This window comes from Brevirhabdus sp. (genome assembly GCF_052826345.1).
The window spans coordinates 1-54,485 of record NZ_JBRBUA010000058.1; the positions used below are offsets into that span (position 1 = coordinate 1).

Annotated in this window: 50 protein-coding genes; 25 read left to right on the plus strand and 25 right to left on the minus strand. The window is 66.6% G+C overall.

Annotation, left to right across the window (positions count from 1 at the left end; translation table 11 throughout):
- Positions 1-440: 440 nt before the first annotated feature.
- Positions 441-1,187: a rhomboid family intramembrane serine protease gene (locus tag ACU0BR_RS06870; RefSeq protein ID WP_446156107.1), complete on the plus strand. Its 747-nt coding sequence runs from the start codon at positions 441-443 to the stop codon at positions 1,185-1,187.
- Entirely contained in the window at positions 1,184-1,549 is a 366-nt protein-coding gene (locus ACU0BR_RS06875; protein WP_446156108.1) for a GFA family protein, read from the plus strand. The genes ACU0BR_RS06870 and ACU0BR_RS06875 overlap by 4 nt, the downstream gene beginning before the upstream one ends.
- A gap of 68 nt (positions 1,550-1,617) precedes the next feature.
- Here ACU0BR_RS06875 and ACU0BR_RS06880 read toward each other — a convergent pair whose 3' ends face one another.
- The 3 genes from ACU0BR_RS06880 to ACU0BR_RS06890 all read right to left on the minus strand — a co-directional run bounded on the left by ACU0BR_RS06880 (position 1,618) and on the right by ACU0BR_RS06890 (position 3,621).
- Positions 1,618-1,782: a hypothetical protein gene (locus ACU0BR_RS06880; protein WP_446156109.1), complete on the minus strand. Its 165-nt coding sequence runs from the start codon at positions 1,780-1,782 to the stop codon at positions 1,618-1,620.
- Between the two features lie 76 nt (positions 1,783-1,858).
- The gene (locus tag ACU0BR_RS06885) at positions 1,859-2,647 is read right to left on the minus strand and encodes an inositol monophosphatase family protein (RefSeq protein WP_446156155.1); all 789 of its coding nucleotides are present in this window, start codon (positions 2,645-2,647) and stop codon (positions 1,859-1,861) included.
- Positions 2,648-2,703: 56 nt separating this feature from the next.
- The gene (locus tag ACU0BR_RS06890; RefSeq protein WP_446156110.1) at positions 2,704-3,621 is read right to left on the minus strand and encodes a LysR substrate-binding domain-containing protein; all 918 of its coding nucleotides are present in this window, start codon (positions 3,619-3,621) and stop codon (positions 2,704-2,706) included.
- 92 nt (positions 3,622-3,713) lie between these two features.
- Between ACU0BR_RS06890 and metF the strand changes: the two genes are divergently transcribed.
- Positions 3,714-4,580: a methylenetetrahydrofolate reductase [NAD(P)H] gene (gene metF / locus ACU0BR_RS06895; RefSeq protein WP_446156111.1), complete on the plus strand. Its 867-nt coding sequence runs from the start codon at positions 3,714-3,716 to the stop codon at positions 4,578-4,580.
- A 121-nt stretch (positions 4,581-4,701) separates the two neighbouring features.
- On the plus strand, positions 4,702-5,187 hold the full coding sequence (locus tag ACU0BR_RS06900) for a PaaI family thioesterase (RefSeq protein ID WP_446156112.1): 486 nt from the start codon (positions 4,702-4,704) through the stop codon (positions 5,185-5,187).
- A 151-nt stretch (positions 5,188-5,338) separates the two neighbouring features.
- Here ACU0BR_RS06900 and ACU0BR_RS06905 read toward each other — a convergent pair whose 3' ends face one another.
- From ACU0BR_RS06905 to ACU0BR_RS06915, 3 genes are read right to left on the minus strand one after another with little or no spacing between them, the layout of a single operon-like run.
- Entirely contained in the window at positions 5,339-6,514 is a 1,176-nt protein-coding gene (locus tag ACU0BR_RS06905; RefSeq protein ID WP_446156113.1) for a DUF2235 domain-containing protein, read from the minus strand.
- Positions 6,489-8,786: a xanthine dehydrogenase family protein molybdopterin-binding subunit gene (locus ACU0BR_RS06910; protein ID WP_446156114.1), complete on the minus strand. Its 2,298-nt coding sequence runs from the start codon at positions 8,784-8,786 to the stop codon at positions 6,489-6,491. The genes ACU0BR_RS06905 and ACU0BR_RS06910 overlap by 26 nt, the downstream gene beginning before the upstream one ends.
- 37 nt (positions 8,787-8,823) lie before the next feature.
- Positions 8,824-9,987: an alanine racemase gene (locus ACU0BR_RS06915; RefSeq protein ID WP_446156115.1), complete on the minus strand. Its 1,164-nt coding sequence runs from the start codon at positions 9,985-9,987 to the stop codon at positions 8,824-8,826.
- A gap of 127 nt (positions 9,988-10,114) precedes the next feature.
- On the opposite strand from ACU0BR_RS06915, the gene ACU0BR_RS06920 reads away from it, so the two are divergent.
- Positions 10,115-10,546 (plus strand): Lrp/AsnC family transcriptional regulator, encoded by a 432-nt coding sequence (locus tag ACU0BR_RS06920; protein WP_446156116.1) that lies wholly within the window; start codon positions 10,115-10,117, stop codon positions 10,544-10,546.
- A gap of 48 nt (positions 10,547-10,594) precedes the next feature.
- Here the strand turns inward: ACU0BR_RS06920 and phaR are convergent, their stop codons facing one another.
- From phaR to ACU0BR_RS06940, 4 genes are all read right to left on the minus strand, one after another.
- Complete coding sequence (phaR, locus tag ACU0BR_RS06925) at positions 10,595-11,143, minus strand: polyhydroxyalkanoate synthesis repressor PhaR (RefSeq protein WP_446156117.1); 549 nt, start codon at positions 11,141-11,143, stop codon at positions 10,595-10,597.
- A gap of 131 nt (positions 11,144-11,274) precedes the next feature.
- Positions 11,275-11,724: a Phasin gene (locus tag ACU0BR_RS06930; protein ID WP_446156118.1), complete on the minus strand. Its 450-nt coding sequence runs from the start codon at positions 11,722-11,724 to the stop codon at positions 11,275-11,277.
- Between the two features lie 167 nt (positions 11,725-11,891).
- Entirely contained in the window at positions 11,892-13,079 is a 1,188-nt protein-coding gene (locus tag ACU0BR_RS06935) for a GAF domain-containing sensor histidine kinase (RefSeq protein ID WP_446156119.1), read from the minus strand.
- Between the two features lie 46 nt (positions 13,080-13,125).
- Complete coding sequence (locus tag ACU0BR_RS06940) at positions 13,126-14,946, minus strand: PHA/PHB synthase family protein (protein WP_446156120.1); 1,821 nt, start codon at positions 14,944-14,946, stop codon at positions 13,126-13,128.
- A gap of 101 nt (positions 14,947-15,047) precedes the next feature.
- On the opposite strand from ACU0BR_RS06940, the gene phaZ reads away from it, so the two are divergent.
- Complete coding sequence (gene phaZ / locus ACU0BR_RS06945; protein ID WP_446156121.1) at positions 15,048-16,349, plus strand: polyhydroxyalkanoate depolymerase; 1,302 nt, start codon at positions 15,048-15,050, stop codon at positions 16,347-16,349.
- A 21-nt stretch (positions 16,350-16,370) separates the two neighbouring features.
- Here phaZ and ACU0BR_RS06950 read toward each other — a convergent pair whose 3' ends face one another.
- Positions 16,371-17,144: an alpha/beta hydrolase gene (locus ACU0BR_RS06950; protein ID WP_446156122.1), complete on the minus strand. Its 774-nt coding sequence runs from the start codon at positions 17,142-17,144 to the stop codon at positions 16,371-16,373.
- A gap of 104 nt (positions 17,145-17,248) precedes the next feature.
- Between ACU0BR_RS06950 and ACU0BR_RS06955 the strand changes: the two genes are divergently transcribed.
- Complete coding sequence (locus tag ACU0BR_RS06955; RefSeq protein WP_446156156.1) at positions 17,249-17,536, plus strand: ArsR/SmtB family transcription factor; 288 nt, start codon at positions 17,249-17,251, stop codon at positions 17,534-17,536.
- Between the two features lie 223 nt (positions 17,537-17,759).
- Here the strand turns inward: ACU0BR_RS06955 and ACU0BR_RS06960 are convergent, their stop codons facing one another.
- Positions 17,760-19,073, minus strand: coding sequence for an MFS transporter (locus tag ACU0BR_RS06960; protein WP_446156123.1), 1,314 nt, complete (start codon positions 19,071-19,073; stop codon positions 17,760-17,762).
- Positions 19,074-19,234: 161 nt separating this feature from the next.
- Here ACU0BR_RS06960 and thrS point away from each other — a divergent pair, with 161 nt between their 5' ends.
- Positions 19,235-21,175: a threonine--tRNA ligase gene (gene thrS / locus ACU0BR_RS06965; protein WP_446156124.1), complete on the plus strand. Its 1,941-nt coding sequence runs from the start codon at positions 19,235-19,237 to the stop codon at positions 21,173-21,175.
- Between the two features lie 412 nt (positions 21,176-21,587).
- Here thrS and ACU0BR_RS06970 read toward each other — a convergent pair whose 3' ends face one another.
- Positions 21,588-21,926 (minus strand): arsenate reductase family protein, encoded by a 339-nt coding sequence (locus ACU0BR_RS06970; protein WP_446156125.1) that lies wholly within the window; start codon positions 21,924-21,926, stop codon positions 21,588-21,590.
- Positions 21,927-22,139: 213 nt separating this feature from the next.
- On the opposite strand from ACU0BR_RS06970, the gene ACU0BR_RS06975 reads away from it, so the two are divergent.
- Positions 22,140-22,346: a cold-shock protein gene (locus ACU0BR_RS06975; RefSeq protein WP_446156126.1), complete on the plus strand. Its 207-nt coding sequence runs from the start codon at positions 22,140-22,142 to the stop codon at positions 22,344-22,346.
- A 65-nt stretch (positions 22,347-22,411) separates the two neighbouring features.
- Here ACU0BR_RS06975 and thyX read toward each other — a convergent pair whose 3' ends face one another.
- Complete coding sequence (gene thyX / locus ACU0BR_RS06980; RefSeq protein ID WP_446156127.1) at positions 22,412-23,320, minus strand: FAD-dependent thymidylate synthase; 909 nt, start codon at positions 23,318-23,320, stop codon at positions 22,412-22,414.
- 153 nt (positions 23,321-23,473) lie between these two features.
- On the opposite strand from thyX, the gene ACU0BR_RS06985 reads away from it, so the two are divergent.
- Genes ACU0BR_RS06985 through ACU0BR_RS06995 form a run of 3 tightly spaced genes read left to right on the plus strand, consistent with a single transcriptional unit; the run spans position 23,474 to position 25,759 of the window.
- Positions 23,474-23,902, plus strand: a complete 429-nt coding sequence (locus tag ACU0BR_RS06985; protein WP_446156128.1) for a VOC family protein — start codon at positions 23,474-23,476, stop codon at positions 23,900-23,902.
- Positions 23,899-24,879: a DUF1194 domain-containing protein gene (locus ACU0BR_RS06990; RefSeq protein ID WP_446156129.1), complete on the plus strand. Its 981-nt coding sequence runs from the start codon at positions 23,899-23,901 to the stop codon at positions 24,877-24,879. The genes ACU0BR_RS06985 and ACU0BR_RS06990 overlap by 4 nt, the downstream gene beginning before the upstream one ends.
- 4 nt (positions 24,880-24,883) lie before the next feature.
- Positions 24,884-25,759 (plus strand): DUF1194 domain-containing protein, encoded by an 876-nt coding sequence (locus ACU0BR_RS06995; RefSeq protein ID WP_446156130.1) that lies wholly within the window; start codon positions 24,884-24,886, stop codon positions 25,757-25,759.
- On the opposite strand, the gene ACU0BR_RS07000 is transcribed toward ACU0BR_RS06995, so the two are convergent.
- The 3 genes from ACU0BR_RS07000 to ACU0BR_RS07010 form a co-directional block, all read right to left on the minus strand.
- A complete protein-coding gene (locus ACU0BR_RS07000; protein WP_446156131.1) occupies positions 25,753-26,253 on the minus strand; it encodes a MarR family winged helix-turn-helix transcriptional regulator in 501 nt (166 codons plus the stop codon). The two genes, ACU0BR_RS06995 and ACU0BR_RS07000, sit on opposite strands and share 7 nt — an antisense overlap.
- Before the next feature lie 73 nt (positions 26,254-26,326).
- Positions 26,327-26,599 (minus strand): succinate dehydrogenase assembly factor 2, encoded by a 273-nt coding sequence (locus ACU0BR_RS07005; protein ID WP_446156132.1) that lies wholly within the window; start codon positions 26,597-26,599, stop codon positions 26,327-26,329.
- A 3-nt stretch (positions 26,600-26,602) separates the two neighbouring features.
- Complete coding sequence (locus tag ACU0BR_RS07010) at positions 26,603-27,040, minus strand: helix-turn-helix domain-containing protein (protein WP_446156133.1); 438 nt, start codon at positions 27,038-27,040, stop codon at positions 26,603-26,605.
- 84 nt (positions 27,041-27,124) lie between these two features.
- Between ACU0BR_RS07010 and ACU0BR_RS07015 the strand changes: the two genes are divergently transcribed.
- Together ACU0BR_RS07015 and ACU0BR_RS07020 are read left to right on the plus strand one after the other, a co-directional pair.
- Positions 27,125-28,327 carry a pyridoxal phosphate-dependent aminotransferase gene (locus tag ACU0BR_RS07015; RefSeq protein WP_446156134.1) on the plus strand — a complete coding sequence of 401 codons (1,203 nt, stop codon included), beginning with the start codon at positions 27,125-27,127 and terminating at the stop codon, positions 28,325-28,327.
- A gap of 29 nt (positions 28,328-28,356) precedes the next feature.
- Positions 28,357-28,779 carry a hypothetical protein gene (locus ACU0BR_RS07020; RefSeq protein ID WP_446156135.1) on the plus strand — a complete coding sequence of 141 codons (423 nt, stop codon included), beginning with the start codon at positions 28,357-28,359 and terminating at the stop codon, positions 28,777-28,779.
- A gap of 78 nt (positions 28,780-28,857) precedes the next feature.
- On the opposite strand, the gene ACU0BR_RS07025 is transcribed toward ACU0BR_RS07020, so the two are convergent.
- Positions 28,858-30,246, minus strand: coding sequence for an MATE family efflux transporter (locus tag ACU0BR_RS07025; protein WP_446156136.1), 1,389 nt, complete (start codon positions 30,244-30,246; stop codon positions 28,858-28,860).
- A gap of 188 nt (positions 30,247-30,434) precedes the next feature.
- Between ACU0BR_RS07025 and parE the strand changes: the two genes are divergently transcribed.
- A complete protein-coding gene (parE, locus tag ACU0BR_RS07030; RefSeq protein ID WP_446156137.1) occupies positions 30,435-32,396 on the plus strand; it encodes a DNA topoisomerase IV subunit B in 1,962 nt (653 codons plus the stop codon).
- Between the two features lie 180 nt (positions 32,397-32,576).
- Entirely contained in the window at positions 32,577-33,599 is a 1,023-nt protein-coding gene (locus ACU0BR_RS07035) for a hypothetical protein (protein ID WP_446156138.1), read from the plus strand.
- Between the two features lie 54 nt (positions 33,600-33,653).
- Here the strand turns inward: ACU0BR_RS07035 and ACU0BR_RS07040 are convergent, their stop codons facing one another.
- On the minus strand, positions 33,654-34,388 hold the full coding sequence (locus ACU0BR_RS07040; RefSeq protein WP_446156139.1) for an SIMPL domain-containing protein: 735 nt from the start codon (positions 34,386-34,388) through the stop codon (positions 33,654-33,656).
- Positions 34,389-34,536: 148 nt separating this feature from the next.
- Between ACU0BR_RS07040 and ACU0BR_RS07045 the strand changes: the two genes are divergently transcribed.
- Complete coding sequence (locus ACU0BR_RS07045; protein WP_446156140.1) at positions 34,537-37,674, plus strand: hypothetical protein; 3,138 nt, start codon at positions 34,537-34,539, stop codon at positions 37,672-37,674.
- Positions 37,675-37,925: 251 nt separating this feature from the next.
- Positions 37,926-39,860: a cation:proton antiporter domain-containing protein gene (locus ACU0BR_RS07050; RefSeq protein ID WP_446156141.1), complete on the plus strand. Its 1,935-nt coding sequence runs from the start codon at positions 37,926-37,928 to the stop codon at positions 39,858-39,860.
- Between the two features lie 35 nt (positions 39,861-39,895).
- Here ACU0BR_RS07050 and cobT read toward each other — a convergent pair whose 3' ends face one another.
- Positions 39,896-40,915 carry a nicotinate-nucleotide--dimethylbenzimidazole phosphoribosyltransferase gene (cobT, locus tag ACU0BR_RS07055; protein ID WP_446156142.1) on the minus strand — a complete coding sequence of 340 codons (1,020 nt, stop codon included), beginning with the start codon at positions 40,913-40,915 and terminating at the stop codon, positions 39,896-39,898.
- Between the two features lie 72 nt (positions 40,916-40,987).
- Between cobT and cobS the strand changes: the two genes are divergently transcribed.
- On the plus strand, positions 40,988-41,746 hold the full coding sequence (gene cobS, locus ACU0BR_RS07060) for an adenosylcobinamide-GDP ribazoletransferase (RefSeq protein WP_446156143.1): 759 nt from the start codon (positions 40,988-40,990) through the stop codon (positions 41,744-41,746).
- A gap of 181 nt (positions 41,747-41,927) precedes the next feature.
- On the opposite strand, the gene ACU0BR_RS07065 is transcribed toward cobS, so the two are convergent.
- The 5 genes from ACU0BR_RS07065 to ACU0BR_RS07085 all read right to left on the minus strand — a co-directional run bounded on the left by ACU0BR_RS07065 (position 41,928) and on the right by ACU0BR_RS07085 (position 47,318).
- Positions 41,928-42,437, minus strand: coding sequence for a CarD family transcriptional regulator (locus ACU0BR_RS07065; protein WP_446156144.1), 510 nt, complete (start codon positions 42,435-42,437; stop codon positions 41,928-41,930).
- 296 nt (positions 42,438-42,733) lie between these two features.
- Positions 42,734-43,069 carry a ferredoxin FdxA gene (gene fdxA, locus ACU0BR_RS07070; protein ID WP_446156145.1) on the minus strand — a complete coding sequence of 112 codons (336 nt, stop codon included), beginning with the start codon at positions 43,067-43,069 and terminating at the stop codon, positions 42,734-42,736.
- 52 nt (positions 43,070-43,121) lie between these two features.
- A complete protein-coding gene (locus ACU0BR_RS07075) occupies positions 43,122-43,580 on the minus strand; it encodes an RNA-binding S4 domain-containing protein (RefSeq protein ID WP_446156146.1) in 459 nt (152 codons plus the stop codon).
- A gap of 1 nt (position 43,581) precedes the next feature.
- Positions 43,582-46,701: a helicase-related protein gene (locus tag ACU0BR_RS07080; RefSeq protein WP_446156147.1), complete on the minus strand. Its 3,120-nt coding sequence runs from the start codon at positions 46,699-46,701 to the stop codon at positions 43,582-43,584.
- Between the two features lie 149 nt (positions 46,702-46,850).
- Positions 46,851-47,318 (minus strand): tetratricopeptide repeat protein, encoded by a 468-nt coding sequence (locus ACU0BR_RS07085; protein ID WP_446156148.1) that lies wholly within the window; start codon positions 47,316-47,318, stop codon positions 46,851-46,853.
- A 165-nt stretch (positions 47,319-47,483) separates the two neighbouring features.
- Here ACU0BR_RS07085 and ACU0BR_RS07090 point away from each other — a divergent pair, with 165 nt between their 5' ends.
- From ACU0BR_RS07090 to ACU0BR_RS07115, 6 genes are all read left to right on the plus strand, one after another.
- The gene (locus ACU0BR_RS07090; RefSeq protein ID WP_446156149.1) at positions 47,484-47,771 is read left to right on the plus strand and encodes an SCP2 sterol-binding domain-containing protein; all 288 of its coding nucleotides are present in this window, start codon (positions 47,484-47,486) and stop codon (positions 47,769-47,771) included.
- Positions 47,758-48,834, plus strand: a complete 1,077-nt coding sequence (locus tag ACU0BR_RS07095; protein WP_446156150.1) for an alpha/beta fold hydrolase — start codon at positions 47,758-47,760, stop codon at positions 48,832-48,834. The genes ACU0BR_RS07090 and ACU0BR_RS07095 overlap by 14 nt, the downstream gene beginning before the upstream one ends.
- A 238-nt stretch (positions 48,835-49,072) precedes the next feature.
- On the plus strand, positions 49,073-50,134 hold the full coding sequence (locus ACU0BR_RS07100; RefSeq protein ID WP_446156151.1) for a ligase-associated DNA damage response exonuclease: 1,062 nt from the start codon (positions 49,073-49,075) through the stop codon (positions 50,132-50,134).
- Positions 50,131-51,744 carry an ATP-dependent DNA ligase gene (locus ACU0BR_RS07105; protein ID WP_446156152.1) on the plus strand — a complete coding sequence of 538 codons (1,614 nt, stop codon included), beginning with the start codon at positions 50,131-50,133 and terminating at the stop codon, positions 51,742-51,744. The genes ACU0BR_RS07100 and ACU0BR_RS07105 overlap by 4 nt, the downstream gene beginning before the upstream one ends.
- Positions 51,741-52,829: an endonuclease/exonuclease/phosphatase family protein gene (locus tag ACU0BR_RS07110; protein ID WP_446156153.1), complete on the plus strand. Its 1,089-nt coding sequence runs from the start codon at positions 51,741-51,743 to the stop codon at positions 52,827-52,829. Before ACU0BR_RS07105 ends, ACU0BR_RS07110 begins: the two co-directional genes overlap by 4 nt.
- A 149-nt stretch (positions 52,830-52,978) precedes the next feature.
- The coding region (locus ACU0BR_RS07115; RefSeq protein ID WP_446156154.1) for a M3 family oligoendopeptidase at positions 52,979-54,485 on the plus strand (1,507 nt) is incomplete at its 3' end.

The following is a 54,485-nucleotide window of genomic DNA, read 5'->3' on the forward strand; positions in this document are numbered from 1 at the left end:
CACACGGGGCTACGCCCCAACAGATTTTAAGTCAGGTATGTCTACCATTCCATCACGCCCGCAGCACCCGGACGATCATTCCAGCACGCCCGCAGCACCCGGACGATAGGCAAGCGGACGGAAGATGAAAAGCCGGTTCTCGCGGCCAGAGTTCCTGCCCCGGCGTTTTCGGCAACATGCCATCTTCGGGCAGCCGCGGGTGCAGCGTCAGGGGCGCGGCGGTTCAGCGGCTGCGCACGATCCGGTGCGGCCCGGCAGGTCTGCGCCGATACGGATCAGGCGCCCGACACGCCGCCCATCAGCCCATCCATCGGGCCAAGCGTCGGCAAGGGCGCGAATGCCGCGTTCATGGCTTCATCCGCGCGCCGCCTGTCGCTTCTGTCAAATCGCACCGATGCGAGCGCTTGACCTCGGCACGCTCCTGGCGAAGGGTCTGTCGCATGTTTCCCATTCGCGACCATAACCCTTCGCTGAAAACGCCCTGGATCACCTACGGGCTGATCGGGCTGAACGTGCTGGTCTTTCTGCTCTACTGGCCCTTGTTTTCGGATGAGGCGCGGCTGTCGCAGTTCTTTTACGACTGGGCGATGATCCCGCGCCGCATCAGCGAGGGGACCCAGCTGCACACGCTCGTGACGGCCGCCTTCCTGCATGGCGGGATCATGCATATCGCGGGCAACATGCTGTTTCTCTGGATCTTCGGCGACAATCTGGAGGAGGAAATGGGCCACGGCGGCTTTCTCGCTTTCTATCTGGCCAGCGGCGTTCTGGCCAATGCGGCGCAGGTCCTGGCGGAACCCGGCTCGCCGGTTCCCACGGTCGGGGCGTCGGGCGCGATCGCGGGGGTGATGGGCGGCTATCTGCTGCTGTTTCCCCGCGCGAAGGTCGATATCCTGGTCATTTTCGTGATTTTCTTCCGCATTTTCACGCTGCCCGCCTGGGTGATGCTGGGCATATGGTTCGCGATACAGCTCTATAGCGGGGTGGGCAGCGCACCGGGCACGGGCGGGGTCGCCTATTGGGCCCATGCGGGCGGTTTCGCCGTGGGTCTGATCCTCAGCCTGCCGATATGGCTGCGGCGCGGCGGGCCTGCGTTCTGGGCGCGCACGCACGGCCACCCCCCGCATCCCGACGCGAACTACCGGATCAGCGCAAGTTCCATTCCCACGGTGAGGCGACGGAAATGAACGAATACAGGCTGACATGTCACTGCGGCGCGGTGGAGCTTTCGGTGACGCTCGCACGGGGGCTCGAGGACGCGCATCGCTGCGATTGTTCGTTCTGCCGCAGGCGCGCGGCCGCGACCTGTTCGGTGGCGCTGGATGATCTGGAGGTGCGGCGCGGGGCGGACAACCTCACCCTATATCAGTGGGGCACGCATACCGCGCGGCATTGGTTCTGCACGACCTGCGGGATCTACACCCACCACCGGCGGCGGTCCAACCCGAACGAATACGGGGTGAACCTCGGGGCGCTGAGGGGGGTGAACCCGCGCGATCTGGAACCGATCGGCTGGGTCGACGGCGTGAACCACCCCTCGGACGCCTGACGCGCGCCCGCAGGGGGGCAGATGCACGCGGGGGCGATTCCGCGGGCGCGGCCCCCGATGCCGCGTTCTTACTTGGTGATGAAGGATTTGATGATGTCGCTCAGCACATCGCCACTGTCGGCGAAGATCTGGACGGTGGCCGAGGCCAGCACGATCACACCCGCGCAGAGCACGACGAAATCGGTCGTGACCGCTCCGTCGCTGCGCCGGAAGAATCCTCCCCTGCGGGACATGATGGACCTGGCATGTTTCATCGGAGCAGGTTGAACGGCGGCGGCCCTCCGTAGAAGGCCTTAATGCGCAAAGCCGTCAGCTATTTCTGATGACTGCGGCAAATTTGTCGAAGATCGGCTCGTTGGCCACGATGATCTCGCCGTCGTCCAACACCCGTCCGTCGGGATTCAGCGGCTCGACGAAGCCGCCGGCCTCCTTGACGATCAGCATCCCCGCGGCCAGATCCCAGGCGTTCAGCCGACGCTCCCAGAAGCCGTCGTAGCGGCCCGCAGCCACATAGGCCAGATCGAGCGCGGCCGCGCCCCAGCGGCGCACCCCGGCGCAGCGCGGCAGCAGGCGGGCCAGATCCTGCAAGGTATCGGGCAGATCCGCGCGGCCGCCGAAGGGCAGCCCCGTCGCGAAGATGCATTCGATCATCCGGTGCCGCCCCGACACCCGCAGGCGCGATTCATTCATGAAGGCGCCGCCGCCCTTTTCGGCGGTGAACATCTCGTCCTTGGCCGGGTCGAACACCACCCCCGCGACGATCTCGCCCTTGTGCTCCAGCCCGATGGACACCGCCCAATGCGGCAGGCCGTGCAGGAAATTCGTCGTACCATCCAGCGGGTCGACCACCCAGCGGCGGGTGGGGTCCTTGCCCTCGATCTCATCCGATTCCTCGGCCAGCCAGCCGTAGTTCGGGCGCCCGGTCATCAGGTCTTCCTTGAGAATCGCCTCCGCGGCGAGATCGGCGCGGCTGACGAAATCGCCCGCGCCTTTCATCGACACCTGCAAGTTCTCGACCTCGCGGAAATCCTTGACCAGCGACCGGCCGGCACGCCGCGCGGCCTTGACCATGAGATTAAGGTTGGCACTGCCTTGCATCATCGCCGAAAGCTCCTTTTTTCAAGGTTCACGGCTATAGACCCCGAGCGCGCCTGTCACAAGAGGCTTTCCCCCCGCTGCAGCCGCAACGGCAACGTGCTGGCCAGCCGGATGAAATGCGCCATGAAGGGCTTCGTGGTGTCGATGGCGCGGGTCGCGGCATAAAGGCGGCGCGTCAGCCCGGTTTCGGTCAGGGGCTTGGTGACGTAATCCTTCGAGGTCCGCAGCTCCCTCACCACCCAGTCGGGCAGTACCGAAACCCCGCGATTCGACGCGACCAGCATCAGGATCACCGCCGTCAGCTCCACCTGCCGGATGCCGCGCGGCTCGACCTTGGCGGGGATCAGAAGCTGACTGAAGACATCCAGCCTTGCACGGTCGACCGGATAGGTGATCAGCAGTTGATCGCGGAAATCCTCGGCCACGATGAAATCCCGATCCGCAAGCGGATGCGCGCCTGCGGCCACGAACACCGGTTCATAATCGAACAGCGGTGTGAAATCGACGCCCGCCATCTTTTCGGGGTCGGAGGAGACGACGAGGTCCACCTCCTCGCGGCCCAGCGCGGGCAACGCCTCGAACGACAGGCCGGGGCGGATGTCGACATCGACCTCGGGCCAGGCCTGGCGGAACTGTTCCAGCACCGGCAGCAGCCATTCGAAACAGGCGTGGCACTCGATGGCGATATGCAGCCGCCCCGACTTGCCCGACCGGAGCGAGCGGAAGTCCTCCTCCAGGGCCGCTATCTCGGGCAGGACGCGTTCGGCCAGTTTCAGCAGCTTCATCCCGGCCGCAGACAGCTTCATCGGCTTGGACCGGCGCACGAACAGCTCCATCCCCGCCTGATCCTCCAGCCCCTTGATCTGATGGCTGAGCGCGGATTGCGTGATGTTGAGCATATCGGCCGCACGCGCCAGCCCGCCCGCCTCATGGATGGCTTTGACCGAGCGCAGATGCCGAAATTCCAGATGCATGCGGAACTCATATAGATGTTGAGAATTATGAATTTGTCTCACATCGTCATTCCTGCGACAAGCAGGAAAGCCACTATGATCGGATGACCCAGATGCCCGCGCCCAAAGTTTCCTTCGAGTTCTTCCCGCCCCAGTCGCTGGATGCCAGTTTTCGCCTGTGGGAAACCGTTCAGGCGCTCGCCCCGCTCAAGCCCGAGTTCGTTTCGGTCACCTATGGCGCCGGCGGCACGACCCGCAAGCTGACGCATGAGGCGGTGGAGACAATCCACAACCATTACCAGATGCCGGTCGCCGCGCATCTGACCTGTGTAGACGCCACGCGCGAGGACACGCTGAAAATCGCGCATTCCTATGCCGATGCGGGGGTGTCGCAGCTGGTGGCGCTGCGCGGTGACCCGCCCAAGGGCAGCGGCGGTTTCTGCGCCCATCCCGAGGGGTTTGCCAATTCGGTCGAGCTGATCGAGGCGCTTGCCGAGACCGGCCGCTTCACCCTGCGCGTGGGCGCCTACCCCGACCGCCATCCCGAAGCGCGCGACGATCAGGCGGATGTCGCCTACCTCAAACGCAAGATCGAGGCGGGCGCGACTTCTGCGATCACGCAGTTCTTCTTCGATGTGGAGACGTTCTTTCGCTTTCGCGACCGCTGCGTCAAGGCGGGCATCGACGCGCCCATCATTCCCGGCATCCTGCCCATCGACAATTGGGCGAAAGTGGCGAAATTCGCGGCCGGCTGCGGTGCGGTGATCCCGGCCGAGCTGCACGAAAGCTTTGCGCGGGCCGAACGCGACGGGCGCGCCGATCTGCTGAGCACGTCGCTCTGCGCGGAGATGTGCAGCGACCTGATCGACGGCGGCGTCGAGGAGCTGCATTTCTACACGCTCAACAAGCCCCGGCTGACGCGCGATGTCTGCCACGCCCTGGGCATCACCCCCGACGTGTCGCTGCAAAAGGTCGCCTGAGGCACGCGGGCCGGTCCCCCGCCCGTGCCGGATCAAGCCGATCGGGGCCGCGGGCGGTTGCTCCCGCCGCGCCGCGCGGCCTAGGTTGATCGCAGGCAGCGACAGCAAAGAGGGCGCGGCGTTGACAAAGGACACAACCAGCCCCAGGCAGGCGCTCTTGTCGCAGGACGAGATCCTTGCGCTGTCGGGGCTGGAATTCATGCAGGCCATTCTGGAGGGCCGCGCGCCCGAGCCGCCCATCGGCGCGGTCATGAACTTTCGCCTGCACGCGGTCGCCCCCGGCGAGGTCACCTTTCGCGGTGCGCCGCAAGCTGCGCATTTCAACCCGCTGTCCACCGTGCACGGCGGCTGGTACGGCACGATCCTCGACTCCGCGCTGGCCTGCGCCGTGATGACGACCGTACCGAAAGGTTCGGTCTACACGACGCTGGAATACAAGGTGAACCTCACCCGTTCGATCCCCGCGGGGATGGAGGTAGACGCCACCGCATGGGTCGAACACGCGGGCCGGTCCACCGGGGTCGCCTTCGCGCGCATCACCGGCGTGGAGGATGGCAAGACCTATGCGACCGGGTCCACCACCTGCATCATCATGCGCGCAGGCTGACGCGGTCGGCGGGCCTGTTCAGGGGAAATCCCGCGCGCGCAGCTGACGACGCGCGCAGTGTTCGGACATGCGGTGCAAGGGCCGCGGGCATCGAGCGGTCCGCGAAGGCGCCCGGCTTGGCCCGGATACGCTCTTGCGTGCACGCGCGGCGCTATCTCGTGGCCGAACGGTTGAACGACACGATCGCGCCCAGGCGTTCGCCGAATGACGGCGCCGCATCGGGCGCCGCGTCGGGCCCTTCGGCCACGGGGGGTCTGGGGGCGACATCGGCCTGTCGCAGGCCGGGATAGGGGGCGGCGCTGGGATGGATGGCTTCCGACGGGTCGCGTCCGACCTCGCGGCGGCGGCGGATGAAAAAGATCTTGCCCCAGCCGCGGAACGTGCCCACCGAGGGCGCGCCTGCATCCTGCGGGAACCTGTCGCGCCAGCCCTCGGGCAGAGTCAATCCGCAATCCACCGCCCGGTCCAGCATCCAGACAAGCGGAATATTCGCCAGCGGCCGCGCGCTGTCGACATCCAGCACATGCCCGCCCACATCCCCGTGCGAGCCGCGAAACCAGACCTGCTGGACCTCTCCGGGGTGGTCCTGGGGGCAGGACCAGATCACCGGCTCGAACGCCAGGCGCGTCTCGTCCAACGCCAGCGCGTGATAGCCATGCAGCACCGACCGTCCCAGCCTGTGGTTGTGAAAATCATGGTGCGGCAGCGACCAGCGCCACACAATCGGCATCCGAAGCCCCAGCGCCTTGACGGTATCCCAGACGCCCACCATCTGCACCGGCGTGTCCTTGTGGCAATAGCGGCGCGAGAACACGTTCGCCGCGCGGCTTTCGGCATTATAGCGATAATGGCGGTAGATCTGCCGGATGTTGCGTTCCGTGGCATGTTCGGCCTTGAGCAGCCCCAGCCGGTCGATCACCCCCGCCAGCGACCGCACCGCGAAGGCGCCGCGCGAAAAGCCGAAGAGGAAAATCCTGTCGCCGGGGCGGTAATGCGACGCGATGAAGCCGTAGGCGCGCTGGATCTGCCGGTTGATGCCGATGCCCACGATCACCTGATACGCATGGCGCAGCCCGTCCCACTGGATGCCCGGCTCATACAAGACCGACAGCCGGACGGAGGGCGAGACCTCCGCCAGCAGGCGGTAGGTCAGCCCGGCGTTGGTTTCCATGCCCGACTGGATCGTGCTCATCGTGCCGTCGAGCACCACGATGATATCCGCAGGCCCCCTTGCCAGACCCCGTGCGGGGCCGGATTTCCTGACGAGGCGCGCGCTTTTGCCAAGCCAGCGCCCCAACCAGTCATTCAGCCGCGATTTCAGTTCCATCATTGATCATCGACCACATGCGGTTCGGTGTGAAGGGCATGTCCACCTGACGAATGCCACGATCCCAGACGGCGTCGAGAACCGCATTCGCCACCGCCGCCAGCGCGCCGACGGTGCCCGCCTCTCCGCATCCTTTCATACCCAGCGGGTTCGCGGTAGAGGGCACGGGCTCTGTCGAGAAGGCGAACATCGGCAGCTCGGACGCACGCGGCATCCCGTAGTCCATGAAGGTCGCGGTCAGCAGCTGCCCGTCGGCGTCATGGACCACACGCTCGTTGATGGCCTGCCCGATGCCCTGCACGACGCCGCCATGCACCTGCCCCTCGGCCAGCATGGGGTTCATCAGAACGCCGAAATCATCGACCACCGTGTAGCGCGGCACGCTGACGTGGCCGGTCTCGGGGTCGATCTCGACCTCGCAGACATGCGCGCCATTGGGGTAGCTGCGCCCCGGCAGCTCCTCGCGGTGGTCGAAACGCAGCAGATCCGTGCGCCCGTTGCGGCGCGCCAGATCGGCCGCCTCGATCATGGTGAGGGTCCGGTTGCTGCCCGGCGCGCGGAATGCGCCATCCTGGAAATCGACCTGCTCCACGTCCCATTGCTGGGCGAGGAAGGGCGCGAAGGCCTCCTTCATCCTGGTGGCGGTGCCGCGGGTTACCGTGCCCTGCGTGGTGACCGACCGCGATCCGCCCGTGCCGCCGCCCTTGGCGATGCGGTCGCTGTCGCCCTGCACGACATGGATGCAGTCGTGCGGGATGCCGGTATATTCATGAAGGATCTGCGGATAGACCGTTTCATGGCCCTGCCCGTTCGACTGGGTGCCGACGTAAAGCGTGACGCTGCCGTCGTCGTTGAATTCGACCGCCGCGCCCTCGGACGGGTCGCCCAGGATCGACTCGATGTAATAGCACAGGCCGATGCCGCGCAGCTGGCCGCGCGCCTCCGAGCCGCGGCGACGCGCGGCGAACCCGTCGAGATCCGCCGCGCGCTCCGCACTGGCGAGCACCTTGTGGAAATCGCCCACGTCGTAGGTCTCGCCGGAGGCGGAGACATAGGGGAAGGCCGCGGCGGGGATGAAGTTGATCCGGCGCAGTTCCCAAGGGTCGAGGCCCAGCTCGCGCGCGGCATAATCCATCGCCCGTTCCAGAACGTAAATCGCCTCCGGACGGCCCGCGCCGCGATAGGCATCCACCTGCGTGGTGTTGGTGAACACGCCGCGCATGTTGAAATAGACCTGCTGCACGTCATAGCACCCGGTCAGCACCTTCAGCGCCAGCTCGGTCTGGATCGGCTGGGCATATTGGCTGTTGTAGGCGCCCATGTTGGCGATGCCGTCGACGCGATAGGCGATCAGCTTGTGATTCTCGTCAAAGGCCATCGACGCGGTCGAGGTCAGATCGCGTCCCGCATTGTCGCTGAGCATGGATTCGGTGCGGTCGGCGATCCAGCGCACCGGGCGGCCAAGGCTGCGCGCCGCATGGGCGACGCAAAAGGTTTCGGGGTAGTCCATCCCCTTCATGCCAAAGCCGCCGCCCACGTCGGGGGTGGTGACGCGCACTTGGGACGGATCGATGCGGAAGGTCCGCGCCAGCGCGGCCTTCGGCCCCCAGACGCCCTGCCCGTTCACGCAGACATGCAACCGGCCGTCGGCCTCCGTTTCGGCGTAGCAGCCGCGCGGTTCCATCGAATTGACGATGATGCGGTTGTCGTCGATGTCGAGCGTGACCACATGCGCCGCGCCGTCGAAGACCGCGCGCGTCGCCTGCTCGTCGCCGAAGGCCCAGTCGAACGCCAGGTTGTCGGGCGCCTCGTCATGCAGCGGCTCGCCGCCGGTGCTCAGCCCGATGTGGACGGGGCGTTCCTCGATGTCGAGTTCGATCGCCTCGGCGGCGTCGCGCGCCTCGATGTAGCTGTCCGCGATCACGGCCGCCACGGCCTCGCCCACGAAGCGCACCCGGCCGCGCGCCAGCAGCGGCCGGTCGGGCGCCGCGCCATTGCTGCCGTCGCGGTTCGGCACGGTCGTGGTGGGCATGTTGATGTCCAGCCCCGCCTCTGCCAGCCGATCGGCGGTCAGCACCATATGCACGCCCGGCATGGTCTCGGCCTCCGACACGTCGAGCGTGGCAATGTCGCCATGCGCCTGGGTCGAGCGCAGGAAATAGGCGTGGAGCGCGCCTTCGGGGGCGATGTCGTCGACGTATCTTCCGTCGCCGGTCAGAAAGCGCACGTCCTCTACCCGTTTGACCGATTGGCTGGTACCGAACTTATCCATGACAGTGCCTTATCCGAATGCTGTTTCGCGCCGGAGACTACCTGTCGTGCGTCCCGTGTCCAGTGCCTGCCCCCAATGAGCGGACATTGACCACCGATGCCGCGCCATAGCCGTTGAATCGCGTCGCGGTGACCTCGCAATAGGCGCCCATGCCGTGGATCAGCAGATGATCGTCCTCGGCCAGATCATCCGGCAACGACAGGCCCCGGGGCAGCTCATCGACGCTGTCGCAGGTGGGGCCGAAGACCTGGACGGGTCGGCGCGGACCGCGGCGCGGCCCCTCCGGGCCCAGCACGGTGACACGCTGCACCGCCCCCAGCAGCGGCGCTTCGGCCAGATGGCCGTAGATCCCGTCGTTGAGGAATACCGCCGCCCCGTCGCGGATCGCCTTCACCCGCAGCGCCAGCGCATAGCTTTCGGCCACCATCGCGCGGCCCGGCTCGCACAGCAGCCCGGGCATCTGCGCGAAGTCGCGGCGCGCCTGCGCGTCGATGGCGGCAAAGATCGCACCCAGATCCGGCCGCGCGCCGCCCCGGTCGGCCGCGAAGCCGCCGCCCACGTTCAGACGCCCCAGCCGCACCCGCGCCTCGCGCGCGATGCGTGCGGCCGTCGTGATATAGCTGCGCCACGCATCCGCCCCCTCGCATTGGGTGCCGGGATGGAAGGTCATCGCGGGCGCGAACCCGGCATCCGCGACCGCCCGCAGCAGCACGGCCGCATGGTCCGGCTCGGCCCCGAACTTGCTGCCGAAATCATAGATCCCGCCCCGCACCGGCAGCTTGAACCTCACCGCCACCTCCGTTCCGCGGGCGGGCACGGCGGCGACAAGCTTTGCCAGCTCCGACAGCGAGTCCACGGAATAGGACGCCACGCCCAGCGCGGCGGCCTCGGCCAGCTCGGCGCGGGAACGGACGGGGTTGTTGTAATGCAAGGCGGCGTCGCGCGACAGCCGCCGGATCGCGCGCATCTCGGGCACCGAGGCCACATCGAAGGCGGTGATCCCCGCCGAGAGCAACGCCTGCAAGACCTCGGGACGGTCGTTGGCCTTGACCGCATAGCTGACCAGACCGGGAAACCCCTCGATGAGGCGGCGCGCCGTGGCATGAAGCGTGTCGGGGTCGAAATAGAGGACCGGCCGGTCCGGCTGCGTGGCGTTGATGTGGTGCAGCGGGCTTTCCCACCGCGGCGGCGTCAGGTCCATGGCTTCGCCCCTCCCGTCGTTCTTTTCCTCGTCGATTCCAGAGGTGACATCCCCCCGCGGCGAATGACAGCGGCAGAGCGTCCGATTTTTCGTGCATCTCGGGCATTTCGCCGAGATGATCGGCAATATGGATGATCTTGATCGCAGGTTGATGGCTCTGCTCGCCGAAAATGCCCGCTGCTCCGTCGCGGTATTGGCGCGCAGGCTGCATGTCGCGCGCACGACGGTGCAGGCGCGGATCGACCGGCTGGAAACCAGCGGCGCGATCGCGGGCTATACGCTGCGGCGCGGCGGCGCGAGCGACGCCCGGCGCATTGACGCGACGGTTCTCGTGCAGGTCGACCCGCGCGCCACCGCCGCCGTCCTGCAACGGCTGCGCCAGATTTCGCAGGTGGTGCTGATCCATACGGCCTCGGGCCGGTTCGATCTGATCCTGAAAATCGCCGCCGAGACCACGCAGGAACTGGACGGTACGCTGGACGCGATCGGGGCGATCCCCGGCGTGCGGTCTTCCGAGAGTCTGATCCACCTGTCGACCAAGCTGGACCGCCGCAGCTGACGCGGGATACCGCCGCACCGTCGCGCCCCGCCCCGCATCCGGGCGGCGTCACATCTTCGACAGCTTTTCCTGTAGCTCCGCCAACTGGCGCTTGATGTCTTTCAGATCCTTGTCGTCCGGCTTGTCGTCGCGGTCCATCTCAGGCCCCGAGCTGCCGCCGATACCGCCGGTGATCGCCTTCATGAAGGCGCGCTGCTGCGCCTGCATCGCCTCGAACCCGGGCATCTGCGCCATCGGGTTGGGCAATGTGGTCAGGTTCTGCATGATCTTTGACTGCCCGTCGCGCAGCATGTCGAAGGACATTTCCAGAAACTGCGGGACCACGCTGCGCGCCTGCGAGGAATAGCTGCGTACCAGATCGTTGAGAACCTCGAGCGGCAGCACGTTCTCGCCGCGCCCTTCGTGTTCGGCGATGATCTGCAACAGATACTGCCGGGTCAGGTCGTCGCCGCTTTTCAGATCGACGATCTTTACCTCCCGCCCGTTGCGGATGAAACCTGCGATATCTTCCAGCGTGACGTAATCGCTGGTCTCGGTGTTATACAACCGCCGACTAGCATATCGCTTTATCAGCAACGGTTTATCGCTTGTCGCCACGACGGCCCCCCGAATGTGCAGATTGCAATGCGAAGCAAGCCTATTGCACTGCGGCACAAAAAGAAAGGGCGGGCCAATGGCCCGCCAGGTTCGGCTTTTGGGGGAGGAGACCACCGTGCCGAAACGCGATCTTACTTGGAGGCGGCAGTCGTCTTGCGCGCCGCGTTGGTCACGTCCTCGCCGGTCTTGCGAGCGGCAGCGGTCATGTCCTGCGAAGCGTCCTTGCCGGCCGCCATCAACAGCTCGACGGTTTCCATCTGGACCTTCTTGGCGACCTCGGCATAGGCGGCCAGGTTCTCGGATGCGATTTCCGCGGAAGCCGAGGCAAAATCGCTCATCGCCTTGCCGTAGGCCGCAGGCTCTTCCTTGACGGAGGTGATCGCGCCCATCTGGGCCAGCGTGTCGCGCGTCCAGCGCGAGGAGATCTCATGCGACTTTTCGGCCGCTTCCAATGCAACGCGGGACATCTTTTCGCCCAGCTTGGCAGAGTTGCGGAACGCGTCGCCCATGGCAGCGCTGTCCATCGGAAAGGCGCCCATGAAGTCGTTCATCGCCTTGGAGTAATCTTGGGTCTTGGCCATCTTGAAAATCCTTTCGACTTGCTGCGGCGGGGGCACCGCGTTTTCTGCGTCTGCACCCTACTTACACGCTGCGTCGCAGCATTTCAAGTTTTTTCTGCACCGCAGCATGAAAGGATCCGGGTGGCCCTGCCCCGGAAAGCCTGTCCGCCCCCAGCCGCCACGCGTCGTCAGGGCCGCCGCGTGCGGGGCATGGTGAAGGTAAAGCGGACCGTCCCGTCGCGCGCTTCGGCACACAGCATGCCCGCGTGGCTCTTGGCGATTTCGGAGGCTATGTACAGCCCGAGCCCCAGCCCCTCCCGGCGGACCGTGCCGTCGAAGCGGCGGAAGGGTGTGAAATTGCCCTCCAGCATGTCCGCGGGCAAGCCATCGCCGTTGTTGAGCACGCGCAGCTCGAAGACGGTGGCGTTGGCGGTTGCCGAAACCTCGACGGGGCCGTCCGCGTCGCCGTGCTGCAGCGCGTTGGACAGAAGGTTGGACGACAATTGCGCGATGCGCGCCGTGTCGCAGACAACGGGCCCGTCGACCCGCATCTTGGTGACGATCTGCCGGTCGGGATGCGCCTGCCGCAATTCGGCGACCGTCTGCTCCAGTACCTGCGCCAGATCCGTTGCCGGTTCCGCGCGGATGGCGATACCGCCGCCCATCCGCCCGCGCGCGAAATCCAGCGTGTCGCGCACCAGGTTTTCCATCCGCTGGCTCGACGCCTCGATCAGATCCAGCAGCCTGACCTCCTCCGCCCCCGACACCCGCCGTCGCAGCAGCCCCAGCCCCGCGTTGATCGCGGCCAGCGGATTGCGCAGGTCATGGCCCAGCACGGCGACGAATTGCTCGCGCAGCACCGAAACCTCCCGTTCCTGCGCCAGCCGGGAACGTGCCTCGTCCAGATCGTCCTGCGTCACCAGTTGCTGACCGATCAGCTGCGCGAACAGCTCGAACAGCTTCATGTTACGATCCGTCACCACATGTTTGGGATCGGAATCCAACGCGCAGAGCGTGCCGAAGTTGGAGCCGTCGGCGCGCACGATCGGCACCGAGATATAGCTTTCGATCCCGTAGAGCTTGGGAATGGGATCGTGGCTGTAGATCGGATCCTGCGTGGCGTGATCGAAGGCCACGGGCGTGTGGCTTCTGACAACGCGGTCGCAAAAGGTCTTGTCGATTTCCAGCTCATCGCCCGAGACCATGCCGAAATCGAGCGTGTCGCGCACCGCGCAGGCTGTCCAGTTGGTATCGGTCACCCGCGCAATCACCGCAAAGCGCATCCCCGTGACATCGCTGAGAACCTGGAGGATCGAAGGCACCGTATCCAGCGCCTTGATCTGCTCCACGTCCCTCGCAATTTCCGGTGACACCATTGCCCGATTCCTCGATAATTTCCCGCTCCGCGGCAATCAAATTCTTCTATTCTTTGGGTGTAGGCAAGACGTAGGTGCCCGGCGCCGCGCCGCGTACGGGATAGGACGCAGACCCCGGCGTGCGGGCGTCCACCATTTTGCCCGACCGCCTGGAAAGCCAGTCGATCCAGCGCGGCCACCAGGACACGGGATGAAATTCACTCCCCTCGCGCCAGGCATCGGGGTCGCCCTCCATCGCGGTGTCCGAGATGTAGTGGCCGTATTTGTTGCGCGACGGCGGATTGACGATGCCCGCGATATGGCCGGACTGCGACAGCACGAAGGTCTTGTCGCGCCCGCCCATCCGGCTGACTCCGCAAAAGCTCGATTTCCACGCCGCGATATGGTCGGTTTCGCAGGCCACGGCAAAAACCGGCACGTTCACGTCCCTCAGGGTGACCTTCTCGCCCAGCACCTCGAAGCCATCGGTCGCGAACTGATTGTCCTGGCAGAGCCCGCGCAGATATTCCATCGCCATGCGTCCCGGCAGGTTGGTGCTGTCGCCGTTCCAGTACAGCAGATCGAAGGCGGGCGGCGCCTCGCCCATCATGTAGCTGCGGATTGCGGGCTGATAGATCAGATCGTTGGACCGCAGGTAGGAAAAGGTGCGCGACATGAAGAACGAATGCAGCAGCCCGTCCTCGGCCACCTGCCGCTCGATCCCGGAGACGAAGTCATCGTCCAGAAAGACACTCATCTCGCCCTGATCGGCGAAATCGGTCATGGTGGTGAAGAACGTGGCGGAGCGGACGGATTTATCCCCCGTCCGGTTCATTCGCGCCAGGCTCAGCGCCAGCGTGGTGCCCGCGATGCAATAGCCCACCGCATTGACCTTGGGCTGCGCGGTTATCTCCTTGACGACCTCGATCGCCTTGAACACGCCGTCGCGGACATACCCGTCCATCCCCACGTCGGCATAGGACGCGTCGGGGTTCACCCAGCTGACCACGAACAGCGTGTAGCCCTGATCCACCACCCATTTGATCAGGCTGTTCTGCGGCTTGAGGTCCAGAATGTAGAATTTGTTGATCCAGGGCGGAAACAGCACCAGCGGCACCGCCTTCACCTTGTCGGTGGTCGGCGCGTATTGGATCAGCTCGAACATCTCGTTGCGAAACACGACCGATCCTTCGGTGGCGGCCAGATTCTCGCCCAGCACGAAGGCCTCGCGGTCGGCCAGCGTCACCAGCAGGTCGCCGTCGTTGGCCTCTATGTCGCGCACCAGGTTTTCCATCCCCCTGACCAGCGACTGCCCGTCGGTCGCGACCGCCCGTTCCAGCGCGTCCGGGTTGGTGCCCAGGAAATTCGGCGGCGCCATCATGTCGATGATCTGCTGGGCGAAGAATTCCACGCGCCGTTGATCGCGACCGTCCAGCCCCTCAAGCCCCTGCACGGCCTCGCGGATGGCGTCGGAGGTCGTGAGATACTGATTTTTGATGTAGTTGAAATAGGGGTGGGTCTGCCACAGCGGATTGGCGAAACGCCTGTCGGCGGGCCGACCGTCCTGCGCCTTGTCGTCGGGCACCATGCGACCCTGCCCCAGCGCCTGGCCGGCCTCGACGAAATGGCTCAGAACCTTGCCCCAATAGCCGGCCTGGGTTTCGATGATGCGCGCGGGATTGGACATCATTTCGCCCATGTAGGCCGTCGCGGCCTTCATGTAGAGATCGCTGCCCGGCCCCTGCAGGCCCGGATCCGCGGGCCGCCTGTGCGAAATGGCGGCGACCAGACGCTTGGAAAGCTCATCCATCTTGGCAAGATTGGCGTTGAGCCTCTCGAGATCCTGAACGCCGTGTTGCGCGTGCGGGGGGTCGTCATCAGTTGCCATGAGGTCGGGTTGCTCCTATCTTGCTGCGGGTGCAGCATGGCGGTGCGGGAAATCCGCTGCAAAGCGGCGCTGCGCGCCGTGGGGCCGGAAAAGGATGTAATATGAAATACATGTTCACCTATGACATGATGGAGACCGCGCGCAATACGAACCAGTGGTTGGGGTCCACGGCCTCGACAATGGCATCCTATCCGATTTTCGGACTGGCTGCGAACCCCTGGATTCAGCTGACCGCCGCCTGGGGCGAAGTCGCGGAGCGGAGCTTCGCGCGCATGGTGGCCAAGCCCGACTGGAACATCCGCTCGGTGGTGGGACTGGACGGGCGCGACCACCTGGTGGAGGTCGAAACCGTCCATAGCCGCCCGTTCTGCAACCTGGTCAAATTCGACGTCCAGGGGCGCGCGCCGATGCCGCGGCGCATCCTGCTCATCGCGCCGATGTCGGGCCATTACGCGACGCTGCTGCGGTCCACCGTGTCCAGCCTACTGCCCGATGCCGACGTCTACATCACCGACTGGCAAAACGCGCGCGACATCCCGGTGTCCGCGGGCAAGTTCGACATCGAGGATTATACCCTCTACCTCGTCGACTTCATGAAGCGGATCGGCCCGGACATCCATGTGATCGCCGTCTGCCAACCCGCGCCCCTGGCCCTGGCCGCCACCGCCTATCTGGCGGAAGACGCCCCCGAGGCGCAGCCGCGCAGCCTGACCCTGATCGGCGGGCCGATCGACCCCGACGCCACGCCCACCGATGTCACCGACTTCGGGCGCCGTGTCACGATGGGCCAGCTGGAACGCTCCGCGATCCAGCGCGTCGGTTTCAAATACGCGGGCGCGGGGCGCATGGTCTATCCCGGCCTGCTGCAACTCGCCTCGTTCATGTCGATGAACAGCGACCGCCACGCCGAGGCGTTCCGCGACCAGATCCTGCGCGTGGCCCAGGGCAAGAGCGGCGAGCATGACAGTCACAACCGCTTCTACGACGAATACCTCGCGGTGATGGACATGCCCGCGGAATTCTATCTCTCGACCGTGCAGCGCATTTTCAAGGAGCGCGAGATCGCGCGGAACCGCTTTGTCGTCGACGGGCGCCGGGTCGATATCGGCAAGATCACCACCGTCGCGGTCAAGACCGTCGAAGGGTCCAAGGACGACATTTCCGCCCCCGGCCAATGCGTCGCGGCGCTGGATCTGCTGACCGGCCTGCCCGACGACAAGAAAGCCAGCCACCTGGAAGAAGGCGCCGGTCACTACGGGATCTTCGCGGGGAAATCCTGGCGCAACAACATCCGCCCGCTGGTACTGGATTTCATCGACGCCAATGCCGAGGCGCCGACGGCATCCGGCAAATCCGGCAAATCCGACGGCCCCGGCAAGGGCAAACTCGTCGCGCTGAGCTGAACGCGACCGCCGCGCGGCGTGCTAACGCGGCGGCGCCCGACGCTCCGCCACCTCGGCGATGGCCTGCGTGATCGCCTTCAGGCAGTCGGGCGTGGAAAACCTGTGATCCGCGCCCTTGACCAGAAGCAGGCGCAGATCCGGCCCCTCGGCATGGTCCAGCAGCCGCAGCGCAACCGATGTATCGACATCGGCGTCGGCCGTGCCCTGCAACATGCGCACCGGGAACGGCAACCGCAACGGCTGGCGCAGGACCAGATTTTCGCGGCCGTCTTCGATCAGCCTGCGCGTGATCACCAGATCCTCGCCGTATTCCGACGGCAGCGCGACCTGCCCGTCGCGGTCCAGCTGGCGCCGCTGATCCTGGGTGAACCCGGCCCACATGCCGTCCTCGGTGAAATCGGGCGCCGCGGCGATGGTCACCAGACCCGCGATGGGCAGCCCCGCGCGCCGCGCCAGCAACAGGGCGATCCAGCCGCCCATGGAGGAGCCCACCAGGACCTGCGGCCCTTCGGTCAGCGCGGCGATCGCCTCATGTGCGTCCTGCGCCCAGTCGCCGATGCAGCCCTCGGCAAAGCGGCCGTCCGACTGCCCGTGCCCCGAATAGTCGAAGCGCAGGAACGCGTGCCCCGCCTCTTTCGCCCACCGCTCCAGCTCGACGGCCTTGGTGCCCTGCATGTCGGATCGAAAGCCCCCCAGGAATACCACACCCGGCCCCCCCACGTCTGGCGTGACCCGGCTGCGGCAATAGGCGATGCGCCGCCCCTGGGGCGTCTCGAAGAGGGAGGTTTCAGACATGGCTCGACTCCGATTTAACAACTTGAAGATGAGAGGCTTTTAGCCACTCCGGCTTTGCATTCGTGCAGATTGACAGCGAATTTCAATGCTACCTATGTTTCCGGATGGATAACGTATTAAAAGCGCTCAGCGATCCGGCGCGCCGGGCAATGATTGTCAGTTTGCATCGCGAGGACGGCCAGACCCTGCGACAGTTGGAAAAGCAATTCGACATGTCACGTTTCGGCGTGATGCGCCACCTGTCCGTGCTGGAGGAGGCCTCCCTCATCACCACGGTCCGCAAGGGGCGCTTCAAGCACCATTACCTCAACACCGCCCCCCTGCGCGAAGTGCAGGACAAATGGTTCCGCCCGCTGCTGGAAGCCCCTGCGGGCGTCGTGTGCACGGGCTAGCTGTTCGATCCCGGCATCCGGTGGATCGGGTTCGAGATGACCCTGCCGGACTGGAATGTTCGGATGTTGCAGATCCTTGCAGATGCATTCGCAAGGTGTGAGGTCGCCGCGGGTCTTGCGCCTGCGCGCAAAATCGCAGGCCGCCCATGACGTTGCAGGTCGGCGATAATGCTTCCTTACATCCCTGAAAAGGATCGCACCATCAGACCGTGGGATCAGACATCTAGCCGGTTTTTCGGCCCTCCACCTCCTTGAGGCCGAGACCGAGGGCGGCGCTTGCCACGCTCATCGCCAGAAAAAGAACAAGCGTCAGCGGCACCCCCGCCAGACTGCTCGCCGCGCTGATGGCGCCGCTTGCCAGCAGCAGCAGGCCGATGGTGGTGTTGGCCACGGCGGTGTAGGTCGCGCGCTGGTCCGCCGGGGCCATATCCACCAGATAGGTCGACCGCCCCTGCCGCACCCCGAAATAGGCGATCATCAGCATGAACAGCACCAGCGGCGGCGCCCAGGGCCGACCGAACACGCCCGCCCGATGCAGCAGCAGCGCCAGGCCCAACGCCGCCGCTCCCATCAGACCCGAACGGATGAGCACCAGGCGGCTGGACCGATCCGCCATCCGCCCCCACAGGTAGGAGCTGACCAGCGACGCCAGCGCCGAGGCCAGCACCATCGCGCCCAGCCGCCCGAGGGTGCCGCCTTCGTCCTGCGCGGACAGAAGCACCAGATAGGGCGGCGCCAGCGCGGTCGCGACCAGCAACCCGCGCACGCCGACAAAGCGCAACAGCTGTGGGTCGCGCCGCAACAGCGCCATTTGCGACAACCCGGCGCCGCCATGGCCTTGGGCCTTCGCGACACGGGACGAAGGGGTTTCGCCCAGCGTCGCGAAAAGCGCCGCCGCCGCCGCCCACAGCGCCCCCGCGAGGCCCAGCCCGGCCATCACCAGCGTCATCCGCTCCGCCAGCCCGCCCATCAGCACCAGCGCGAAGACGATCACCCCCACCGCCGAAGCCGATGTGCCCAGCCCCGTGGCCGAACCGCGCCGGGACATGCCGACGGTCTTGCCCAGCACATCCTTGTAGCTGACCGAACAGAGGCTGCGCGCCACCGCCAGCACCGCCAGCAACAGGCAGATCGCAATGCCCGCCGCCATGCCCCCCAGCGTCAGCGCCACCACCAGAATGCCCGCCGCCATGGCGCCCTGCACGGCGCTGCCGACTACCCAGACCCATTTGCGAAGCCGCATCCGCTGGACCAGCGGCGCGACGAACAGCTGTGGCAACAGCGCGCCCGCCTCCCGTATCGGGACCAGCAGCCCGATCAGAAAGGCAGGCGCGCCCAGCGCATTCATCAGCCAGGCCAGCACCAGCTTGGGGTCGATCAGACCGTCGGCCATCTTCGTCATGCTCAGAGAGGCCGCATGTATCAGAAAGCTGCGCGCCTCCCCCACCCGCGCCTGCGGGTCCAGCTCATCCTGCACCCCCTCCGGTGAAGACGGGCTTAACGCGCGAAAGGCGGTGGTCGCGAAATCCTGTGCCATGGTGCTCCTTCATTCGTTGCGGGCGCGCACCCCCGGGCGCCACCCCCGATCCGCGGGACGCCCATGGGCGTTGACACTGCCGCGAGGGCCGTCCATCTAGTGCGTGAAAATAACCCGCAACCGGGCGTTCCGTGGGCGCCAAACTGACGAGGAGTGCCAATATGGCCCAGATTACCCTCCGATTTCCCGATGGCAATGCGCGTAGCTTCGACAAGGGCGTGACCCCTGCCGAGGTCGCCGCCGATATTTCCAGATCGCTGGCCAAGAAAGCCGTGTCCGCGCAGGTCGACGGCGCCCATTGGGATCTGCAATGGCCGATCGAGGACGACGCGGAAATCGCGATCAACACGACGAAGGACGAAGCCCCCGCGCTGGAGCTGATCCGCCACGACCTGGCGCATGTCATGGCCCGCGCGGTGCAGGAGCTGTGGCCCGAGGTCAAGGTCACCATCGGACCCGTCATCAAGGACGGCTGGTATTACGATTTCGACCGCTCGGAACCGTTCACCCCCGAGGATCTGGGCGCCATCGAAAAGAAGATGAAGGAAATCATCAACCTGCGCGATCCCGTCCGCACCGAGGTCTGGGAACGCACCCGCGCGATCGAGCATTATTCCCAGCGCGGGGAACCCTACAAGGTCGAGCTGATCGAGGCCATCCCCGGCGACGAGCCGCTGCGCATGTACTGGCACGGCGACTGGCAGGATCTGTGCCGTGGTCCGCATCTGCAACACACGGGCCAACTGCCCGCCGACGCCTTCAAGCTGATGAGCGTGGCCGGCGCCTACTGGCGTGGCGACAGCAGCCGCCAGATGCTGCAACGCATCTATGGCGTCGCCTTTCAGAACAAGGACGATCTGAAAAAGCACCTGCACATGCTTGAGGAAGCCGCCAAGCGCGATCACCGCAAGCTGGGCCGGGAGATGGACCTGTTTCACATGCAGGAGGAAGCGCCGGGCCAGGTCTTCTGGCACCCCAACGGCTGGACCATCTATACCGAGCTTCAGGATTACATGCGCCGCAAGCAGCGCGCGGGCGGTTATGTCGAGGTCAACACCCCGCAGGTCGTCGACCGCAAGCTGTGGGAAGCTTCGGGCCACTGGGAAAAGTATCAGGATCACATGTTCATCGTCGAGGTCGACGAGGAGCACGCCCGCGAAAAGGCGGTCAATGCACTCAAGCCGATGAACTGCCCCTGCCATGTGCAGATCTTCAACCAGGGGCTGAAATCCTACCGCGACCTGCCGCTGCGCATGGCCGAATTCGGATCGTGCAACAGATATGAGCCGTCGGGCGCGCTGCACGGCATCATGCGCGTGCGCGGCTTTACCCAGGACGACGGGCATATCTTCTGCCGCGAAGACCAGATCGAAAGCGAAACCGCGCGCTTCATCGCCTTTCTCAGCGAGGTGTACCGCGATCTGGGGTTCGAGAGCTTCAAGGTCAAATTCTCCGACCGGCCCGAGACGCGCGCCGGCTCGGACGAGGTCTGGGACAAGGCCGAGGAAGCCCTGCTGAACGCCACCCGCGCCGCCGGGATCGAGCCCGAGCTGAACCCCGGCGAGGGCGCCTTCTACGGCCCCAAGCTGGAATTCGTGCTGACCGACGCGATCGGCCGCGACTGGCAATGCGGCACGCATCAGGTGGATTTCGTGCTGCCCGAACGGCTGGACGCCAGCTATATCGGCCAGGATGGCAACAAGCACCGGCCCGTGATGCTGCACCGTGCCACGCTGGGCAGCTTCGAGCGGTTCATCGGCATCCTGATCGAGCAACACGCGGGGCGCCTGCCCTTCTGGCTGGCGCCGCGTCAGGTGGTGGTCGCATCGATCGTCTCGGATGCGGATGATTACGTGCAGGAGATCACGCAGGCGCTGCGCGCGGCCGGGGTGCGCGCCGAAGCCGACGTGCGCAACGAAAAGATCAACTACAAGGTCCGCGAACATTCCGTCGGCAAGGTGCCGGTGATCCTCGCCGTCGGCCTGAAGGAGGTCGAGGAGCGCACCGTGACCCTGCGGCGGCTGGGCGAAAAACAAACTTCGGTCCTGCCGTTGGAGGACGCGCAGACCGCGCTCAGCGCAGAGGCGCGCCCGCCGTTCTGATCTGAGCGCCGGAGCTCCGTGGCCGAGCCCGTTCCCGGCCCTCAGGCCGCGGCCCGGCCCGCCATTATGACACCGATTTTCGCCCGCAAAACGGCGGGCGACGAAATCTAATGAATTTTTGCAAAAGCGTATTTACAATTTATTTAATATCGGTAGATTCGTTTTATCAACAGGCTCAAATTACAGGAAAATCCACCACTCACGCCCTTCCATGACCATGAGACTCTTTTTTGAGTCAGGTTTTCGATACTGCCTCGGGGCGGAGTCTGTCCGCGACGCCCCTACTGTGCTCGTAATTTCATCTGTCCCATGATGTCTCTGCCTCGTTTACGAATGATCCAGGGGTTTAAGTCGAGCAATACCCGCCGGTCGAAAGACCGGCGGTTTTTTTTTCCGTGCAGCGGCAGAAAGCTTACGACGCCGTGCCAATTCCGAACCTGGCCTGAACCTCGCGCGTCCATCCCAGAGATCTGTTGCCCGCATCCTCGATCACCGGGCGTTTCATCAACGCGGGATGTTCGTGCAGCAGATCGACCGGATCGCGCTGCCGCTCTGCCTCGTCCAGGCCGCGCCAGGTGGTAGAGCGGGTGTTGAGCAACGTCGGCCCGAATTCGGCCAGCAGTGCCCGCAGCGCCTCGCGGTCCAGCGGGTCGGACCGCACGTCGACCAGTTCCACCTGTCGTCCCTGCCCCGACAACGCCTTGACCGCCTTGCGTGTCGTGTCGCAGGCTTTCAATCCGTAAACCTTCATTATGCCACCGTATTTTTTTTCGCCGGGGGCCAGTTCCCGGCCTCACAATCTATTTAACATCCTTGTCTTTCGTGCGGAACGCCTACCTTGATTCCATGTGACGACCGACTTTCTGAAGACCGCTTCTTACAAGGGACACCGGACGACGCGGAAGTTCAGGCAGCACCGTGCCGCTGCATGCTGCGAGCGGAGTGAGTAACGAGGAGGACTACCATGCCTACAGGCACCGTGAAATGGTTCAACACAACCAAGGGCTACGGCTTCATTGCGCCTGACGACGGTGGCAGCGACGTGTTTGTACATATTTCCGCCGTCGAAAGAGCCGGGCTGACAGGGCTCGCGGACAACCAGAAGGTTGCATACGAACTTCAGGAGGGGCGCGACGGCCGCAAGCTGGCGGCGGATCTTCAGGCCACCTGAGCGGCCCGGACCCTGCGCAGCGGCGCCCCGGCGCCCCTGCACAGGCATGAGACGACGCCGCGCGATCAGCCCTTCAGGATCGCTTCGAATTCGCGCCATTCGCCCCGGCTCATGGCGGAGCTTTCCTGGGTGACCTCTTCGCCCCGGATCATCCGGCGGATGCAGTCCAGCGCCTTGCCCGACAGGTTGGCGCCGCCGATGCGGTAATCCTCGAAGGCCCCGTAGGCGACGGGCACCCAATCTGCGACGATCTTGCAGATCACGTCTGCATAGACACGGATTTCATACTGCGCATGGGCGTCGGCGCGCAGGCGGAGGAAATGCAGCAGATTGTGCAGATCCACCTTCCAGTACCACTGGGTATAGACATTGGCGGGCAGGTTCATCCGCGCCAGCTCACGCGCGAGTCCGTCCTGGCCGTCCTGCGACAGCATGGATTCGTAATGGTCATAGGCGCGATCCGCGTCGCTTTTGAGCATGTTGAGGACGCGCTCGGCTTCCTGCCCCTGCAAGACCGCGCCCCGGCCCTGGTTGTTGACGGTCGATTGCGCCGCCAGCTGGTCGGGCTGGGGGATGTAAAACTCCCGGTCGAGAATCGAATAGCGCGCGGAATATTCGTTGACGTTGGCGGTGCGGTGCCGGATCCACTGGCGCGCCACGAACACCGGCAGCTTCACGTGCAGCTTGACCTCGCACATCTCGAACGGCGTCGAATGCCAATGCCGCATCAGATAGCGGATCAGCCCTTCGTCGTTGCTGACGTGCTTGGTGCCCGCGCCATAGCTCACCCGCGCAGCCTGCACGATGGCGGCGTCATCGCCCATGTAGTCGATCACCCGCACGAACCCGTGGTCCAGCACCTCATGCGCCTTGTAAAGATGCGCCTCCATCCCGTCACTCACGGCGCGAAGTGTGGGCCGGGTCTGGCTGCGCAGCGCGTCGATTTCGGCCTGCTGGTCGTGGGTGATGGGCATTTGGTCCTCCGGCGGAATCGCGTTGCGTCAAGCTAGCATATTGGCGGGTGGGGAAAACCTGATACCTGCCCGCCCCGGCCGGAGCGTTGTGCGGGTTTGCTCGGCGGCGCGGTGTGCTATGTGATCGGCAGATGGTCAACCGAAGAGGATGATATGCAAATCAACTATCTGCACACAATGGTCCGGGTGAAGGATCTCGACGCGACGATCGCATTCTTCTCGCTGCTCGGATTGAAGGAAATCCGGCGTATGGACAGCGACAAGGGGCGTTACACGCTGGTCTTCATGGCGCCTCCGGGTCAGGAAGAAGCCCCGGTGGAGCTGACCTACAACTGGGACGGCGACGACGCGCTGCCTTCCGACAGCCGCCATTTCGGCCATCTCGCCTATGGGGTGGAGGACATCTACGCACTTTGCGCGCATCTGCGCGACAACGGCGTGACGATCAACCGGCCGCCGCGTGACGGGCACATGGCCTTCGTACGCTCCCCCGACAACATCTCGATCGAGCTGTTGCAGATGGGCGAGGCCAAGGCCCCCGAGGAACCCTGGGCTAGCATGGAAAACACCGGCAGCTGGTGAACGGCCGCACGATCGGCAGGGCGCTGGTCGCCGCGGTGCTGGTGTTTCTGACGCTGGCATCGACCGGCGGTGCGGCGCAGGCCTGTCGGCTGGCGCTGGTGCTGGCGCTCGACGTCTCGTCCTCGGTGGACAGTCGCGAGGACGCCTTGCAAAGGCAGGGTCTGGCGGCCGCGCTGCTGTACGATCCGGTCCGTCGGGCGGTGCTCGACGATCCCGCGAACCCGGTGGCGCTGGCGGTGTTCGAATGGTCGGGGCGCGATCAGCAGCAGGTGATCCTGGACTGGACCCTGCTGCGATCGGAGGCCGCGCTGCGCCGTGCCGCGGGCATCCTGCGCGCCAGCCGACGCGGCCATTCGCAGTTTCCCACCGCGGCGGGCTATGCATTGGGCTATGCCGCAAGTGTCTTCGCGACCGCGCCCGACTGCCTGTTCCGCACCCTCGACGTCAGTGGCGACGGCATCAACAACGCGGGCTTCTCTCCCGCGCTGGCCTATGCCAACTTTCCGCTCGACGGGATCACGGTGAATGCGCTGGCGATCCTTGGCGGCGGCAAGGGGGCTGCGGATGACGCGGCGCTGCTGGAGTTCTACCGCAAACAGATCCTGCGCGGCCCCGGCGCCTTTCTGGAGGTGGCCGCGAATTATGAGGATTTCGAACGCGCGATCCGCCGCAAGCTGGAGCGGGAGATACGCGCCAAGCTGACAGGGCGCGCGCCGACAGCGCCCCCTTCGGGCACCCGCAGGTCGGGCGGCACCGCCTTTGCCGGACCTGCAATGACCTTGGGCGGGTCCAGCGCGGACGGGTACAGCGCGAACCGGCCGCCCGCTTCGGGCAACCAAGCCCCGGACAACCGCATGTGGAACGGTATCGCCCCGCGGAAAAACCCCGCCTCGGGCCCGGCCGCGCGGGCGCCTTGGGCCGCCGCGCCGGGTCCCACGTCGACCGACGATACCGCGCCGACGGCCGGTCGGGGTTAGCACGATGGATCGGCAGCCCCCGGTCACGGCCCGCTCGGTCTCGGTCTTTTCGGCGGCCTTTCCGGTGGTCTTTTCGGCGATTCTCCTCGCGTTGGTGCTGGCGACAAGCGCTGCGGCCGGTGCCGCGTGCAGGCAGGCACTGACGCTGGGACTGGATGTTTCGGGTTCGGTAGATGATGCGGAATACCGTCTGCAACGCGACGGGCTGGCCGCCGCGCTTGCGCATCCTGACGTGCGCGCGGCCTTGCTGGCGATGCCCTCCGCGCCGGTGCGGCTGCAAATCTTCGAATGGAGCAGCCGGAACTTTCAGCGCATCCTTCTGCCCTGGGCCGAGATCACCGGCCCCGAAGCGCTGGACAGCGCGATCACACGGTTGCGCGGCAGCCGCCGTGTCGCCGCCCCCTCGACCACCGCGCTGGGCACCGCGATGCGGTTCGGCCTGGACCAGCTTGCCCGCCATTCAGCCTGCTGGGAACGCACGCTGGATCTTTCGGGCGACGGGCAGTCGAATGAGGGGCCGCGCCCCCGATCGGTGCAGGCCGCCGCATCCCCCGGCACAGGCGCGACGATCAACGCGCTGGTGGTCGGCACCGATACCGCGCAGGCAGAAATCAGCCGCCCCGCCGGTATCGCCGAACTTTCGGCCTATTTTCGCGCCGAGGTCATCCGCGGCCCCGGCGCCTTCGTCGAAACCGCGATCGGCTTTGACGACTATGAACGCGCAATGGTCCGCAAACTGCTGAGAGAGCTGCGCGCCCTCGCGCTGAGCCGCCTTCTTGTCGGCGGCAGTGGCAGCAGAAGCAGCGGCGGCGGCGCAGCTGGCATTGTCGCTGGTGACGAGGCGATGGCCGAACCGTCAGATAGGCGCTTGCGTCAATAGATGTACCTGATCTGATCGCTCCAGTACCGCTCGACCCGGCGCAGGGCGACGTTGATTTCTTCCACCCCCCGGGGGTCGAGAATGCCGCGCGATTGCAGCGCCTCGGCGTGGCGGGAGAACAGCCCGGTGACCCGGTCGCACACGTTACGGCCCTTCGGCGTCAGCCGCACCCGCACCGAACGCCGGTCGATCTCGCAGCGCTGATGATGCATATAGTCCATCTCGACCAGCCGCTTGAGGTTGTAGGAAACGTTGGACCCCTGATAATAGCCGCGCGATTTCAGCTCTCCGGCGGTGACTTCGTTGTCGCCGATGTTGAACATCAAAAGCGCCTGCACCGCATTGATGTCCAGGATATTGAGCCGCTCGAACTCATCCTTGATGACGTCCAGCAACAGCCGGTGCAATCGCTCCACCAACGCCAGACTTTCGAGATACCCCACCATGAAGGTTTTCTGCCCGCTGGGGTCGAAATTGATTTTCTGAATGCTCATCTGGCCTCTCCGCCTGTGTACATTTAGGGAACATTGGCGGCAAATTCCAAACATCGGGTTAAGCGAAAACCCGTCAGCGTGCGCGCGTCCTCTTTTTCAGAATTTCCTCGATCAGCGCGGAAAACCGTTCCGGCGCGGGATCCTGGCCGGAAAACCAGCGGTAGAGGTCCTGGTCGTTCTCTTCCAGCAGCGCATCGTATTGCGCCAGTTCGTCGACACTCATCCCCTCCAGATGCGAATCGGCGTGGGGGCCCAGGATCATGTCCATTTCCTTGATGCCCCGGCGCCAGGACCGCATTTTCAGCCGTTTCAGCCTGGCCTCAAGGCTTTCGCGCGTCTCCGGCATCGCTCAGCCCTGCGCCGCGCTGCGCAGGCGCTTTTCCAGCGTGCCCAGCCGGTCGGCCATGCGCGAAAGCTCCGCCTTGAGCTTGCGCATCTCGGTCAGCACCGCCGCCGTGGTCTCGGGCATGTCGGTCTCGTCGGAGGGGGCCGACAACCCGTCGCCCTCGCCGGTCAGCAGCCACATCAGCGACACGTTCAGGATACCCGCCATCATCTGCAACTTGTTGGCGCGCGGCTCCGCCAGATCCTCTTCCCAGGCGCGGATGGTCTTCAGCTTGACGCCGAGCTTCTTGGACAGGTCCGACTGGCTCAGGCCCAGAACCTCCCGCGCGCCGGCCAGCCGATCGCCGAAGGTTGCGGTCTCGGCGGAGTACCAGCCGCCATCCCCGCCATCCGCGGTGGAGGTGGAGGTTCCGGGGCCGGCATTGCTCGTCTCTTCGGTCATGAAATATCCTTTCGCATATCAGCTTGAACGGTGCTCGGATCGACCCTAAGACATGGCCCCGGTACATACAAACCGGAGTCCCCCATGTCCCTGCTGTCCGCGACACTCGACCGTGTGAAACCCTCGCCCACCATCGTCGTGACCACCAAGGCGCAGGAGCTCAAGGCCGCGGGGCAGGATGTCATCGGTCTGGGGGCGGGGGAACCCGATTTCGACACGCCGCAGAACGTCAAGGACGCCGCCGTGCGCGCCATCGCCGAGGGCCGGACCAAATATACCGCCGTCGACGGCATCCCCGAGCTCAAGCGCGCGATCTGCGCCAAGCTCAAGCGGGACAACGCGCTGGATTACACCCCCGCGCAGGTGTCCGTGGGCACCGGCGGCAAGCAGATCCTCTATAACGCGCTGATGGCCACGCTGAACCCCGGCGACGAGGTGGTGATCCCCGCCCCCTATTGGGTCAGCTATCCCGACATGGTGCTGCTGGCGGGCGGCACGCCCGTGATCGCCGAAGCGCGCGCGGAAACCGCCTACAAGCTGACGCCCGACGCGCTGGAGGCCGCGATCACCGCGCGCACGAAATGGTTCATCTTCAACTCCCCCTCGAACCCCACCGGCGCGGGATACACCCGCGCGGAGCTGAAGGCGCTGACCGACGTGCTGTTGCGTCACCCGCAGGTGCAGATCATGTCCGACGACATGTACGAACATCTGGTCTACGACGGGTTCGAATTCTGCACCCCCGCGCAGGTGGAGCCGCAGCTCTACGACCGTACGCTGACCGTCAACGGCGTGTCCAAGGCCTATGCGATGACGGGCTGGCGCATCGGATATGCGGCAGGGCCGGAAAAGCTGATCGGCGCCATGCGCAAGATCCAGTCGCAAAGCACCTCCAACCCCTGCTCTATCTCGCAATGGGCCGCGGTCGAGGCGCTGAACGGCCCGCAGGACTTTCTGGCCGCCAACAACGCGGTCTTCGCGCGGCGGCGCAACCTGGTGGTGGACATGCTCAACCAGATCGAGGGCGTCAGCTGCCCGGTGCCCGAGGGGGCGTTTTACGTCTACCCCTCGATCGCGGGGCTGATCGGCAAGACCTCCGCCGCGGGCGCGCAGATCGACACGGACGAGGATTTCGCCACCGCGCTGCTGGAGGAAACCGGCGTCGCGGTGGTCTTCGGAGCGGCCTTCGGCCTTTCGCCCTGCTTCCGCGTCAGCTACGCTACCTCGGACGAGGCGCTGACCGAGGCCTGCACACGCATCCAGAGGTTCTGCGCCGCATTGTCGTGACGGTCTCGCAATCGGCTTGAAGGGGCGAAATGTCGGTCGAACTGCCTGATTTCTACTTCCGTGTCAGGGAGAACGGCGCCTTCGTCTTTCGGGTCGATACCGAAAACCGGCAGCGCCGCATCGACATGACGCAGATCGCCGTCGTGAATATCCGCAACGGCGATATCAAACCGCATGGCGATCACCGCTTGTCGCGCGAGGAGACGGAGATCATCCGTGACTGGATGGCCGAACGGCGCGACGTGCTGGCGCGGCGCGAAATCGACGATATCTTCCGCGCGATCGACCACCTCAACCTGACGACCCATTGGGTGCAAAGCCGCGCCAGCGTGGAAGATCTGGACGAGGTGACCGACAGCCTGCTGCTGGCGATGCACGATCTGCGCAGCGCGCTGGTGCGCAAGAAGGCCGACGCGCTGATAAAAGCGCGCGATCCGCAGGCGGACGGCTGACGCAGCCGCCCCCTGCCGGCGGGGCGCCGTCGGCACAGGGCGGACTCGAGTATTTTCACCAAGAAGAAGCGGGCCTCTTCAGCCGACAGCAGGCGACGGCGGCAATCTGACGGAGCGGGTCCAGAAGCGCACCATCAGCAGGATCGCGGCCAGACCAAGGCCGATCACCAGCCCCGCCCAGACCCCGACACCGCCAAACCCGAGGCGGAACCCCAGCACGTAGCTGACAGGTATGCCGATCAGCCAATAGCTGAGCCCCGCATAGAGCATCGGCACGCGCGCGTCCTGCACCCCGCGCAGCAGCCCCAGCGCCATGACCTGCGCCCCGTCCGCCAGCTGGAACACCCCGGCCATGGCCAGCAGCCCGGTGCCCACCGCCAGGATACGCGGCAGCATCGGGTCGGAGGGATCGACGAAGATCGACAGCAGGGGCTCAGGCACCCACAGAAACAGCGCCGTGGTGAATAGCGCCACGCCGGTGGACAGCCCGATCGCGACCAGCCCGCCCAGCCGCAGGGCGTGTTCGTCGCCCTGCCCCGCCGCGCGGCCCGCGCGCACCGTGGCGGCATTCGACAGGCCCACATGCACCATGAACGCGAATCCCACCAGTTGCAGCGCGATGCCATGCGCGGCCAGTGTGACCTCGCCCAGCCAGCCCATCATCACGGCGGAGGCCGAAAACAGCCCGGATTCGGCGAGGCTGGTCAAGCCGATGGGCCAGCCGAGGTGAAACACCGTGCCGAAGACCTCGCGGTCGGGGCGCCAGAGACGTTGGAACAGCGCGTGTTCGGGCGTGGCCGTGTTGACATAGGCCACCAGCACCCCGAGCGTCAGCAACTGGGTCACCACGGACGCGATCGCCGCCCCCCTGAGCCCGAGTTCCGGCAGCCCCAGATGGCCGAAGATCAGCACCCAGTTGACCGCCGCGTTCAGCACCGCCGCCAGCACCGTCGCCCAGAGCACCACCTGCGTGCGTTCGAGTGCGGCGAAATGGCTTTTCAGCACCATCACCAGCAGCGCCGGAAACATCCCCCAGGCCGCGATGCGCAGGTAGTCCTGGGCCGCCGCGGCCACGTCATCGGTCTGCCCCATCGCCAGCAGCAGCGCCTCAGACCACAGCAGGAGCGGCAGCAGCGCGGCCGCATAAAGGACGACGATCCACATCCCCATGCGGGTGATGCGGCGCACCTGCTGGGGTTGCCCGGACGCCTCCGCCGAGGCCACGAGCGGCGTGACCGCCCAGGCGAAGCCCGATCCCATGATGAAGAGCAGGAAAAAGAAGGACTGCGCGAGCACGACCGCCGCCAGCGCGCCGACGTCGTACCAGCCCAGCATGATGGCATCGGTGACGTGAATGGCGAATTGCGCCATATGGCTGCCGATCAGCGGCAGGCCGAGCGCCAGAACCGCATAGGCATGGGCGCGGACGCTCGACTTGGAAACCCGCCCATTGTGATTATGTCGCATGCGCCTGCTCATCGATACGGGTTAATCGAGCGGTGCATGGACGGCAAGGCTGCGATTGCGGGCACAGACGGGCTTTGCAGGCGCGCCCGCAATCCTGGGCTGCCGCCGCATGGCGCAACATGTTGCGTCACCGCGCGCCGGATGGTCTAATGAAGGGCAAATCCGGGACAGAAGAAGAATCGAGCAGCATGGCCACCAGCGACCTTTTGAGCAGTGCGGCGGAACCCGCCTATGACGCCTCTTCGATCGAGGTGCTGGAGGGGCTGGAGCCCGTGCGCAAACGCCCCGGCATGTATATCGGCGGCACCGACGAACGGGCGCTGCACCATCTGGTGGCCGAGGTGCTCGACAACTCCATGGATGAGGCGGTCGCGGGCCATGCTAACCGGATCGAGGTGGAGCTGCACGCCGATTACTCCGTTTCCGTGCGCGACAACGGCCGCGGCATCCCGGTCGATCCGCACCCCAAGTTTCCCGACAAATCCGCGCTGGAGGTGATCCTGTGCACGCTGCATGCGGGCGGCAAGTTCTCGGGCAAGTCCTATGAGACTTCGGGCGGGCTGCATGGCGTCGGCATCTCGGTGGTCAACGCGCTGTCGGATCATGTCCGGGTCGAGGTGGCGCGCAATCGCGAGCTCTTCGCGCAGGAATTTTCCCGTGGCATTCCCCGGGGCCCCGTCGCACCGGCGGGCGCGGCGCCGAACCGGCGCGGCACCACGGTGACGTTCCATCCCGACGCCGAGATCTTCGGCTCGCTCAAATTCAGGCCCGCGCGGCTGCTCAAGATGGTGCGTTCCAAGGCCTATCTGTATTCCGGCGTCGAGATACGCTGGAAAACGGCCATCGACGACGGGGAAACCCCGGCGGAGGCCATCTTTCACTTCCCCGGCGGGCTTTCGGATTATCTGACCGAAACGCTGGGCGAGGCCGCGACCTATGCCGACAAGCCCTTCGCGGGAAAGGTGTCGTTCCAGGAGAAGTTCAGCCAGCCGGGATCGGTGGAATGGGCGATCAACTGGACGCCCGCGCGCGACGGGTTCATCCAGTCCTATTGCAACACCGTGCCCACCCCCGAGGGCGGCACCCATGAGGCCGGGTTCTGGGCGGCGGTGCTGAAGGGCATCCGCGCCTATGGCGATCTGGTCGGCAACCGCAAGGCCACCAACATCAACCGCGACGATCTGAACGCGGGCGGCTGCGCGCTGGTGTCGTGTTTCATCCGCGAGCCGGAGTTCGTGGGCCAGACCAAGGACCGGCTGGCCACGGTCGAGGCCGGCAAGCTGGTCGAAGGCGCGGTGCGCGACCATTTCGACAACTGGCTGGCCGCCGACACGAAGGCCGCGGGCGCGATCCTGGATTACCTGGTGCTGCGCGCCGACGAGCGGCTGCGCCGCCGCGCCGAGAAGGAGACGCAGCGCAAATCCGCCACCAAGAAGCTGCGCCTGCCCGGCAAGCTGACCGATTGTTCCGCCACCAACCGCGACGGCACCGAGCTGTTCATCGTGGAGGGCGACAGCGCCGGCGGGTCGGCCAAGATGGCACGCGACCGGAAAACCCAGGCCCTGCTGCCGTTGCGCGGCAAGATCCTGAACGTGCTGGGCGCGGCCAGCGCCAAGATGGGCGCGAACGCCGAGATCAACGACCTGTGCCAGGCGCTGGGGGTCGGGCTCGGGACGAAATTCAACGTCGAGGACCTGCGCTACGACAAGGTCATCATCATGACCGACGCCGATGTGGACGGCGCGCATATCGCATCGCTTCTGATGACGTTCTTCTTCACCCAGATGCGGCCGATGATCGACGCGGGCCATCTGTACCTCGCCTGCCCGCCGCTGTTCCGTCTGACCCAGGGCGCCCGCCGTGTCTATTGCCTCGACGAGGCCGAGAAGGACGTCGCGCTGGCCAAGGGTCTGGGCGGCAAGGGCAAGATCGACGTCAGCCGCTTCAAGGGGCTGGGGGAGATGGACGCGAAGGACCTCAAGGACACCACGATGAATCCCGAGACGCGCAAGCTGATCCGGGTGACCATCGACGAGGACATGGCGGGCGAGACCGGCGATCTGGTGGAGCGTCTGATGGGCAAGAAACCCGAGATGCGGTTTCAGTACATTCAGGAAAATGCGCGCTTCGTGGAGGAGCTGGACGTCTGAACGCCCCCGCGCCGAGGATGGCGCGCGTCGCGGATTTCGAGTATTTATTCCAAGAAGAAGCGGCAGGCCAGACATGAGCTTCGGCGACGGCGGGCAGCTTGACGGGTTGACGGGATCAGGACCGAGGGGGCCGGAATTGGCGGGGTCAAGATCGGCGGGACCAGAATCGGCGGGGCAAAAATGGGCGAGGCGCAAATGAAGGCGGACCCGGCGAAAGACGCGCAGCGTTTCAACGTGCTGGCGATCGCCCAGGGCGGGCGGCTGGAATATGAGGCCGCGCTCTTCGCCGCGTCCTTTCGCGCGGCGAACCCGGAATTCGCGGGCCGCTTGATCTTTGCCGAGCCGCAGCCCGGCCCGTGCTGGGACCATGATCCGCGCATCCAGGACCCGGCGGTGCGCGAGCTGCTGATCGAGCTGGGGGCGGAAATCCTGCCCTTCGCATCGGAGCATTTCGGATCGAGCTACCCCAACGGCAACAAGATCGAGGCGCTTTCGGTGCTGCCGGCCGGGCAACCCTTCGTCTTCTTCGATACCGACACGCTGCATCTCGCCCCGCTTGGCGATGTGCCGTTCGATTTCGCGCGGCCTACCGCATCGATGAAGCGCGAAGGCACCTGGCCGCAGCAGGAGCTTTACGGTCCCGGCTACACCGAAACATGGGGCGCGCTTTACGACAAGTTCGGGCTGGATTTCGCCAGCTCGCTCGACCTGACCCAGCCCGATGAATATTGGGAACGCTATCTTTATTTCAACGCGGGCTGGTTCCTTGGCGCCGATCCGGTCGCATTCCGGCGCTGGTTTCTGGATTACGCGCTGGCGATCCGCGATGACACGCCGGAGGCGCTGGTCTGCCAGCCGCTTTATCCGTGGCTCGACCAGATCGCGCTGCCGCTTGTCATCCACAAGCTGGGGGGCGGTCGCGACACGCTCGAAGAGGGCTGGCTCGACGGGCGCACCACCTGCCACTGGCGCGTGCTGCCGCTGGCCTACGCGCGCGAGGACGATCGCGTGATCGCGGTGCTCGAGGATGTCAGCAAGCCCAACCGCATCAAGAAGGTGCTGAAGGCATACGATCCGTTCAAGCGGATGATCTTTCAGGGGCGCGGGCAGAAGGTGCGCGCCCTCTTCGACCGGGACGACCTGCCGCGCAAGGAACAGCAGATCCGCAATATCATCAAACGCAACCGGCTGTGGATGCGCTGACGCGAAGGCACGGCCGGGCGGGTCCGGCCGTGGCTTCGTGCCGGACGGCCCGTCCTACAGCGCGGGCGCGATCTCATAGGTGATCGTCACATCGACGTTGAGCGTCACCTCGCCCTCGGCGACGGGCACCTGGCTTTCGCGGGCGGCCATCGCGTTCATACGCATCATGCCGGGCGGCTGGCTGCGGGTCTGTTCATCCAGCGACAGGATGCCGATGATCTTCAGCCCCGCCGCCTGCGCATATAGATCCGCCTTGCGCCTTGCGTCCGCGATCGCGTTGCGGCGCGCCGCATCGGTCGATTCCTGCGGCGCGCTCAGACCGAATTCCAGACCGCGAAACTCATTCACCCCGGCCTGCACCACCTGATCCAGCACCACGCCCAGCCGCGGCAGATCGCGCACCCTGACGGTAATCGTGTTGGAGGCGCGGTAGCCCTCGATCCGGGGCGCATCGCCCTGACCGTCGGGCTTGGGGCGATTGTCGAAGACCGGATAAAGCCTCAGCCCCGAGGTCTGCATGTCGCGCGCGGCGATCCCCTCGGCCTTGAGCACGTCGAGCGTGGCGGCGACCATCTTGCTGTTGTCGGCAAGCGCCTCGGCGGCGGTGGCCTTCTGCGTGGTGGCGCCAAGGGTGATCGTCGCCATGTCCGGCGGCAGGTCGACCGACCCCTCCCCGGTCACCGTCATCCGCGCGGGCATCCGCGCGGGGTCCGCGAGCTGCGGGCCTTGCGCCAGCGCGGGCAGCGCCGTCGGCAGCATCAGAACAAGTGCCAAAACAAGCTTCGTCATTGAACGTCCCTCCGTTGTCCCGAGGATCGGCGCCATCCCGCAAAGTGACAAGCCGCGTCTTCCCGGACTCGGCGGAAATCTGCTATGATCACGAAAAGAGCAGCAGGAACCGCACACCCATGACCTTCGCCATGTTAAGTCTACTGCGATGAAACCAAATTTCGCATTGGATCTGTCGCACGACGGGATAAATCTGCTGCTGCGTGGCCGCAACGGCTGGCTGCGCGTGGGCGAGGTTGCGCTGGACGACCCGGACATGAACCAGGCGCTGCGCATGTTGCGCCGTTCTGCCGCCGATCTGGCGCAGGGCGGGCTGAGCAGCAAGCTGCTGATTCCCAATTCGCAGATCCTCTACACCCGGCTCAGGGCGCCCGGCCCCGATGACGACAGCCGCCGCGCGCAGATCCGCGCCGCGCTGGAGGGGCGCACCCCCTATGACGTGGACGATCTGGTGTTCGACTTCGTCGATACCAGCGAGCCGCAGGTCATGGTTGCGGTCGTCGCCCGCGCCACCCTGCAGGAGGCGGAGGATTTCGCCACCGAACACAGGCTCAACCCCGTCAGCTTCGCCGCGCGACCTGATCCTGCGCGCTTTGCCGGGGAGCCGTTTTTCGGCGAGACGCGTTATGCCGCCACGATCCTGAACGGCGCGGCGGTGGAACGCGACACCACGCCCGTCGTGGTTCGCGGGGCGGCCTCCTCCGATCCGTCGGCCTTCGCGGAGGCGGGCGCGGAGGCAGGCGCGGAAGGGTATGGCGCCGCGTCGTCCCCGCCCCCCGCCTCCGATGCGGAACCGGCGGAAGACCTCGGCGGGCCATCCGGGGCGGGCGAGGCCGGATCGGCTGTGTCCGAGCGCGACGCGCGCGTCGAAAGGGACGCTGCGAAGGGCGGTGATGGCGATCCGACGCCCCCTCCGGCAGATGACGCGCCGCCGCGTGCCGCGGCAGACCTAGACGAAGCAAAGCGTGCATCCGCGGCTGCGCCGCGGGCGGAGTCGGAAGAGGCGGCGCCGGTCGAGCCGGAGCGCGGGTTTGCCGAAGCCCCGACCGCATTTTCCTTCCGCTCGCGCAGGGACGCCGGGGCCAAGGACGGATCGACGCCGCCCTCGCTCGATCAGATCTCCTCGCGCATCCTCAAGCTCGCGGAGGCCGAGCGGCGGCTTTATACGCCCGTTCCGCCGAAAACCCCCGGCGCGGCACCGCTGACAAGCGCCGAGAAACCGGATCGCACGAGCGTCGATCTTGCCGAACCCGTCGCGCGCGGCGGTGACGCGCCCCGCGGCACGATTGAGACGCGGACCTCGGCAACCGGCGCCACGCGGGACAAGAGCACGGCGACCGCCGGCGCGCAGGCCTTCACGGAGGAGCCCGCCGATAAGACGGATGCCGCCATCCGGCCCGCCGACGGCACCGGGCAGGCAGCCGCAGGACGCCTCAACGCATCCGACGCGGGCGCATCCTCCGACACCGACCGGGGGCTGGGGGCGTTGCGCGCCACCCGGTCGACCGGCGCGGACAGCCGCATCGCGCCGCTGCCGGAGCTGCCCGAGACGTCGCCGCCCGTCGCGGCCCATCGGGTGCAAGCGCCCAGGCGCCCCGCTTTTTCCGCCGACGACCATACCCCCCCGCATGAGCCGCCCCCGGCGCCGCATATGCTTGCCGGGTTCATGGCGCGCAGTGCCAATCTGAAATCCGGGCGCGTCATCGGTGCCGCCAAGCCCGACCCCGAGGCGGAGGCGATGACCGTGTTCGGCGCGCGCCAATCGCAGCGTCCGCAGCGCAACCGCACCGGGCTGCTGCTGACGGCCGTGCTGGTTCTCGTGCTGATCGCCGTCGCGGCGCTGTCGTCGATGTACCTGGCGCCTTCGGTCGCCAATCTGTTCCGCGATCCGGCGCAGCTGATCGCGCAGGCGGAGCCGCCCGCCGCCGTGACGCCGTCGGTATCGCCCGCCGACGACACCGCCACCGCCCTTGTCGAAACCACGGCTGTCGAAACCACGGTGCGCCCGGTTGCGCCCGCGAAAACGCCGCCCGCACCGCAAGCCCAGCCGGTCACGGAGATCGTGGCCCGGGCCGAGGCGAGCGACATGCAGATCGCCGCCGTCGCCCCGGCAAAAGACACCGGGACGGCCGCGCTCGACACGCTCAACCTGGCGGGCGCGCCGCGCGGGCGCTCTGCCGTCGGCAACGCGCGGGCCTCCCGCCAAAGCTCGGGCCGCCTGCCCACGACGCGAGAGACCGAGCGTCGCTATGCGGCGACCGGGATCTGGCTGTTGCCGCCGCGCCAGTCGCCCACGCCCTCGCCGCGCACAGAGGTCAGCGACGGAATCGTTCTCGCCTCGATCGATCCGGTCAACCGTTCGCAGGACGCCCTCGCGCTGCCCGATGTGTTGCGCGACACCCAAGACACCCCCTATGGCGTGCCGCCCCTGCCGTCCGACACCACTGCCAGCCCCGCCGGGGCGACGGACACCGCGCGCGCCCTGCCCGCGGACGACCCCAGCCCGAATGCCGACCTGCGCGACCGCGCCGGCCCGCCGCCGGTGGTGAACGCGGCGAGCACCGCCAAGTACCGTCCGATCTATCGCCCGCGAACGGCGACGGCGACGGCGGCGGGCGCGGATACCGCTGGCCCTGACGCCCCTGCTGCCGCTGCCGACACCTCCGCGACGACGTCCGGATCGGCGCCCGGATCGACGCCCGGATCGGCACCCGCCTCCGCCGCCGCATCCATCTATGCGCCCACCGCGTCGCGGCCGGTGGTATCGGCGGCGAAGGCGGGCGATCCGCGCCCGTTGCCGCGCCCCGGAGGCGCCGCGCGTCCGGCGGATGCGCCCGGCGCTGCGGGGGGCACGTCCGCGAATGCGCCTGATGCGAAACCGGATCTGGAAAATGCCACGAAACAGGCGGTCGCGGCCTCCGCCGTGCCGGTCGACAGGCCCAACAACCTGCGAGAGGCCTTCGCCCGCCTGCAGGCCGCCCGCGAGAAGGAAGCCGCCGCCGCCCGCGCCCGTGCGCGCAAGACCAACACGCAGATCGCCACAACGCCGACCGTCGCCAGACAGGCGACCACCACGAACGCGATCCAGCTGGGTCAGGTCAGTCTGATCGGGGTCTACGGCAGCCCCTCCAAGCGCCGGGCGCTGGTGCGTCTGCCCTCGGGGCGCTTCGTCAAGGTGGAGGTGGGCGACAAGCTCGACGGGGCGCGCGTCTCGGGCATCGGGGCGGACTCGCTCCGGCTGAAAAAGGGCAGCCGGGATATGGTGCTTCGCATGCCGAAGGGCTGATCGCGACGCCGCGCCCCGCGTGGCGGCACGGCCATCGATACCTGCGCGTCGGCTCATTGCCATCGACGCATGGACATGACCCGGCGCCGCGGATTACCCTCGGATCTCATCGCCACGTCCCCACCGCAACAGGCGGGACCGACCCATAAACCGGTGCCGTCCGCCGGGTGTGACCAGTCGACCGTCCCGCCTGCCCCGTTGCCCGCCTCTGCCCCGCCTGCCCCAACCTGCCGGTTTCAGAAAGGAACACGATGGAAGCATTTCTGATCCCCGCCGCGGTTTATCTGGCGGCGGCCGTGGTGGCCGTACCGCTCGCCACGCGGCTGGGTCTGGGATCGGTTCTCGGGTATCTGCTGGCGGGCATCGCGATCGGCCCCTTGACCGGGCTGGTCGGCGAGGAAACGCAGGATCTGCAACATATCGCGGAATTCGGCGTGGTGATGATGCTTTTCGTCATCGGGCTGGAACTGGACCCCCGCGCGCTGTGGGAAATGCGCCACCGGCTGCTGGGCCTCGGCGGGTTGCAGGTGCTGGGCACCATGGGGGTCGTGACCTCGGGCGCGATGGCGCTGGGGATGGATTGGGAATCGGCGCTGGCGATAGGCATGGTCTTCGCCCTGTCTTCCACGGCGATCGTGTTGCAGACGCTCACGGAAAAGCGGCTGTTGCGCACCGCCGGCGGCAACGCGGGGTTTTCGGTCCTGCTCATGCAGGACATCGCCGTGATCCCGATGCTCACCTTGCTGCCGCTGCTGGCGCTGCCGCATGTCAACAACCTGGCCGCCGGCGGCAAGGGCGCGGCCGCGTCCGAGAAACTGGCGACGGCGGGCGGCAATTCCGGCGAGGCCAAGGTCGCCGCCGAGGCCGCGATGTCGGTCGTCGAAAGCATGCCCGGCTGGGGTGTGGCGCTGGTGACGCTGGCGGCGGTCGCCGGGATCATCCTTTTCGGCATCTTCGCCACCCGGCCGCTGTTTCGCTTTCTGCACATGGCCCGCCTGCGCGAGCTTTACGTGGCCTTCGCCCTGCTGACGGTCGTGGGCATCGCCGCGCTGATGATGATCGTGGGGCTGTCGCCCGCGCTGGGGACCTTTCTGGCCGGGGTGGTGCTGGCCAACTCGGAATTCCGGCATGAGCTGCAATCGGATATCGAGCCGTTCAAAGGCTTGTTTCTGGGACTTTTCTTCATCACCGTGGGCGCTGGCATCAACTTCACCGTGTTTTTCGCGGCCCCGGTCAAGCTGCTGGGGTTGACGCTGGCGATGATGGCCGCGAAGGGGATGGTTCTCTACCTGCTGGCGTTGGCGTTCCGCCTGCGCGGGCGCGACCGCTGGCTGTTCACGCTGGGTCTGGCCCAGGCAGGGGAATTTGGCTTCGTGCTGATATCGGTCGCGATCCAGCAGAATGTCGTGCCCTCCGCGACCGCCGAGGCGCTGCTGCTGATGGTGGCGCTTTCGATGCTGATCACGCCGCTCTTCTTCATCGTCTACGAGGCCCTGTCGGCCAGGATCGGCGATGCGGCGGAAAGCCAGGCCGCCGATGAGATCGACGAGAAGGGAGAGGTCATCATCGCGGGCGTCGGCCGCTTCGGCCAGGTCATCAACCGTCTGGTGCAGGGATCGGGCTATCGCACGGTGGTGCTGGACCACAACCTGAAGACCATCCAGCTTATGCGGCGGTTCGGGTTCAAGGGGTTCTTCGGCGATCCCGGACGGCCCGAGCTGCTTCATGCCGCGGGGCTTATGGAGGCCCGCGTGCTGATCGTGGCGCTGGACGATCCGCAGGCGGCCACGCGGCTGGTCGACTATGCGCGGCGCACCCGCCCCGACCTGCACATCATCGCGCGCGCGCGCGACCGCGTGCATGTCTATGAGCTCTACCGCGCCGGGGCCGATGAAATCGTGAGGGAGCTTTTCGACAGCGCCCTGCGCGCGGGGCGCTATGCGCTCGAACGGCTGGGGCTGTCGGATTTCGAGGCGCGCGAAACCGCCCGGTCGTTCTACCGCCTCGACCGCGCCGCGTTGCGCGATCTGGCGGAGCTTTGGACGCCGGACACCGAGATGGGCGAGAACTCCGCCTATATCGAACGCTCCAAGCAGCTGAACAAGGAGCTGGAGGCCGCGCTCGTCACGCAGATCAGGGACCGCCGCCGCAAGAACCGCGACCCGGAGGACGAGCACGAGGCCTGAGCCCCGCTGAGGCGACCCGCAGCCCGCGCGCAGGGTCAGGCGTCGGACACGCCTGCCTCCGCGAAGGTGGCCATGCCGCTGTGGCAGGCCAGCGCCCCGCGCACCACGCCGATGGCCAGCGCCGCGCCCGAGCCTTCGCCAAGCCGCATCCCCAGATCCAGCAACGGGCGTTTGCCGAGCGCCTCCAGCAGGCGGCCGTGGGCGCCCTCGGCCGACAGATGCCCCGCGATGGCGTGATCCAGCGCCCCCGGTGCCGCGCGATGCAGGACCAGCGCGGCGGCGCAGCAGATGAATCCGTCCAGAAGGACCGGGATGCGACGCATCCGCGCGGCGGCGATCGCGCCCGCAATGGCGGCCAGTTCCCGCCCCCCCAGACGGCACAGCACCTCGAGCGGCCGGTCCAGCACGTCGCGATGCCCCGACAGCCCCGAGGCCACCGCCTGCGCCTTGAGACGGAGCGCGGCGTCGTTGATTCCGGTGCCGCGCCCGACCCATTCCTCGGGGGCACCGCCCAGCAGCGCCGCGGCAATGGCGGCGGCGGCGGTGGTGTTTCCGATCCCCATGTCGCCCGCGATGAACAGATCCGTGTCGGCGCCTACCGCGCCATAGCCCCGGCGCAGCGCCTCGAGACATTCATCGGCGGACATCGCGGGGCCACGGGTGAAATCGCCCGTGGGGCGGTCCAGATCCAGCGCCACGACATCCAGCCGCGCGCCGAAACAGGCGGCAAGCTGGTTGATCGCCGCCCCGCCGGCCTCGAAATTCGTGACCATCTGCGCCGTCACCTCGGCCGGGAAGGCCGAGACGCCGCGCAGCGCGACCCCATGGTTTCCCGCAAAGACGACCACCTGCGGATTGCGCAGCAAGGGGCGCGGATCGCCGCGCCAGGATGCGAACCAGATCGCCAACTCCTCCAGCCGTCCCAATGCGACCGGAGGCTTGGTCAGCGTCCCGTTGCGCCGTTCCGCCGCAGCCTTCGCCGTTGCATCCGGGCCGGGCAGCTCCCTCAGCAGCTCAAGAAATTCGGAAAGGGAGGAGAAGGGAATGTCTTGCATGGAGTCACTCGTTGCCTGAGGCTGCGGTAGCGGTTACGCCGATCGGGATCGGCACGGAAAGGACATGCGGTGATGCCAGCGACGCGCAGCGACAGGTTTCGCATCGGTGATATTGCATGCGCCTTCAGCCTGCTGACGCGATTTCCTTCGCAATGCAACCCAAACCGTATGGCCGCCGCGGCATGGGCCTGGCCCGTTGCCGGGGCGACGGTCGGGGCGGCGGCCGCGGTGGTCGCGGCGGCCGTGCAGTTCGCCGAACTGCCCGCAAGCCTGGCCGCCGCGATCGCCATGGCAACTTCGGCGGCGCTGACCGGGGCGATGCATGAGGACGGGCTTGCCGACACCGCCGACGGTTTCTGGGGCGGGCGCAATCGCGCAAGACGGTTGGAGATCATGAAGGACAGCCGGGTCGGCACCTATGGTGTGCTGGCGCTGATCCTGTCGCTGCTGGCGCGCTGGAGCTTGCTGACACCGCTGCTGGCGCTTCCCGGCGGGCTGTGGGCGCTGCCGGTGGTGGGTGCGGTCAGCCGCGCGCCGATGGCGGCCCTCGCGGCGGCGCTGCCCCATGCGCGCGCGGACGGGCTGTCGGCGCAGACCGGCCGCCCGCCCGATATCGCGGCCTGGGGGGCGGTGCTGCTGGCGGCAGTCGTCGCGCTGGTCTATCTGGGCTGGGCGCTCATCACGCTTGCCTTCTGGCTCACCGCCGTCATGCTGGCGGTGGCGGTGATCGCGCGGGCCAAGGTCGGCGGGCAGACCGGCGATGTGCTGGGCGCGACACAGCAGCTGGCGGAGATCGCGGCGCTTGCGGTACTGTTGAGCGCTTTGGCCTGATCCCGGCATGTCCCGTCCACCGGGGGGCGCGGCAAGCCGATTTCAGCCTCCGGCGGGGATATTTTTATCCAGAAGAAGCTGCTGAAAGGCGAAAGCCGCGGGGCTGCCGCGGCTTTCGGTGTTCGGGTCTTTTCGCAGGCGAGGTTTTCTCAGGTGAGGTTTTCGCAGGCGCCGCCGCGGATCACGCGGCGCGCGAGACCAGAACCTCATCGACCTTTTTCTGCGCGACATCCTCGTCGGAGCCGCTGACAGCGGCGACCTCGCGCGTCAGACGCTCCAGCGCGGCTTCGTAGAGCTGACGCTCGGAATAGCTTTGCTCGCGCTGATCGTCGGTCCGGTGCAGATCGCGCACCACTTCGGCGATGGAGATCAGATCGCCCGAGTTGATCTTTTGTTCATATTCCTGTGCGCGGCGCGACCACATCGCCTTTTTGACCTTGGCCTTGCCTTTCAGCGTGGCCATCGCGCGCGAAACGACATCGGGACTCGACAATGAGCGCATGCCCACTTCGGTCGCCTTGTTGGTGGGAACCCGCAGCGTCATCTTGTCCTTTTCGAAGGTGATGACGAAAAGTTCCAGCGTCAGCCCGGCGATTTCCTGCTCTTCGATCGAGACGATCTGGCCGACCCCATGCGCGGGGTAGACCACATAGTCGTTCGGACGGAATTCGGACTTTTTCGACTTACTCATGGCAGCAGCGATCCTTACAGTTGTGACCAGTCACCGAAACCGGCAGGACGGGCGGCGGAACCGCCCGGCCTGTCGGTTGATCAGGGTCGGCAAGAAACTCCCGGGGCGGGTGCAGCCCCACCGCGCGAGTTCAAGCGCATTTCACTCTTGCCATCCAATATAGCAGAAAATTGCCCTGTTCGGAAGCGCTGCATTGCAGAATAGCTTCGAGACGCAGGGTAATAAGGGGCATTTGCGGCTGCCCGGGCCGTCGTGATGCCGTCTTTCCGGCGCCGTTTCGCGAATCGGTCGGGCGCTCAGCCGCCCTCGCCCGGCTTTTCCGAAAACAGCTCGATCTTGCCTTCCTTGCCGTCCATCTCGTCAGCATTGGGCAGCGGATCTTTCTTGGTGATGATGACCGGCCATTGTTCGGAATACTTGCGGTTGAATTCGACCCATTTGTCGGTGTCGGGCTCGGTGTCCGGGCGGATCGCGTCCGCGGGGCATTCGGGTTCGCAGACGCCGCAATCGATGCATTCGTCGGGATGGATCACCAGCATGTTTTCGCCTTCGTAGAAGCAGTCCACCGGGCAGACTTCGACGCAGTCGGTGTATTTGCAGGCGATGCAGTTGTCGTTGACGATATAGGTCATGGGCTCGATCGCTTTCTTGTCGCTCGGCCGCTACCTATTCCCCTGCGAGATATCATTCAAGCGGGTCCGGGCGGGAAAGGTCGAGCTTTCGGCGATCGCGCTTGGTGGGACGCCCTTTTCCCGCCCGGACGGGACCATGCGAAACGGCTGTTCCCGCGCGCCCACCTCCGGCGTGCCCACCTCCGACGTGCTCGGCGGGCGAAGGATCGGGCTCCGGCGGGGAAAGATCATGGTAGAGCGCCTGCGCCTCCGCCGCCGGGCCGCGCCGTTCGGCCAGCCCCTCGATCCGCACGACGCGGACGCGGCGCGCCTGCGGGAAGGTCAGCGTATCGCCGGGGCCGACGGCGCGGGCGGGTTTGCCCGCACGCGCGCCGTTGACGCGCAGATGCCCGCCCGTCACCAGCTTGGCGGCCAGGCCGCGCGTCTTGAAGAACCGCGCATGCCACAGCCATTTGTCCACCCGCTGCGTCGGGCGCGGCCCTGGTGCTGCGGGTGGGGTCTGCGTGGCCAAGTTACTGCTTTTCCTTCAGCCCCATCAGCGCGGCGGCGAAGGGGTTGTCGGGATCGATCCGGTCCTTCCTGCGCTCGGGACGGGCCTGGAAGGTCTTGGGGCCTGCGTCGCGCTGATCCTTGCCGCCGGCCTTCGGACGTGGCTTGCCGCGTGGTTTGAATTTGCCGTCCGGCCTGCCGCCGGGTTTGTCACCGGACCGGCCGTTCGGCTTGCCACCGGCGGCCCGCTCGGGGCGGCGGTTGGGATTGGCCCGGCGCGCGGGCCGCGGGGCCCAGCGGAAGGTATAGAAAACCTCCATCTCTTTGGCAGCAGTATTGGCGGCAGCGGTATCGGCGGCAGCGGTATCGGACGCTTTTTCGGCATCTTCGGGGGCTGCTTCGGGCGCGCCTTCGGGGGCTGCTTCGGCGGCTGGGGCGGCCGCACTGCCGGGGGTCTCGTCGGGCACTTCGCTCGGCGGGGACTGCGGGGTTTCGGGCGGCTCTTGCACGGGGGCTTCGGCGGGCGGTGTGCCGGGGGCTTCCTGCGGGTCCTGCACGGGCGCCTCGGCGGGGGGCGTGGGCGGGGTTTCCGCGGGCGTGGGCACGGGCACCTCGATCGGAGCATCGCCCGGCACATCTGCGCCAGAGGCGACTGGCGTTGTCGCAGCCCCAGCTTCTGTCCCAACCACTGCCCCAGCCTCTGCTCCAGCCCCTCTGCCCTCGTCGGGCGCCTGCGCCGCCGGATCGGGGGCAGCGGCGGCGCGCGCCTTTGCGCGTTCAGCGCGCTCGGCGGCATAGCCCAGGCCCTGCATCAGGTCGGCGAATTGCTCCAGCGTCATGCCGGTGATCGACAGCATGTCGGGGTTGGCCTCGAAACCGCCGCGGGTATCCTGGGTGCGGATCAGATCGGCCAGCCGTTCCAGCATGTCGATGCGGATCGCGCGCCCGCCCGCCGGACGGTAGCCCGACATCGTGTAGGTGCCCTCGGGCACTTCGGGAACCACGGGGATCGTCACCAGCCCCGGCGGCGGGCTTTCGGGAAATTCGGACAGACCCTTCGAGAGCGACCACAGCACCAGCCGCAGACGCGTCGGCGCGGGTTTCAGCAGCGCGGGCAGAAACACCGTGAACTGGCCGAAGCGGATGCCATGCCTGCGCAGCGCGCCGCGCGCGGTCTGGTCCAGATCCTTGACCTCGGCGGCCACCTGATCGCGCGGCAGCACGCCCAGCGCCTCGACCATGCGGAAGGCGAAGCCGCGCGCCAGGCCGGTCAATTCCTCATCGCGCGACAGGTTCATCAGCGGCTCGAACAGGGTCGCGATGCGGCGATCGATGTAATGCTGCAGGCGGCGCTGCACCTTCTGGGTGACATCGGGCCCGGCCTCTTCGTCGACGAAGGCCTCGACCTGGGGCTTCAGCGGCTCGGACCCTGCGACGAGCTTGCCGACGGCATGTTCGCCCCACATCAGACCGCCCTGTTCGGTATAGTCCATCTCCGTATCCGGAGCGTTGTAGAACCGATCCGCGCGCAGGTGGAATTCCGGCGCCAGCGCGGCCACGGCGGCGCTGCGCAGCGTCTTGGCCTCATCCGGCGTGGCGCTGGTATCCTGGCGGAAGCGGAACCCTGCAAGACGGCCGACGAATTCGCCCTCCACCGTCACTTCACCCTTGTCGTTCACGTTGGCCACCAGGCCCTCCTTCTGCTTCAAGCGGCGCATCAAGACACTGGTGCGCCGGTCGACAAATCTTTGTGTCAGACGAATGTGAAGCGCATCTGACAGGCGATCTTCTACAGCGCGGGTCGCCTCGCGCCAATGGCTCATATCCTCGACCCAGCCTTTGCGTTGCGCCACATAGGTCCAGGTACGGATATAGGCCAATCGTTTGGAAAGTGCATCGATATCGCCGTCGGTACGGTCGATGCGCTGAATCTGGCGCGCCAGCCAGTCATCGGGCACACGGCCCGTGTCGCGCAGAAAGCCGAAGATGGTTTCCAGCAGACCGGCATGTTCGGCGGCCGAAATCCCGCGGAAATCGGGGATCCGGCAGACATCCCACAAAAGCCGCACGTCAAAGACGCCGCGCAGCCCGGCCGCCAGACCCGGCGCCTCCGCAAGGGTTTTCAGCGCCGACAGATCGTCCGATTCGCGGGTGCGCAGCAGCCACTCATCGTCGGTCGGCGCCTCGAGCGAGGCGATCAGCCGCGCGAGCGTGCTGTAGTCCAGGGCGGAATTGCGCCACTGCAACTTGCGAATCGGGGTGAAACGGTGGTTCTCGATCGCCTCCACCACCTCCTCCGACAGGGGGGCGGCCTCTCCGGTCACGCCGAAGCTGCCCGATTGCAGGTGCCGCCCCGCGCGACCGGCAATCTGCGCCAGCTCATTCGGGGCGAGCGGTCGCATCCGGCGGCCATCGAACTTGGTGGTCGCGGAAAAGGCGACATGGCGGATATCGAGGTTGAGCCCCATGCCGATGGCGTCGGTCGCGACCAGATAATCGACGTCGCCGTTCTGGTAGAGTTCGACCTGAGCGTTGCGCGTGCGCGGACTGAGCGCGCCCATCACCACCGCCGCGCCGCCCTTCTGCCGGCGCAGCAGCTCCGCGATGGCATAGACGTTTTCCACCGAAAATCCGACGATCGCGGAGCGCGCGGGCATCCGGCTGATCTTTTTCGAGCCGGTGTAGCTCAATTCCGAGAACCGCTCGCGCTGCATGAACCCGGCCTCGGGCACCAGCGCGGCGATCGCCTGGCGCATCGTGTCCGATCCCAGAAAGACGGTTTCCAGCAGGCCGCGCGCGTGCAGCAGCCGGTCGGTGAACACATGGCCGCGTTCGGGGTCGGCGCAAAGCTGCACCTCGTCCACGGCGACGAAATCGGCGCCGATTTCCTGTGGCATCGCCTCGACCGTGCACACCCAATATTGCGTGCGGTCCGGGACGATGCGTTCCTCGCCCGTCACCAGCGCCACGACCGAGGGTCCCCGGATCGCGACGATCCGGTCGTAGACCTCGCGCGCCAGCAACCGCAGCGGCAGGCCGATCACGCCGGTGCGATAGCTCAGCATCCGTTCGATCGCGTAATGTGTCTTGCCGGTGTTCGTCGGGCCAAGGACGGCCGTGATCCGGTGGTGCTGGTCGCGCATCGCCTGTTCCCGAGCCTTGTTCGCCTGTGCCTGAACCGGTGCCGCGCCCGGACCTTTTCGTTTCCTTCGCGGGCTTCGACAAACCTATGACGACGCCGCATCCGGCACCGCCGATACGCGTAGCCGCGCCCGCAGCCCGTCCCGCCAGGCTAGAGTTCGGTGCCCTCGACCTGAGGTTCAAGCCTTTCCACCGCTTCTTTTAGGTCCGGGCGATTGGGATGTATAGCGCGGGCCGCGCGATAGGCCGCCAGCGCATCCTTGTTGTCCTTCATCTCCTCAAGGGTCAGGCCCAGCCCGGTCAGCGCGCCGAAATGTCGGGGGTTGAGCGCCAGCACATGCCGGATGTCGCCGATCGCAAGGCCGAAGCGTCCCAGCTGGAAATAGGCCGAGGCGCGGGCGTTCCACGCTTCGGCGAAATCGGGGGCGTGATCGATCAGCGCGCTGAAATGCTGCACGGCGTCCTGCGGCCTGCCCTCGTCCAGCGCCTGCCTGCCACGCTCCAGCAGCAGATCCATCGATGCGGAGCCGGAATGCGACCAGGCGGTCAGGATCTGCCTCTCGACCAATTCCCAGCCGTCCAGCCCCGGCTGCGACAGCCGGTCGAGCAGCGAATCCACGTCGCTGCCTTGTCCGGCGGCAGGCAGGGCATATGTCAAACAGGCGAAGGCTGCCGCCACGACATAATTGGCAAACGGGAATGCTGACCTCATAACGGGACCAGCTTAACCCGACCGGCGGAAAATGAAATAGCGCAGCCGGTCAAATTTAAAGGATATCACGATATGAGCGACGTAATCGAACAGGCCGTGAACGCGCTGAACGCCCGGCTGGACGGCAGCTTCGACGGCTCCGCGAAATTCGTCATCGAGGACGAAGGCTCCATCATGCTCGACGATGCCGGCGCGCGGGCCGGTGACGGCGATGCCGATTGCACCATGACCGCCGACGCGGATACCTTTCAGTCGATCCTGAGCGGCGATACCAACGCGACCGGCGCGTTCATGTCGGGCAAGCTCAAGGTCGACGGCGACATGGGCACCGCGATGCGGCTGGGCAGTGCGCTGGCGTAACGTGGAACGGGCGCCGCTCTACAACGATGTGACGACGACGCCGCTTCCGGGGCGAGGCTATTGGCTGAGCTGCACGGACGGCGTGCGCATCCGGGCGGGCGTCTGGGCCGACCCCCGCGCGGACGGAGGCGCGGCTTCGGACGCGACGCCCCCCGGCCGGGCGGGCGTCGACGCAGGCGCGCTTGCGAAAAAGACGACCGACAGGGGCACGGCCGATGCGACCGGCAGGGGCGTTCCCACCGACCGGGGCACCGTGCTGCTGTTTCCCGGTCGTACCGAATACGTCGAGAAATACGGCCCCGCCGCGGCCGAATTCGCGGCAGGCGGCTATGCCACCGTCGCGGTGGACTGGCGCGGCCAAGGGCTGGCCGACCGCCTGGGCGAGGACCGCGGCCTGGGGCACGTCCGCGCCTTTGCCGATTACCAGACGGACGTGCGCGCGGTGATCGAGCTTGCCACGCAGCTGGACCTGCCGCGGCCCTGGTTCCTGCTGGGCCACAGCATGGGCGGCGCGATCGCCTTTCGCGCGCTGATCGAGGGGCTGGCGCCTGCCGCCGCCTGCCTGTCGGCGCCCATGCTCGGCATCCGCATTTCCGCCGCGCTGCGCCCGATCGCCTGGGGCATCGGATGGACCTCCGAATACCACGCGAAGATGGCGCTGAGCTTCGCGCCCGGATCGCGCAGCGAAAGCTATGTCGCCACGGCGCCCTTCGATGACAACATGCTGACGACCGACCAGGCGATGTACAAATACATGCGCCACCAGATCGCGCAGCACCCCGATCTCGCCCTTGGCGGTCCCAGCATCGGCTGGGTCTACACCGCCCTGCGCGAATGCCGGGCGCTGGAACGGGTCGAATCGCCCGCCGTGCCCAGCCTCTGTTTCGTCGGCTCGCGCGAGAAAATCGTGGACACCGCCGCGATCCGCCGCCGCGCCGCCCGCTGGCCCGAGGCGGAGCTGATCGAGGTGCCGGGCGGCGAGCATGAGGTGATGATGGAAGCGCCCACGCTGCGCCGAATGTTCTTTGACCGCACGCTGGCCCATTTCGACGCGCACCGCTGAATGCCGCCCCGACGGAGGCGAGACGCCCGCCCCCCGTCGCTCTCTCTCTTCATGCTGCCCCGGCCGGGTCCGCGCAGGTTCGATCACGCGCGACAGCGCGGACCGGATTTCGCGGATCAGTTGGCCTTCCCCCCTGCGAGCCGGGCCGCGCGCGGACAACACCCCTGTCTTTAGCTATCGATCGCGCTATCTGCGCCGGAATGGACCAGACCGGACGAGACGGGGAGAGAGAGCGGCGATGAGCGCACCTGTGCTGAGCTTCACCGAGAGTGGCATCTACTGCGCGGCGGGCGATTTCTTCATCGATCCCTGGCGCCCCGTCGACCGGGCGCTGATCACCCACGGCCATGCCGACCACGCCCGCCCCGGCCACGCGCGCTACCTGGCGACCCGCGCGGCCGCGCCGGTGATGCGCCACCGGCTGGGCGACATCGCGCTGGAGACGGTCGACTACGGCGAGACGCGCGAAATCCGTGGCGTGCGGGTGTCCTATCACCCGGCGGGCCATGTCCCCGGCTCCGCCCAGATCCGGGTGGAGCACCGCGGCGAGGTCTGGGTGGTCTCGGGCGACTACAAGACCACCCCCGACGGGCTGAGCGAGCCGTTCGAGCCGCTGCGCTGCCATGCCTTCATCAGCGAATGCACCTTTGGGCTGCCGGTGTTCAAATGGACCCCGCAGGATGAGGTGACGGCCCAGATCAACGAGTGGTGGCAAGCCAACCGCGCCGCCGGACGCGCCAGCATCATCGGCGCCTATGCCCTGGGCAAGGCGCAGCGCATCCTGGCCAATGTGGATGCCTCGATCGGCCCCATCCTGACGCATGGCGCGGTGGAAAATACCAATGAGGTGATGCGCGCCCAGGGCATCGCCCTGCCCGAGACGATCCGCGTGACGCCCGAGACCGACGCGAGAAACCACGGCGGCGCGCTGGTGGTGGCCACGCCCTCGGCGCTGGGCACGCCCTGGGCGCGGCGGTTCGGGCCTGCCTCGACCGGCTTTGCCTCGGGGTGGATGGCGCTGCGCGGCGTGCGGCGGCGGCGGGCGGCGGATCGGGGCTTTGTGATGTCCGACCACGCGGATTGGCAGGGGCTGAACGACGCCATCGCCCAGACCGGCGCGGAGCGGATATTCGTCACCCACGGCTATACCACGATCTTTCGCCGCTGGCTGGAAAGCCGCGGTTACGACGCGCAGGTCGTCGAGACGGAATATGAGGGCGAGGCGCTGGAGGAGCGCGAGGAGGCCGCGGAAACCGGCAACGCGGCCGCGGCTGTCCCGTCCCCGGATGCCGCGCCATGAAACGCTTCGCCGCGCTTTTCACCGCGCTTGACCAGACCACCAAGACAACGCGCAAGGTGGACGCGCTGGCCGCCTATTTCGCCGAGGCGCCGGAGGCCGACCGCCTTTGGACCATCGCGCTGCTGTCGGGGCGCCGCCCGCGCCGGGGCGTGACCACGACGCTTCTGCGCCGCTGGGCGGCCGAACGCGCGGGCCTGCCGCTGTGGCTGTTCGAGGAATCCTACCCCATCGTCGGCGATCTGGCGGAGACCATCGCCCTGATCCTGCCCGAGGCGCAGGCCGACAGCGACGCGCCGCTGGCCTATTGGATCGACTACACCAAGCAGCTTGGCCCCCTGCCCGAAGAGGAGAAGCGCCAGCGCATCCTCGACGCCTGGGACAGGCTGGCCCATACCGAGCGCTTCGTCTTCAACAAGCTGATCACCGGCGGCTTCCGCATGGGCGTCAGCCAGAAGCTGATGACCCGCGCCCTGTCGCGCGCCACCGGCATCGAGGAGGCGGAGCTGAGCCACCGGCTGATGGGCGAATGGACGCCCGAGACCACCAGCTACGCCGCGCTGATCGAGGAACACGACCCCGCCGCCAACCTGTCGCGCCCCTACCCGTTCTATCTGGCCTATCAGCTCGACGAGGGGCCCGAGGGGCTGGGCGATCCGGCGGATTGGGCGGCGGAATACAAATGGGACGGCATCCGCGGCCAGCTGATCCTGCGCGAGGGCCAGCATTTCCTGTGGTCGCGCGGCGAGGAGCTGGTGACCGACCGTTTCCCCGAGCTTGCCGCCGCCATGGATTTTCTGCCCCCCGGCACCGTGCTGGACGGCGAGCTGCTGGCCTGGACCGGCGGCATGGACGGCGCTCCGCTGCCGTTCAACACGCTGCAAAAGCGCATCGGGCGCAAGACCGTCCCGAAAAAGCTGCTGGCCGAGGCGCCCGTGGTGCTGCGCGCCTATGATTTGCTGGAGCATGAGGGCGAGGATATCCGCGCCCGCCCCTTCGCCGAACGCCGCGCGCGGCTGGACGGGCTGCTGGGCGGGCTGCCCGATGCCGCGAACCTGCGCCTGTCGCCGCTGCTGGATTTCGCCACCTGGGGCGATCTCGCCGCGCTGCGCGAGGTATCGCGCGAACGCGTGGCCGAGGGCGTGATGCTCAAGCGGCGCGGCTCGCCCTATCTGGCGGGCCGCAAGAAAGGCGACTGGTGGAAGTGGAAGGTCGACCCGCTGTCGATCGATGCGGTGCTGATCTACGCGCAGCAGGGATCGGGCCGCCGCGCCAATCTGTTCACCGATTTCACCTTCGCGGTGTGGAACGGAACCGAGCTGGTGCCGTTTACCAAGGCATATTCGGGTCTGACCGACGCCGAATTCCGCAAGATCACCGCCTGGGTGCGCCGCAACACGCAAGCCAAGTTCGGTCCCGTGCGCCAGGTCACGCCCGAGCATGTATTCGAAATCGCCTTCGAGGGCATTCAGGAAAGCACGCGCCACAAGTCGGGCATCGCCCTGCGGTTCCCCCGCATGGCCCGCTGGCGCCACGACAAGCCGAAAGAGGAGGCCAACACATTGGACGACCTGAAGGAGATGCTGCGCGCCTACGCGGGGACGGAGGCATGAGGGGCGCCGCGCTTTGGCTGACGGGCGGGCTGATCGTGCTTTTGAGCGTCGCCTCCCTGCTGCCCTTCATCGAGACCAACATCTGGTTCATCCGCTATCTCGACTTCCCGCGGATGCAGTTCGCGCTGGCGCTCATCGTGTTGCTGGCGGTTTTCGCGGCTCTGGGGGCGTTGATGCGCGGCTGGGGGCTGGCCGTCGCGGCGATGGCAGCCTTGGCGCTGGTCTATCACGGCTACCGGCTGTGGCCTTATCAGCCGATGGCGTCCCCGATGATCGAACGAACCGCCGACTGCCCCGCGGACCGGCAACTGCGCGTGATGGTGGCCAACGTCCGGCGCGGCAACGAAAAGCCGCAGCTGCTGCTTGATCTGGCGGGCGCGGAACGGCCGGATCTTCTGATCGTCATGGAAACCAATGAACGCTGGGACCGGGCCTTGCGCCCGCTCGACGCGCAGTTCGCCGAGCACGTCCAGAGCATACCCGACGATGCCACCTATTTCGGAATGCACCTCTTTTCGCGCCTGCCCCTGCGCGACAGCCAGGTGCGCTTTCCCTTCGGCGCCGACACGCCGCTGATCGTGGCCGAGGCGGCGCACCCGGCCGCGCCCGTCCGCCTGTTCGCCATCCACCCACGGCCGCCGCAGATGCTCCAGCCCTCCACCATGCGCGACGCGACTTTGCTGGAGGCCGCGCTGGAAGCCGCCGACAGCCCGACCCCCGCCATCTTGGCCGGCGATTTCAACGGCACCCCCTGGGAACGCACCACCCGCCGCGCGATGCGGCTGGGCGGGCTGGTCGACCCGCGCGTGGGCCGCGCGCCCATGAGCAGTTTCGATGCCGAAAGCCGCTGGATGAAATGGCCGCTGGACCAGATTCTGTGGCAGCGCGGCCTGGGGCTGGTGGATTTCACCGTGCTGCCCGACATCGGGTCCGACCACTATCCCGTGCGCGCCGATCTCTGCGTGGGCGAAATGGCGGATGCCCGCGTCGTGCCCGCCGCGCCCGACGACCGGCAGGAGGCCCGCACGGCGATCGAGGCCGCGCGCGCCCTGCCCGACGCCCCCGACAAGCGGACCCAGAACTGACGCGGCCCCGACCCAGGGCCCGACCCAGGGCCCGACCCAGGGCCCGACCTGGGGCTGACGTGGTCCTGCCCCCGGGCTGACGCGGGTTGAGCCTGCCGCGCCGCGATCATATCTTCTGTCACGAACGCAAGGACAAGAAAGCCTCGATGATGCAAAACCCTCTCCGCGACGCCGCCTCCGACACAGGGGCAGACGCCTTCGGCAATCTGCCCGAATGGGATCTGAGCGATCTCTACCCCGCGCCCGACGCGGCGGAGCTCAAGCGCGATCAGGATTGGCTGGAAGAGGCCTGCGAAAAATTCGCCGCCGACTATGAGGGCAAGCTGGATCGGCTGAACGCGGCCGAGATGCTCGATTGCGTGCTGCGCTACGAAAAGATCGATCTGATCAGCGGGCGGCTGATGTCCTTTGCCGGACTGCGCTATTACCAGAACACCACCGATCCCGAACGCGCCAAGTTCATGGCCGACATGCAGGACCGGATCACCAACTATACCACGCCGCTTGTCTTCTTCTCGCTGGAATTCAACCGTTTGCCGGACGAACATCTGACGCGGCTGACCGAGGGCAATGCCGATCTCGCCCGCTACAACCCTGTGTTCGAGCGGCTGCGCGCGATGCGTCCCTATCAGCTGTCCGACGAGCTGGAGAAATTCCTCCACGATCAGTCCACCGTCGGCGCCGCCGCCTGGAACCGGCTGTTCGACGAACATATGGCCGGGCTGGAATTCCACGTGGACGGCGAGGCAGGCGGCGAAGTTCTGGGGCTGGAGGCCACGCTGAACCTGCTGACCGACCACGACCGCGCCCGGCGCGAGGCCGCCGCCCGCGCCCTGGCCGAGGTGTTCCGCCGCGACGTCAAGCTTTTCGCCCGCGTGCACAACACCCTGACCAAGGAAAAGGAGATCGAGGACCGCTGGCGCGGGCTGGAGACGCCGCAAATGGGGCGCCACCTGGCCAACCACGTCGAACCGCAGGTCGTCGAGGCGCTGCGCGATGCGGTGGTCGCCGCCTACCCGCGCCTGTCGCACCGCTATTACAAGCTCAAGGCGAAATGGCTGGGGCTCGACCGGATGCAGGTCTGGGACCGCAACGCGCCGCTGCCCGCCGAAGACCAGAAGCTGGTCGGCTGGGACGAGGCGAAAGACACGGTGATGCAGGCCTACAACGCCTTTTCGCCGCGCATGGGCGAACTGGCCGAACCCTTCTTCGATCGCGGCTGGATCGACGCGGGCGTCAAACCCGGCAAGGCCCCCGGCGCCTTTGCGCATCCGACCGTGTCGGACGTGCACCCCTACGTCATGCTGAACTATCTGGGCAAACCGCGTGACGTGATGACCCTGGCGCATGAGCTGGGCCACGGCGTGCACCAGGTGCTGGCCGCCGGACAGGGCGAGCTGCTGTCGGCCACGCCGCTGACCCTGGCCGAAACCGCCAGCGTCTTCGGCGAGATGCTGACCTTCCGCAAGCTGCTGGACGCGGCGCAGACCAAGGCCGAACGCAAGACCCTGCTGGCGGGCAAGGTCGAGGACATGATCAACACGGTCGTGCGCCAGATCGCCTTTTACGATTTCGAATGCAAGCTGCACGCCGCGCGGCGCAACGGCGAGCTGACGCCCGATGACATCAACGCCCTGTGGATGAGCGTGCAGGCCG

Coding starts and splice junctions, on each gene's coding strand:
- ACU0BR_RS06870 (WP_446156107.1), top strand. CDS start 441: ATGTTTCCCATTCGCGACCATAACCCTTCGCTGAAAACGCCCTGGATC.
- ACU0BR_RS06875 (WP_446156108.1), top strand. CDS start 1,184: ATGAACGAATACAGGCTGACATGTCACTGCGGCGCGGTGGAGCTTTCG.
- ACU0BR_RS06880 (WP_446156109.1), bottom strand. CDS start 1,782: ATGTCCCGCAGGGGAGGATTCTTCCGGCGCAGCGACGGAGCGGTCACG.
- ACU0BR_RS06885 (WP_446156155.1), bottom strand. CDS start 2,647: ATGCAAGGCAGTGCCAACCTTAATCTCATGGTCAAGGCCGCGCGGCGT.
- ACU0BR_RS06890 (WP_446156110.1), bottom strand. CDS start 3,621: ATGCATCTGGAATTTCGGCATCTGCGCTCGGTCAAAGCCATCCATGAG.
- metF (WP_446156111.1), top strand. CDS start 3,714: ATGCCCGCGCCCAAAGTTTCCTTCGAGTTCTTCCCGCCCCAGTCGCTG.
- ACU0BR_RS06905 (WP_446156113.1), bottom strand. CDS start 6,514: ATGGAACTGAAATCGCGGCTGAATGACTGGTTGGGGCGCTGGCTTGGC.
- ACU0BR_RS06910 (WP_446156114.1), bottom strand. CDS start 8,786: ATGGATAAGTTCGGTACCAGCCAATCGGTCAAACGGGTAGAGGACGTG.
- ACU0BR_RS06915 (WP_446156115.1), bottom strand. CDS start 9,987: ATGGACCTGACGCCGCCGCGGTGGGAAAGCCCGCTGCACCACATCAAC.
- ACU0BR_RS06920 (WP_446156116.1), top strand. CDS start 10,115: ATGGATGATCTTGATCGCAGGTTGATGGCTCTGCTCGCCGAAAATGCC.
- ACU0BR_RS06930 (WP_446156118.1), bottom strand. CDS start 11,724: ATGGCCAAGACCCAAGATTACTCCAAGGCGATGAACGACTTCATGGGC.
- ACU0BR_RS06935 (WP_446156119.1), bottom strand. CDS start 13,079: ATGGTGTCACCGGAAATTGCGAGGGACGTGGAGCAGATCAAGGCGCTG.
- ACU0BR_RS06940 (WP_446156120.1), bottom strand. CDS start 14,946: ATGGCAACTGATGACGACCCCCCGCACGCGCAACACGGCGTTCAGGAT.
- phaZ (WP_446156121.1), top strand. CDS start 15,048: ATGAAATACATGTTCACCTATGACATGATGGAGACCGCGCGCAATACG.
- ACU0BR_RS06950 (WP_446156122.1), bottom strand. CDS start 17,144: ATGTCTGAAACCTCCCTCTTCGAGACGCCCCAGGGGCGGCGCATCGCC.
- ACU0BR_RS06955 (WP_446156156.1), top strand. CDS start 17,249: ATGGATAACGTATTAAAAGCGCTCAGCGATCCGGCGCGCCGGGCAATG.
- ACU0BR_RS06960 (WP_446156123.1), bottom strand. CDS start 19,073: ATGGCACAGGATTTCGCGACCACCGCCTTTCGCGCGTTAAGCCCGTCT.
- thrS (WP_446156124.1), top strand. CDS start 19,235: ATGGCCCAGATTACCCTCCGATTTCCCGATGGCAATGCGCGTAGCTTC.
- ACU0BR_RS06970 (WP_446156125.1), bottom strand. CDS start 21,926: ATGAAGGTTTACGGATTGAAAGCCTGCGACACGACACGCAAGGCGGTC.
- ACU0BR_RS06975 (WP_446156126.1), top strand. CDS start 22,140: ATGCCTACAGGCACCGTGAAATGGTTCAACACAACCAAGGGCTACGGC.
- thyX (WP_446156127.1), bottom strand. CDS start 23,320: ATGCCCATCACCCACGACCAGCAGGCCGAAATCGACGCGCTGCGCAGC.
- ACU0BR_RS06985 (WP_446156128.1), top strand. CDS start 23,474: ATGCAAATCAACTATCTGCACACAATGGTCCGGGTGAAGGATCTCGAC.
- ACU0BR_RS06995 (WP_446156130.1), top strand. CDS start 24,884: ATGGATCGGCAGCCCCCGGTCACGGCCCGCTCGGTCTCGGTCTTTTCG.
- ACU0BR_RS07000 (WP_446156131.1), bottom strand. CDS start 26,253: ATGAGCATTCAGAAAATCAATTTCGACCCCAGCGGGCAGAAAACCTTC.
- ACU0BR_RS07005 (WP_446156132.1), bottom strand. CDS start 26,599: ATGCCGGAGACGCGCGAAAGCCTTGAGGCCAGGCTGAAACGGCTGAAA.
- ACU0BR_RS07010 (WP_446156133.1), bottom strand. CDS start 27,040: ATGACCGAAGAGACGAGCAATGCCGGCCCCGGAACCTCCACCTCCACC.
- ACU0BR_RS07015 (WP_446156134.1), top strand. CDS start 27,125: ATGTCCCTGCTGTCCGCGACACTCGACCGTGTGAAACCCTCGCCCACC.
- ACU0BR_RS07020 (WP_446156135.1), top strand. CDS start 28,357: ATGTCGGTCGAACTGCCTGATTTCTACTTCCGTGTCAGGGAGAACGGC.
- ACU0BR_RS07025 (WP_446156136.1), bottom strand. CDS start 30,246: ATGCGACATAATCACAATGGGCGGGTTTCCAAGTCGAGCGTCCGCGCC.
- parE (WP_446156137.1), top strand. CDS start 30,435: ATGGCCACCAGCGACCTTTTGAGCAGTGCGGCGGAACCCGCCTATGAC.
- ACU0BR_RS07035 (WP_446156138.1), top strand. CDS start 32,577: ATGGGCGAGGCGCAAATGAAGGCGGACCCGGCGAAAGACGCGCAGCGT.
- ACU0BR_RS07040 (WP_446156139.1), bottom strand. CDS start 34,388: ATGACGAAGCTTGTTTTGGCACTTGTTCTGATGCTGCCGACGGCGCTG.
- ACU0BR_RS07045 (WP_446156140.1), top strand. CDS start 34,537: ATGAAACCAAATTTCGCATTGGATCTGTCGCACGACGGGATAAATCTG.
- ACU0BR_RS07050 (WP_446156141.1), top strand. CDS start 37,926: ATGGAAGCATTTCTGATCCCCGCCGCGGTTTATCTGGCGGCGGCCGTG.
- cobT (WP_446156142.1), bottom strand. CDS start 40,915: ATGCAAGACATTCCCTTCTCCTCCCTTTCCGAATTTCTTGAGCTGCTG.
- cobS (WP_446156143.1), top strand. CDS start 40,988: ATGCCAGCGACGCGCAGCGACAGGTTTCGCATCGGTGATATTGCATGC.
- ACU0BR_RS07065 (WP_446156144.1), bottom strand. CDS start 42,437: ATGAGTAAGTCGAAAAAGTCCGAATTCCGTCCGAACGACTATGTGGTC.
- fdxA (WP_446156145.1), bottom strand. CDS start 43,069: ATGACCTATATCGTCAACGACAACTGCATCGCCTGCAAATACACCGAC.
- ACU0BR_RS07080 (WP_446156147.1), bottom strand. CDS start 46,701: ATGCGCGACCAGCACCACCGGATCACGGCCGTCCTTGGCCCGACGAAC.
- ACU0BR_RS07090 (WP_446156149.1), top strand. CDS start 47,484: ATGAGCGACGTAATCGAACAGGCCGTGAACGCGCTGAACGCCCGGCTG.
- ACU0BR_RS07100 (WP_446156151.1), top strand. CDS start 49,073: ATGAGCGCACCTGTGCTGAGCTTCACCGAGAGTGGCATCTACTGCGCG.
- ACU0BR_RS07105 (WP_446156152.1), top strand. CDS start 50,131: ATGAAACGCTTCGCCGCGCTTTTCACCGCGCTTGACCAGACCACCAAG.
- ACU0BR_RS07110 (WP_446156153.1), top strand. CDS start 51,741: ATGAGGGGCGCCGCGCTTTGGCTGACGGGCGGGCTGATCGTGCTTTTG.